A 44,456-nucleotide genomic window follows, 5' to 3' on the forward strand; every position below is an offset into this window, starting at 1 on the left:
CTGTAGGAGAACCCAGCGTTCCAGCCTCCCGGTCGCACGGGCCCTTTGAGCGTGGCCGTATCGATCCTTTTCATGTGGGAGAGTCCCAAAGTCTAGCCTCAAGTTCGGCAAATACTCCGCAGGGGGAACGCATCATTCGGCCGCCACTTCGACATGAGCAACACCAGGCTCTTCCTTTATCGGCTCTTGAACTGTCTGCAAATTTCGCCAGAGAAGGAGGGCGCGGTCATGACAGTGAAGAGACACAGCCTTACACCTCGCTACCCGTAGCACTTCAGCAATCCGCTGATGCAGCGCGCGCGAGGCGTCATCGACCGAATTTTTCTGAGATAAGAGATTCTGGCCAAGGCACACCCACTCAGCCCTCTTTACAGGGCCATGGAACCGTACCTCCACCACGTTATTCCACGTTATTCGTCGGGAATCCGGACGAACTCCCCCCTCCGGACGAACTCCCCCCTTACACCATCACCGAGGAATAGACGTCTAAACAGTAAGCGGCATGCCCGTGGTGATGTGATTGTTGTGCGCTACACGGACGACAGCGGGTTGGGTTTCAGGGAAAAAGCTGAGCACTGATAACTCTGCCAACACGTGGCCCAGCCTTGCCGCTCGGTAGGACTCCTATACCTCTTCTGATGCCTAAGATGAGACCCGCTTGGGCGTTGGACTGTGGTGGGGGTAGTCCGCGGTCTAGGTAGCGACGCGCATAACCATGGGCTCGGTGACGAGCCAGATGGCGTCGATGCGGATCACTCGGACAGCTCACGGACAAAGCAGGGCCCCGTATCTCAGTCAAAGGGGGGCCGCCAAAGGCGAGTAACTCCGTGCATACAATCTGTTACCGAGCACTTTGAGGACGGCGTTGCGCATCGGAGTCGGCCACGCCCGCATTTTATCCCGGGCTGCACATTGCTTTTGCGTCCATTCCACGCGATGTCTGCGTTTGGCGGTGTAAGTCGCGAGTGCGTCATCTGGGCTCCCTGCTGCGGCTATAGACTCTGCCAATACCAGCGCATCCTCAAGAGCCATGCCCGCGTTCTGCGCCATACTCGGTGAGGCTGCGTGAGCCGCATCGCCAATGAGCACAACACGTCCCTTTACCCAATCGTCCATGACGACTTGTTCTATTTTGCTGAAATGCACCAGCGTGCCTTCCGGTATCTGCGTAATGAGCGGCAAAATAGGACCGGAAAAATCTTTGAACAGTGCTGGCAGCGATGCTTGCGCGGTTGTGCTCTGAATGTCCTGGAAGGCGAGCGCGGTATCGGCGTATACATAGATGTCATTGGCGTTTACGGGAATTGCGAGCAGAGCTTTGCGATGACCCAGCATCGCCGTCCAGCTATCAATGGCTGTGGTGTTACGCGTTATGAAGCGCCAGCTGACATTACCGACGTAGGTCGGATTGATCGCCGGGAACAGCATGCCGCGTACCGATGAACCAATACCATCAGCACCGATGACAATGTCATAAGTGGAGGATGAACCATCGGAAAAGCTCACCTGGCATGTCGTGGCTGATAGCTTGATCGTTTCTACCGCCAATCCAAAACGTAGCTGAGTCCGAGACAAGGATTGACGCAGAATGCCGTGCAACCCAGCGCGAGGAAGTGAGAGGCAGGGCCCGCATGATCCCCACACGTCTTGGGTCTGTGTCACAGATAGCTGCCTGCCGTTTTTGTCGAGGATGCTTTGGGTGCGGATGACGGCGGCGGCACTTTGAACACGGTCGAGCAGGCCCAGTTGTTTGAGCGCGCGGCCAGCGTTTCCCGGCAGAAACAGTCCTGAGTCACCAGAGGCCTCGTCAGGGCGGCGTTCCACCAAATCTGCCTGGTAGCCTTTGAGTTCAAGCGCTCTGGCCATGGAAAAACCGGCGATTCCGCCACCGACAATCAAAATTCTCATCCACAAGCCCTCAGTCATATCAAGTCTTTGTAACAACAGCCAAAGTTGGCAATTTATTCCGGCGGTGTAATGCAACTATCAGGCAGGGCTGCTTCTCCAGCTTGCCTATGGATGGAACTGCGCCCATTTCGAAGGGCTGCACACATTAGTCGAATCGATGAGTGGCTCCACCGCTACGAAGAGTTCCCTGCGTTGTGTGAACGCAAGCGCTTTCTCGGCAGTGCCCGCTAAAAATAAAGCAGTGCGCGGGGACCGGTGGCTCACTTGGACCAGCCGCCTGATTGCGTCGAGCCCGGCACTCGTAGGAGTTCATGTCCTCAACTTGATTTCAATCAAGGGCCGCGCAGGGGAGTGGGTCCTACCATGATCGCCAAGATCCTGTCCTTAAGCCCTGGCGTCCATGACCCCTCCCTTTGTGATGCTGCACCCATCCCGCTTCTGGCTCCATGGGCTGTTCGTTCTCCTGCTGTTGATCGCAAGCCTCGCCCAGGCCAAGGACTACGGTGATATCCAGCAACAGCGCATCCACCAGGTCCTGAGCCCGGTCGATTCGATCTCCGAGCCCGACGGCCCCTTCAAGGTTCGCAAACTGTCCGCTGCCGGCAAGGTCGTCGGCTATGTGTTCCAGAGCTTGGATGTGGTGGACATTCCCGCTTATTCAGGCAAGCCCATCAACGTCCAGGTGATCCTCGATCCGGCCGGTGTGATCCTCGATGCTTTTGTGCTTGAGCACCACGAACCGATCCTGCTGATCGGCATTGCCGAAGAAAAACTCCACGCGTTCAGTGCCCGCTACAGCGGCATCAAGGTCAATCAACGGGTGGTGGTGGGGCATTCCAGCGACCCCAACGCGGTGACGGTGGATGCAATTGCCGGCGCCACCGTGACGGCGATGGTGGTCAATGAAGTCATCATGCGCGCCGCTCACGATGTCGCGGTTTCCCTGGAGCTGGTCAAGGGGGACGCGGGGTTGGCGGTGGCGCCGGCACGCGTGCGCGATGACCTCTACGAACCCGCCGACTGGAAAACCTTGACCGGCAACGGCGCGGTGCGTCGCCTGCACCTGACGCGCGGCCAGGCCGATGCTTCCTTCAAGGGGACCGAGGCCGAGGGTGTTGAAGCCGCCAGCGCCGAGCAAGCAGACGACACCTTCATCGACCTGTATGTCACCCACCTGAACCCGCCCACCATCGGTCGCAACCTGCTGGGCGAGGCGCAATACCGCACGTTGATGGCCGAACTCAAACCCGGCGAGCAGGCCATCGCCGTGATGGGCAGCGGTCGCTATTCCTTCAAGGGCTCGGGGTATGTGCGCGGCGGCATTTTCGATCGGGTACAGGTGCGTCAGTTCGGCGACGCCATCAGCTTTCGCGACCTGGACTTCCAGCGTCTGGACGACGTGGCGCCGACGGACATGCCGGAGTTCGACGAAATGGCGATTTTCATCGTCCGCGCCTCCCACCGTTTCGACCCGGGTTCGCCCTGGAGCCTGGAGCTGCTGGTGCGTCGTCAGACCGGACCTGTCAGTGGCATCTTCAGCAGCTTTGAACTGGCTTATCAATTGCCCGAGCCCTATCTGGAAAGGCCATTGCCAACGGCTGAACAACTGGCAGCTGCCGAAGAAGCCAGCCGACCGATGTGGTTGACCCTCTGGTACCAGAAAAGCCTCGAGATCAGCGTACTGGGCGTGGCCCTGCTGGTGCTCACGGCGATCCTGTTCCTGCAGGATGCGCTGGCCCGGCGCCCGAAGCTGTTGCACTGGGTCCGCCGTGGCTACCTGATGTTCACCGTGGTGTTTCTCGGTGGTTATGCATTGGCCCAGCTGTCGGTGGTCAATGTGCTGACCTTCGTTCATGCCCTGTTCGAAGGCTTTCGCTGGGAACTGTTCCTCACCGATCCGCTGATTTTCATCCTTTGGGTGTTCACCGCCGCCAGCATTCTGTTGTGGGGGCGCGGGGTGTTCTGCGGGTGGCTGTGTCCGTTCGGTGCGTTGCAAGAGTTGCTCAACGAGCTGGCGCGCAAGTTGAAAGTGCCGCAGTACGAGCTGCCGTTCGCCGTCCACGAGCGACTCTGGGCAATCAAATACATCATTTTGCTGGTGCTGTTCGGCGTCTCGCTGGAGTCGATGTCCAGCGCCGAACGGTTGGCCGAAGTGGAGCCCTTCAAGACCGCCATCACCCTCAGGTTCGACCGTCAGTGGTGGTTCGTGGCGTATGCGCTGGGTCTGCTGGTGGTCAACCTGTTCACCCGCAAAGTCTATTGCCGCTACATCTGCCCGTTGGGGGCCGCCCTGGCGATGCCGACCCGGCTGCGATTGTTCGACTGGCTCAAGCGCCGCAAGGAATGTGGCAACCCCTGCCAGCTGTGCGCCAAGGAATGCGAGATCCAGGCGATTCACCCCGATGGCCGGATCAACGCCAACGAATGTCACTACTGCCTCGATTGCCAGATGACCTGGCACAACGAAAACAAATGCCCGCCACTGATCAACAAGCGCAAAAAGCGCAGCAAGGCGAGCGCGACCGAGACGCAACTGATTCCCGTGGTGCAGGTGACCCCGGCGCCTTAAGACACCCGAATGTCCTGTCCCTTGACCCTTTCATTCTTCATGGAGCACACAGCATGAGCGATAAAAAAACCGAAACCAGCGGCGCGGTCGAAGAACCCAGGGGCGTCAGCCGTCGAGGATTTCTAGGGACCAGTGCGGTGACCGGCGCCGTACTGGCCGGCGCCACGGCGCTGGGCGGCGCGGTGTTCACCCGTGAGTCCTGGGCTGCGGCGGCCAAGGAAGCCAAGTCCAAAGTCCACGTCGGCCCCGGCGAGCTGGACGACTATTACGGTTTCTGGAGCGGTGGCCATCAGGGCGAGGTGAGGGTGTTGGGCGTACCGTCCATGCGCGAGCTGATGCGTATTCCGGTGTTCAACGTCGACTCGGCCACCGGTTGGGGGCTGACCAACGAAAGCAAGCGCATCCTGGGTGACAGCGCCAAGTACCAGAACGGCGACTGCCATCACCCACACATCTCCATGACCGATGGCAAATACGACGGCAAATACCTGTTCATCAACGATAAGGCCAATTCCCGGGTCGCGCGCATTCGCCTGGATATCATGAAGTGCGACAAGATTCTCACCGTGCCCAACGTCCAGGCGATCCATGGCCTGCGCCTGCAAAAGGTGCCGTACACCAAGTACGTGTTCGCCAACGCCGAATTCGTCATCCCGCACCCCAATGACGGTCGCACGTTCGACCTGCAAGACAAGAACAGCTACACGATGTTCAACGCCATCGACGCCGAAAAAATGGAAATGGCCTTCCAGGTGATCGTCGACGGCAACCTGGACAACTCCGACGCCGACTACACCGGCAAGTACGCCGCTAGCACCTGCTACAACTCCGAGAAGGCCTACGACCTGGGCGGCATGATGCGCAACGAGCGTGACTGGGTGGTGGTATTCAACATCCCGCGCATCGAAGCGGCGATCAAGGCCGGCAAGTTCATCACTCTGGACGGCTCCAAGGTGCCGGTGGTCGATGGTCGTAAAACCGATGGCAAGGACAGCGCGTTCACCCGCTACATCCCGGTGCCGAAGAATCCCCACGGGCTCAATACCTCGTCCGACGGCAAATACTTCATCGCCAACGGCAAGCTGTCGCCCACCGTCTCGATGATCGCCATCGACCGGCTGGATGATCTATTCGACGACCGCTACAAAGACCCGCGCGAGGTGATCGTCGCTGAGCCGGAACTGGGCCTGGGGCCGTTGCATACCACCTTCGACGGGCGCGGCAATGCCTACACCACCTTGTTCATCGACAGTCAGGTGGTGAAGTGGAACATGGACGAGGCCATCCGTGCCTACAAGGGCGAGAAGGTCAACTACATCAAGCAAAAGCTCGATGTGCAGTACCAACCCGGCCACAACCACGCGTCCCTGACCGAAACCAGCGAGGCGGACGGCAAATGGCTGGTGGTCTTGTGCAAGTTCTCCAAGGACCGCTTCCTGCCCACCGGTCCGCTGCACCCGGAAAACGACCAGTTGATCGACATTTCCGGCGAAGAGATGAAGCTGGTACACGATGGCCCGGCCTTTGCCGAACCCCATGACTGCATCCTTGCCCGGCGTGACCAGATCAAGACCCAGAAGATCTGGAGCCGCACCGATCCGTTCTTCGCTGAAACCGTGGCCTTGGCCAAGAAGGATGGCATCAACCTGGAGACCGACAACAAGGTCATCCGTGACGGTAACAAGGTGCGGGTCTACATGACTTCGATGGCGCCGGCCTATGGCCTGACGGAGTTCACCGTCAAGCAAGGCAACGAGGTGACGGTGACGATCACCAACATCGACCAGATCGAAGACGTCTCCCACGGCTTTGTCATGACCAACCACGGCGTGAGCATGGAGATCAGCCCGCAACAGACCTCGTCCATCACCTTCATCGCCGACAAGGCCGGTTTGCATTGGTACTACTGCAGCTGGTTCTGCCACGCCCTGCACATGGAAATGGTCGGGCGCATGCTGGTTGAAAAGGCCTGAGCAGGTTCAACGAGGAGACGGGTTCAATGACCGGTAACCAGCAACAGCCTGCGGGCTACGCTCGCGCACCGGTCATTGCCCTGGTGCTCCTGCTACTGTCGGGCGGCGCGCTTGCCGCGCCGCAGCCGATCACCGACTTGCCATTGCAGGCCGACGGTGAACGGCAATGGCGCCTGCCTGCGGGCCAATACCGCGGCTCGTTCAGCATCGACCAACCCATGACCCTCACGTGCGCGCCGGATGCGGTATTCCAGGGGCAGGGTGAGGGCAATGGGTTGATCATTCGCGCCCCGAACGTCCAGGTCCAGGGCTGTACCTTCCTGAACTGGGGCCACGACCTCACGGCCATGAATGCCGCGGTGTTCATCCAGCCTGTCGCCCAGGGGGCGGTGGTCCGTGCCAACCGCATGCAGGGCCAGGGTTTCGGTATCTGGGTCGATGGCGCGCGGGATGTCAGCCTGATCGACAACCGCATCCAGGGCGATCCCGGGCTGCGCTCCCAGGACCGGGGGAACGGCATTCACTTGTACGCGGTACACGGTGCCCGGGTCATCGGCAACCACGTACGCGAAACTCGCGACGGCATCTATATCGACACCTCCAACGGCAACCTGCTCGAGGGCAACATCCTCGAGGACCTGCGCTACGGCGTGCATTACATGTTCGCCAACGATAACCGTCTGTTGGGCAACGTCACCCGGCGCACCCGCACCGGTTATGCCTTGATGCAAAGCCGTCAACTGATGGTCATCGGCAACCGCTCCGAACAGGACCAGAACTACGGGATCCTGATGAACTACATCACCTATTCCACCCTGCGCGACAACGTGGTCACCGATGTTCGCGACGGGTCCACCGGCGACACCATGATCACCGGTGCCGAGGGCAAGGCCCTGTTCATTTACAACTCATTGTTCAACCGCATCGAAGGCAATCATTTCGAGCGCAGCGCGGTGGGCATCCACCTGACCGCCGGTTCGGAGGACAACCGCATCGCCGGCAACGTGTTCGCCGGCAACCAGCGCCAGGTCAAGTACGTGGCCACGCGGTTGCAGGAGTGGTCGGTGGACGGGCGCGGCAATTACTGGAGTGATTACCTGGGTTGGGATCGCAACGGCGACGGACTGGGGGACGTGGCCTATGAACCCAACGACAACGTCGATCGCCTGCTGTGGCTGTACCCCCAGGTACGGCTGTTGATGAACAGTCCGGGTATCGAGCTGCTGCGCTGGGTACAGCGGGCGTTCCCGGTCATGAAATCCCCCGGGGTGATGGACAGCCATCCATTGATGCACGCGCCGCTCCAGCCCCCGCCACGCAACAGTGCTCAGGAGGACGCGTCTTGAACGTCGTCGAGATCGAAGGCGTCAGTCAGCGCTACGGCAATGCCACTGTGCTGCGCGGGCTGAACCTGAACCTGGCCCAGGGCGAAGTGCTCGGGCTGTTCGGGCACAACGGTGCGGGCAAGACCACGACCATGAAACTGATACTCGGTCTGCTGCGCGCCAGTGAGGGTCAGGTGCGGGTATTTGGCCGCGAGCCGAGTGATCCGGGCGTGCGCAGAATGCTCGGTTACCTGCCGGAGAACGTGATGTTCTATCCGCAGTTGAGCGGGCTGGAAACCTTGCGCCATTTCGCCCGGCTCAAGGGCGCGGCGCCAGAACAGGTCGAGCGCTTGCTGGAGGAGGTCGGGCTGGCGCAAGCGGCCCGGCGGCGTGTGCGCACGTACTCCAAGGGCATGCGCCAGCGCCTCGGGCTGGCCCAGGCCTTGCTCGGCCAGCCGCGACTGCTATTGCTGGACGAACCCACCGTCGGCCTGGACCCCATCGCCACCCAGGACCTCTATCAACTGCTCGATCGGCTGCGCTGGCAGGGCACCAGCATCATTCTTTGTTCGCACGTCTTGCCTGGCGTGGAAGCTCACATCAACCGCGCCGCGATTCTCACCCAAGGTCGCCTGTTGGCCCTGGGCAGCCTGGACCGGTTGCGCGAAGACGCGGGGCTGCCGACGCTGATCCGCGCCTCGGGCCTGTCGCGGGCCGACTGGCTTCGCCAGCATTGGCGCAGCGAAGGGCACCTCACCCAAGGGTGGGGCGCGCAAGGGCTGCAGGTGTCCGCGCCGGATGGCAGCAAACTCAAGTTGCTGCGCCAGTTACTGGCCCAGGATGACCCGACGGATGTCGAGATCAAACCGCCGTCCCTGGAAGATTTGTACCGCCATTACATGGTTCGCGCGGCGACCGAGGAGGCCGGCTCATGAACCCGATCTGGAACATGGCCCGCAAGGAGTTCAGTGACGGCTTGCGCAACCGCTGGTTGTTGGCGATCAGTCTGTTGTTCGCCGTGCTGGCCATCGGCATCGCCTGGCTTGGCGCGGCGGCGTCCGGCCAGTTGGGGTTTACCTCGGTGCCGGCAACGGTGGCGAGCCTGGCCAGCCTGGCAACGTTCCTGATGCCGTTGATCGCCTTGTTGCTGGCCTATGACGCGATCGTCGGCGAGGACGAGAGCGGCACCTTGCTGCTGTTGCTGACGTATCCGTTGGGGCGCGGGCAGTTGCTGCTGGGCAAGTTTGTCGGTCACGGCCTGATCCTGGCGCTGGCGACCCTGATCGGCTTTGGTTGCGCGATGTTCGCCATAGCCCTGCTGGTGGACGATATCGAGCTGAGCCTGCTGCTCTGGGCCTTTGGCCGCTTCATCGTCTCCAGCACGCTGTTGGGTTGGGTTTTTTTGGGGCTGGCCTATGTGCTGAGCAGCCTGTCGGCGGAGAAATCCACCGCCGCCGGGCTGGCGCTGGGGGTGTGGTTTTTCTTCGTGCTGGTGTTTGACCTGGCGTTGCTGGCACTGCTGGTGCTGAGCGAGGGCCGGTTCAGTCCGGACCTGCTGCCGTGGCTGTTGCTGTTCAACCCCACCGATGTGTATCGGCTGATCAACCTGTCGGGGTTCGACGCCGGTTTCAGCGGCGCGGCAGTGCTGACCTTGGGCAGCGACCTGCCGGTGCCCGGGCCTTGGCTCTGGCTGTGCCTGTGGTTGTGGATGGCTGTGCCGTTGTGGCTGGCCTATCGATTGTTCAACCGCCGGTGTCCGTGATTTCTGATCTTGATAGAGGGAGCATGTAACGATGAACAGGGTGTATTCGAGGACAGGCCGAGTTCTCGCAGGAGTGTTGGTGTGCCTGGTGCTGGTGGCATGCGGCAAGCCTGAGTCGACACCGGCCTCAAAGGCGGCGCTGGCGTTCCATCCCAGTGACGAGTGCCATGTCTGCGGCATGGTCATCACGGATTTTCCCGGACCCAAGGGCGCAGCAGCGACCGCCAGCGGCGTGAAAAAATTCTGCTCGCCGGCCGAGATGCTCAGCTGGTGGCTGCAGCCGGAGAACCATCGGGCCGACGTCCAGTTGTACGTCCACGACATGGGGCGCAGCCACTGGAACACCCCGGATGATGAGCACCTGATCGATGCCCGGACCGCCTATTTCGTCGTCGGCTCCAAGCTCAAGGGCGCCATGGGCGTCGTCCTGGCCACGTTCGCCGACGCCCAGGCGGCGGAAAAACTCGCCCGCGAGACCGGCGGCCAGGTGCTGCGTCTGCAAGACATCGACCAGAAGCTGCTGGGACAGGCCACCGCTATGTCGCCGATGAATCATTGAACGAGCAACCTGCTCCCGCTGAGGTGAGCAGGTTTGCCCTGATCGCCCGTTCAGTGAGACGTACCTTCGGCAAATTCGATCTTGTTGCCCACGTTGTATTTGCCTGAAGGTTTGTTCATGGGCAGGCGCTTGATTTCCTTGAGGGTGTGGCTGTCGTAGACGATCAGCGCGCCGTCGGTGTCCCAGATGCTCAACAGCAGGTAGCGGCCGTCGTGGGTAAATTCGACGTGGGCGGCGGTTTTGCCGGGCATGGGGCGCAAGGTGTGGGCGATTTCCAGGGTCTGTTTGTCGATCAGGTGGATGGCATCGTTGCCGGCGGCGAAGAACACGTCGGTCCAGGCATAGCGGGAGTTGGCATGGCTGCGCAGGAAGAAACCCGGCCCGAGGGTAGGGATCTGCCTGATGACTTTCCAGGTGTTGATGTCGATCACCGACACCAGTCCTTTGCTGATGTTGGGGGTCGCGAACACCCAGCGGCCATCGCGCTTCCAATAGGTGCCCGAGCCCAGGTGCGGCATGCCCGGCAAGCTGATGTCGCTGACCACCTGGCCACTGTCAAGGTCGATCACCTGTCCACCCTGGGCCTTGCGCGAGGTGGCGAGCAACTGGCGATAGTCGGGTGAGAAGGAAAAGTCATCCAGATGATCCTGGACCTCGATGCGCCTGGGCACGAAGTCCGGGTTCGGACCGGTGGGCAGTTCCCAAACCTCGTTCACATCCTTCAGTGCGACGATGAAGCTGTTGCGCGGCGCAGCGGTATAGACCGCGCTGACCCGCGAAGCTTGGCCATCCCTGCCCAGCGTCGCGATCGTCTTGACCAGGGACAAGTCCCGGGCATCCAGCACCGCCAGGTTGCCGGGCAGCGAGTTGCCCACCAGCACCCAGCGACCGTCCTTGCTCACCGCCAGGTTACGAGTATTGAGCCCGGCCCGAACTTCGGCGATCAGCTTGAGGTTGTGCAGGTCATACAGACTGATCCAGCCATCGCGCGACGCCAGATAGACAAAACGCCCGTCCGGGGAAAACTTCGGTCCGCCATGCACTGCAAAGTGCGAGGCAAAGCGCGCGAGCACCTCGAACCGATCCCCGTCGACCACCGCGACGTGATGATTGCCGGCTTCCACCACTACGAACAGGTTCAGCGGGTCGGCCCGGTGTTGCGGCTGGTCGGGCAATGTGGCGACGTCCACCAACACCCGATGACTTTGGCGAATATCCTCTTCATTCCAGTTGGGCGCGACGCTGGGCGGGCGCTGGAGATAAAGCGCCAGGGCGTCGATTTGTGCAGGCTCCAGCAGCGCACCGAAGGCCGCCATCTGACTGGCGGGGCGGCCATTCTCGATCACCTGGCGGATTTCGCTGGGCTTGATCCGGCCCAGGCTCTGGGGCAGTAACGCCGGCCCGGCGCCGCCGATGCGGTTCACGCCGTGACATTGTTGGCAGAGCTGCTGGTAATTGCGCTCGGCCTGTTCCAGGTCGGCGCCGGTGGTAACGGCGCCATGGCTCGTACCGATCCACAGCATCGCAAGCCCGATGCGCTTCATAGCGCCACCTTCAAAGGCTGGGGTTTGGGATGAACGCGCGCCGGATGCTGCATCGGCTGCTGGGCAAACAAGCCGACCACCTTACCGATCACCGTCAATGTCGGCAGCCCTTCAACGCAATCTTTTGCCATGGCCGGCAGTTGTTGCAGGGTGCCACGTAGCACTTGCTGGTCGGGACGAGTGCCGTTGCTGATCAATGCCGCCGGAGTCTCGGCGGCCAGGCCTGCGGCCATCAACCGTGCGGCAATGCTGCCCAGGTTCGACAAACCCATGTAGAACACCAGGGTCTGGCTGTCATCTGCCAGGCTTTGCCACGGCAGGTTCAAATCGCCTTCGCGCTGCAAGTGGCCGGTGATGAAACGGCAGGAATTGACCAGGTCGCGATGGGTCAGCGGAATGCCGGCGTAGGCGCTGCAACCGGATGCGGCAGTGATACCGGGCACCACCTGACAATCGATACCACGGGCCAGCAAGTATTCCAGCTCTTCGGCACCGCGACCGAAGATGAACGGGTCGCCGCCCTTGAGCCGGACCACCCGCTGGCCCTGATCCGCGAGGTCGGCCAGCAATTGGTTGATCTGGGCCTGGGGCAGGCTGTGGCAGCCGGCGGCCTTGCCGACGTAATGCCGGGCACACGTCAGCGGGATCAGGCCCAGCAATTGCGCACTGATCAGGCGGTCATAGACCACTGCGTCGGCCTGCATCAACAGGCTCCAGGCGCGTAACGTCAGCAAACCAGGGTCACCGGGACCGGCGCCGACCAACGCGACTTCCCCCGGTCTGAAGGACGATTGCAGGGCAGCGGGCAGAACGATAGAGGCAGACATGGGACTTCCTTGGTTCATCATCAGGTTCGCCGTCGGGTTATCGGGCGCAGGGCAATGCAACGCTGGGAATCAAAGTGCTGGGGAGCGTGTGCAAGCCGATTTCGTCATCGCTGAGGTGGCAGCCGGGGTCCTGGCCCCACAGGTCGCCGTCGGCCCAGGCGCGCGTGCGGGTGTTGCCGTTGCAGATGGCCAGCCAACGACACTGTCCGCAGCGGCCACCCACGGTGCGCGGATGCTCGCGCAGTTTTTGCAGCAGAGCGTCGGGACGTTCCAGCCAGAGTGTGCGAAAGGGCGTCCGGCGCACGTTACCCACCGAGTGCTGCCACCAGTAAGTGTCGGGGTGTACCTCACCGGTGTTGTCGATATTGGCAATGCCGCTGCCCGAGGCGTTACCGCCCCAAGCCTTGAGCATGCGTTCCAGTTCGGCGTAGTGATGGGGCAGGCGTGAGGCTACCCATTGCAGCAACAGCACCGCATCGGCGTCGTTGTTGCCGCTGACGAAGTCCGTGTCGCGTCCGTGCAGGATGTCGCTCCAGGCCCGCTCGAAGATCAGGAGCATGGCCTCGCGGCTCATCTGTTGCCGGGCGTCGAGCTGGCGACTGCGCTTGCCGCGACCGCTGTAGTTGAGGTGCGACAGGTAGAATTTCTGCACGTCGTATTCGGTCATCAGATCCAGCAGTCGCGGTAGCTGGGTGTGGTTCTGCTGGGTCAGGGTGGTGCGCAATCCGACCCGTATCCCGCGTTCGCGACACAATCTGACAGCCGCCATGGAACTGGCGAAACTGCCTTTGAGCTGGCGGAAGGTGTCGTGCGTCGCTTCCAGGCCATCGATGCTGATGCCCACGTAATCGAAGTTCGCCGCCTCGACCTGCTCGATGTTGCTCGGGTCGATCAGCGTACCGTTGGTGGAAAGCGCCAGGAAGAATCCCTTGTGCCGGGCATAGGCACTGAGCTGGAACAGGTCCTCGCGCAGCAGCGGCTCGCCGCCGGACAGGATCAAGACTCGTACGCCCGCGTCATGCAAATCGTCGATGACCTTGAGCGCCGCGGCCGTGTCGAGCTCATCACGAAACACGCTGTCGGCCGAGGTGGCGTAGCAGTGTTTGCAGGTCAGGTTACAGCGCCTGAGCAGATTCCAGATCACCACCGGCGCTCGTGTACTGCCCGGTGGTGCAACACGCGGCGCGGGACATTGACCGGCCAGGGCACGCAGGTAATGGCTGATCCTCAACATAAGTCACTCCTTCGTTGTGGGGGCTAGGCTTGCCCGCCCTGAAGCCGATGCGGTCCCTCAGAAACCGAGGCGGCTGTTTCGCGAGCAAGCTTTGCTCCCACCGGCGACAGGCGCAGGCCGGTTTTTTTCAGGATGCGGCTGCTCACCAGCATGTCGTCGGCGCTACAGGCCTCACCCAGCAGATAGCGCAGGTGCTCGCGATAGCTGTCGATTTCCTCGCGACTGCGGCCATGGACCATGGCAAACAGGTTGTAGCGCCAACCGGCCCGGCGCGGGCGGCGGTAGCAGTGGCTGACAAAAGGCTGCGCACCCAGCAGCGCGCCCAGGCGCGGCACATCGGCGTCGGCGACATCCCAGACAGTCATGCCGTTGTGGCGATAACCCAGGCGATAGTGATTGGGCACCGCGGCGATGCGGCGGATCGCGCCTTCGGCCTGCAAACGCTTGAGCAGGTCGAGGGTCGATTCCACGCTCAGCCCCAGTTGCTCGGCCAGCCAGGCCCAGGGATCTTCGAGCAAGGGCAGGCCGTCCTGGGTCAGTTCCACCAGCCGCAGGGCCAGTGGCGTTTCATCCAGGCGAGGCAGCGTCTGCGGCAACGGCTCAGACCGGGAAATACAGGCCGACATGGTAGGTCTCCTCCTTGGGCAGGTTCAGCGGCTCCAGGCCGGTCAGGCGTTCGATACGCAACAAGGTGTCGCTGATCGCCTGTTCACTGGGGCAGGCAAGCACGAACCACATGTTCCAGGCGTGCTCGCGACGGTAGTTGTGGGCCACTTCTGGCATGGCCGCGAGCAGCTCGGCGATGGTGTCGAAACGCGGTTCGGGCACCGCCAGCGCCGCCAGGGTGAACGCGCCGCCCAGGCGGTCGATGTCGAACATCGGGCCGAAGCGGGTAAGCACGCCGTCGTTGAGCAACTCGTGCAGCCGGTCGAGCAGTTCGGTACTGCTGCTGTCCAGTTCATCAGCCAAGGCTTGCCAGGGCTGGCGTACCAGCGGCAAACCCAGTTGCAGACGATTGATCAGGCGTCGGTCCAGGTCATCCATCGATCGCCACTCCGGCCGGTATTGCGTAGCGTCCGCCACACTGCTTGAACAGGTGGGTGCTGAACAGCAACTGGTGCGGCAGATCACTCAACCAGTGCTCCTCCAACAGTGCCTGGACCTGGGCCTCGACACGGTCGCGCTGGCGACCGTGGATCATGCAGAACAGGTTGTATTGCCACTGAGGCAAGCGTCGTGGTCGTTGATAGCAAAGGCTGATGCCCGGCGCCTGGCCAAGGCGGCGACCGACTTCATCGACCAATGCATCTGGCACGTCCAGCACCAGCATGGCGTTGGCGGCAAAGCCCAATGCGCGGTGATTGACCACCAGGCCGACGCGGCGGAACAGACCCTGTTCCTGCCAGTGCCGCACCTGGTCGAGAACCTGTTGTTCACTGGCGTCGACCTGCTCGGCCAGGGCCTGGAAGGGCCGTGATGTCAGGGGCAGACCGGTCTCCAGCAGACGGCGCAGTTGCAGTGACTGTTGCTCACTCAGGGTCGTGTTCATGGGATAGCCTCCAGGGCAAAGCCCAGGTCGATGCGGAAAGCGGTCAGCATGGGCAGGTCCAGCGGCGTGAGGCCGGTGTCGTTTTCCAGTTCCTGGAGAATGTTGTCCAGGTGGGCACGATCAGGCCCGGTCAGCACGAACCAGAGGTTGTAGCGATGCTCCCGTGCGTAGTTGTGATTGACTTCCGGGTACTGACTGACGCGCGCTGCGACCTGGTGCAATCGGTCCACGGGCACCGCCAGGGCGGCGAGGGTGCTGGCCCCGGCTCGGCTGTGTTCGAACACCGGGCCGACCCGTGACAGGGTGCCCGCCAGTTGCAGGTGCTGCAGACAATCGAGCACCTGGGCTTCGCTGCAACCCAGGGCATCGGCCATTGCCCGATAGGGTTCGGCGCACAACGGCAGGCCATGCTGGAACTGATCGATCAGGCGACGGGCGAGTGGGCTTGGTGTCATGGTCAGTACCCCGGTTTGTGCGCACGGCTGCTGAAGAAGATGCCGCTGGGGCTCAGGGCAGGCAGGCTGCTCAGGCGTTCGAGCCGATACGGATCCCAGACCTGCACCTCACCGCCATCGCGAGCGGACAGCCACAGCTGGTCGCCCCGAGCGGTGAATTCCATGTGCAGCACCCCAGGCCCTGGTCGCAGGTCGGCGATGATGGCGTGAGTTTGGGTATCGATGACCTGCACCCGGTCATTGTCCGGGTAGGCGAAGTTGACCCACAGCTGTCGGCCATCGGGACGGGCGGTGACAAACACCGGTTGGCCGGCCACGGCGATGGCGTCGACCGGTTGCCAGCTGTGGGCGTCCATCACCAGCACTTGATGGTGTCCGACGGCCGGCACAAAGGCCTGTTGATCGGCCAGGGCCCAGCCTTCCAGGTGGGGCATCTTGTATACCGGGAGCCGCGCCTCGCCGCGCCCGTACTGGTCCAGCACCCGTTTCACGCCGCGCTCCGGGTGCCAGAGGTCAAGTTGCGCCATGCCGTCCTCACCAAACAGTCCGGCCATGTAATAACGCCCGTCCGGCGTAATCAGTGCGTCATAGGGTTGCCGACCGATGGCGGTGAAGCGTTCGATGCGTGGTGTCTGGCCCTGGCTGAAGTCGGCGGTCCAGATTTCGCCGGTGTCGAACAGGCTGAATACGAAGCGCTGCCCCGGCGCGTCCACCAGGCCGACCACCCGCGAACGTTTTTGGCCGTCGGGCAATGGTGTGGCTGGAATGTCCGCGACCGGTTCCAGTGTCTGCGCGTCGAATACCTTGACGCCGCCGGGCTCGTAGTTGGAGACGGCGATCAGCTTGCCGTCCTGGCTGATCGCGCCGCCGATGCTGTTGCCGCCCTGAATGATGCGACGGTCGATGCGTGCGCTCAGCAAGTCGACCTTGCTTAAGCCGCCATCGCGGCCAAATACATAGGCATAACGCTGGTCGCGGGAAAACACCACCGAGGCGTGCGACAGATCCCCCAGCCCTTCGACGCGGGCGAGGGCGGTGCGGGTGGCGCTTTCGATGATTTGCAGGCTGCCGGTGGCGCGCTCCACCACCACGCCCAAGTCGCCGGTGCCGCGCAGCGGTGGCTGGGCACAAGCCGAGAGCAACAGCACGCAGGCGGTGAGAGACAGCAGAGATCGGATCATGGGGCGGGAGTTCCTTGAAGGAGCCGGTCCACCAACCAGCGAATATCGTCGGGACCGAGCAATGGCTCCCAACCGGGCATGGCGCTGCCGGGCCGTCCCTGGGTGACGGTGGCGATGAGGCTGTCGCGGTTTTTTCCGGCCAGGGCATCACGGGTCAGAGGTGGGCCGAGGCCTCCGGTCAGGTGCAGGCCGTGGCAGGCGCCGCAGTCCTGGACCAGCAGGTGTTGCAGTTGGGCCTGGCGCTGGTGGTCGGGAGCGGCCAGCACCGGGGTACAGAAGACGAAGAGGAGGGTGGTCATCCGGGTTGCATAGCGGTGTCGGTCCATGACGTACTCCTGTTTGAGAAATAAAGCCGAGCGCGGCCCCTGTGGTGGGAGATTTATGTGGGAGCAAGGCTTGCTCCCCCATAAATCCCCTCGCCACAGGGAGATGCTCTTAATCAACGTTACTTAAGGGTCAAGACCCACGCCGCGAGGATCTTGGCTTCTTCATCGGTCACCGGATTGGCCGGCATCGGCATTGGTCCCCAGTTTCCTTGCGTGCCTTCCTTGATGTGCTTGGCCAACAGCTCTTGTGCTCCGGCGACGCCGGCATTCTTTGCCGCCACCTCCTTGAGCGCCGGCCCTACCAACTTGGTGTCAATGGAGTGGCAGGCGCCACAGGGTTTGCTCTTGAACAGTGTCGGGCCGTCCTGGGCCAGCGCCGGTTGCAGGCTGAATGCGGCACTCAAGGTCAGGGCAAGCAGAATAGGCTTCATGGTTTTTCCTCTTATTGATGGGGCTCAATAGATGTCGTGTTGGGTGTTGTAAACGTTGAATTTTCCGGTAGGGGTGATCAGGCGTTTGTCCTTGATCACGCTCTTGAGCTTGAGGGTCTTGTCATCGATCACCACCAGCGCCGACTCGTCTTCCTGACCGCTCCAGACCGAGAACCAGACTTCATCGCCGGCCTTGTTGTATTCCGGTTGCACCACGCGCATCGCACCTTTCTTGATACCGGCGTACTCGGCAATCGGCAGCACGGTGTAGCCGGCGTCGAGCTTGTCGATGTCGAACACCGCCACTGATTGGCTGAGCTTGGTGTCGGGGCTCAGGGTGGTGTCGACGTACAGGTGACGGGACTTGGGATGGGTCTTGATGAACAGCGAACCGCCACCCTGGCCCTGGAGCGAGCCCACCTGTTTCCAGGCATATTGCGGATGCTTGACCGGGTCGGTGCCGATCAGCGAGACGCCGGCATCACCCAGGTGACTGGTAGCCCAGACCGGGCCGTAGAGCGGATGGTTGAAGTTGGCGCCGCGTCCCGGGTGCGGGGTTTTACCGACATCCACCAGGGCGGTGAGCTTGCGCTCCTTGGAGTCGATGACTGCCACCTGGTTGGAGTTGTTCGCCGCCGTCATGAAATAGCGATGGCTGCTGTCCCAGCCACCGTCATGCAGGAACGGTGCGGCGTCGATGCTAGTGATGGTGAGGTTCTTGATGTCCTGGTAGTTGACCAGCATCACCTTGCCGGTTTCCTTGACGTTGACGATGAACTCCGGCCACTCATGTGACGCGATGATCGCCGCGACCCGCGGTTCGGGGTGATATTGCTGGGTATCGACGGTCATGCCGCGCGTCGAGACGATCTGCCTGGGCTCCAGGGTCTCGCCGTCCATGATGGTGAACTGCGGCGGCCAATACGAGCCGGCAATGGTGTACTTGTCTTCGTAGCCCTTGAACTTGGAGGTTTCCACCGAGCGGGCCTCGATCCCGACTTTGATCTCGGCCACCTTGGTCGGCTCTTGCGGCCACAGGTCGATCATGTCGATCTTGGCGTCCCGGCCGATCACCAGCAGGTAACGCCCGGACGCCGAGATACGCGAAATGTGCACCGCGTAACCGGTGTCGATCAGCTTGACGATCTTTTTGCTGTCGCCGTCGACCAGGGCAATCTTGCCGTCATCGCGCAGGGTGACTGAAAACAGGTTCTGCAGGTTGAGTGAGTTGAGTTGCCGGGTGGGCCGGTCTTCGGGTTTGACCAGCACCTTCCAGGTCTTGAGGGTTTCGGCCATGCCCCATTCCGGTGGGGTAGGCGGGGTGTGTTGGATGAACTTGGCCATTACCGTGATCTGGTCTTTGGTCAGGGCGTTGGAGGTGCCCCAGTTGGGCATGCCGGCGGCTGAACCGTAGGTAATCAGCGCCTCCAGGTAGGCTTGGCCGCGGCCCTGGGTGATGTCGGGTGTCAGCGGTTTACCGGTGGCGCCCTTGCGCAGCACACCGTGGCAGCCGGCGCAGCGCTGGAAGTAGATTTGCTTGGCCGCGTCGAAGTCGGCCTGGCTCAGGTCCGGCGCGCCTTCGGTCTTGACCATGCGGGCGTCTTGCGGCGCAGCGGGTGGGTTGGCGAAGGCATTGAGTGCAGCCAGCGCCGTACACAGCGCCCCGACCCCCATGACCCACGATTTTTTGTGGCTGATCAGCATTCCATTTCTCCTCAGGCATGACCCCGCGCGGCCCTGCAATTGACGTTCGGCGCGCAGATTCTTGGTGCGCTGCAAGGCTATGCCCAGGCCGGTGGTTACCCGCTTGACGGCGATCAAGTTTGCCGGCCACAGCCCTTGCCAGGTTGTCGCAGGGGCCCGTAGCGTGGCTGGCAATCGTGTTATCTGATCAGGTCATGCCATGAACGCTATCCACACCCTTGAACACCCGGCCGAACCTTTCTACCAACCCCAGGACAACGAGCTGGCGTTGTTCGAACAGGCCTGGCGGCACGGCATGCCGGTGCTGGTCAAAGGCCCCACCGGTTGCGGCAAGACCCGTTTTGTCCAGCACATGGCTCACCGTCTGAAATTGCCGCTGTACACCGTGGCCTGCCACGATGATTTGAGCGCGGCCGACTTGGTGGGTCGTCACCTGATCGGCGCCCAGGGCACTTGGTGGCAGGATGGGCCTCTGACCCGAGCGGTGCGCGAGGGGGGCATCTGTTATCTGGACGAGGTGGTGGAGGCACGCCAGGACACCGCAGTGGTGTTGCACCCCTTGGCCGATGATCGCCGGCAGCTGTATCTGGAACGCACCGGTGAGGTTCTCCAGGCACCGCCGGCGTTCATGCTGGTGGTGTCGTACAACCCCGGTTACCAGAACTTGCTCAAGGGCATGAAACCCAGCACCCGCCAGCGTTTCGTGGCGATGCGCTTTGGCTATCCCACGGTTGCCGATGAAGAGCGCATCGTTGCCCGCGAGGCCGGGGTGGATATGGCTCTGGCGGCCCAGGTGGTGCAGTTGGGGCAGGCGCTGCGTCGGCTCGATCAGCATGATCTGGAGGAGGTGGCCTCCACGCGTCTGCTGATTTTCGCCGCGCGCATGATCGGAGCCGGCATGGACCCGCGCCAAGCCTGTCTGGCCTGTCTGGCCGAGCCGTTGAGCGACGATCCGCAAACCGTTGCCGCATTGATGGATGTGGTCGATGTCCACTTCGGCTGAAGCCGCTGCGCTGTCCACCCGGCGATTGCCAGGGGATCTGGCAATGTGGTTTTTCATCCTCGCCGAACTGACGGTGTTTGCCTTGCTGATCCTGGCATTCGCCGTCGCCCAGGCATTGAACCCGCCGTTGTTCAGCGAAGGCCGGCAAATGCTGGATCGTTCCACCGGTCTGGCGATGACCCTCAGCCTGCTGAGCGCCGGGTTGTTCGCAGCCTTGGCCCAGGAGCAAGTCCGACAGGACCGGCCACGCCAAGGGGCGCTGCTGTTGTGGCTGGCCTTGTTGGTTGCCGGCGGCTACGTGGCGCTCAAGCTCATCGAGTACGCCCACTTGCTGGCCAACGGCCTCGGGCTGGAGCACAACACCTTCTTCACCTTGTACTGGATCCTCACGGCGTTTCACTTTCTCCATGTGTTGCTGGGCATGGTGATCCTTGCCTGGCTGGCCGAGGGTTGCCGGCGGCGGCGTTACGGGGCGCAGCAGTGCAGCGGGCTGGAATCCGGCGTGCTGTATTGGCACATGGTGGACCTGGTCTGGGTGTTGCTGTTTCCGGTTGTCTACATTCTCGGTTGAGCGGAGGTGCTCATGTCGGTTTCCCGTGTCTTGATCGTCTGCTGGATGACACTGGCCGTGCTGAGCATCGGCACCGTTGCCCTGGGCCAGGTCGCTGCCACCGGACTGGTGTCCATCGCCATCCTCGCGGTGGCGGTGACCAAGGCCTGGTTGATCGCCGACGGCTTCATGGAGCTGCGCCATGCGCCGCGATTGTGGCGCTGGCTGGTGTTGAGCTGGGCGGCGCTGCTCGCGATTGTGATTGGGGTCGTGATTTCATTCGCGATCTGAGTCGGAATCACAAAACACCTGTGGCGAGGGGATAAATCCCCTCGCCACAGGACCGGGTTCACTGCGCGACAGCGCAGCGTCGCAGACGCGGCGGCCACTCCCTCGCCACAACAGCTCATCTGCCTTCCTGGCTGTGCTGGAACAACCCACTAAAACCATCGGAGATTCTTGATCGCCATCAAGCGGGTTCTGGACCCTCGCTTCCTAGAATGGACACGCCAAGCAATGAGGAAGTGACCATGTCAGATACCTTTACCAAAGGCATGGCCAGGAATATTTATTTCGGGGGAAGCGTGTTCTTTTTCCTGATATTCCTGGCCCTGACCTACCACTCGGAACAGACCTTTCCAGAGCGCAGCAACCAGGCGCAATTGAGCGAATCGGTGATACGCGGCAAGGGCGTCTGGGAGCGCAACAACTGCATCGGCTGCCATACGCTGCTGGGCGAGGGCGCGTATTTCGCGCCGGAGCTGGGCAATGTGGTCAACCGGCGCGGTGGCGAGGAAGCCTTCACGCCGTTCCTGCAGGCCTGGATGAAAATGCAGCCGCTGAACGTTCCCGGCCGTCGCGCCATGCCGCAGTTCAACCTCAGCGAACAGGAAGTCGACGACATCGCCGAGTTCCTCAAGTGGAGTTCGAAAATCAATACCAATGGCTGGCCGCCAAACAAGGAGGGCTGAGAGATGAGCATGGCTAATCCGCATCTGAAATTCGCCTCGCAGGCCGTCGCCAAACCTTACTTCGTGTTTGCCCTGATGTTGTTCCTGGGGCAGGTACTGTTCGGTTTGATCATGGGGCTGCAATACGTGGTCGGCGACTTCCTGTTCCCGCTGATTCCCTTCAACGTGGCCCGCATGGTCCACACCAACCTGCTGATCGTCTGGCTGCTGTTTGGCTTCATGGGCGCGGCGTACTACCTGATACCCGAGGAAGCCGATCGGGAGCTGCACAGTCCGAAGCTGGCGATCGTGCTGTTCTGGGTGTTCGCCGCCGCCGGGGTACTGACGATCCTGGGCTACCTCTCGGTGCCCTATGCCACGCTGGCGAAAGTTACCGGCAACGATTTGCTGCCGACCATGGGCCGTGAGTTCCTGGAGCAACCGACAATCACCAAGATGGGCATCGTGGTGGTCTGCCTGGGTTTCCTCTACAACATCGGCATGACCATGCTTAAGGGCCGCAAGACCACGGTCAGCATGGTGATGATGACCGGCCTGATCGGCCTGGCGGTGTTCTTCCTGTTCTCCTTCTACAACCCGGAAAACCTCGTCCGCGACAAGTATTACTGGTGGTGGGTGGTGCATCTTTGGGTTGAAGGCGTCTGGGAACTGATCATGGGTTCGATGCTCGCCTTTGTGCTGATCAAGGTCACTGGCGTGGACCGCGAAGTGGTCGAGAAGTGGCTCTACGTGATCATCGCCATGGCCCTGATTACCGGGATCATCGGCACCGGTCACCACTTCTTCTGGATCGGCGCACCCGAGGTCTGGTTGTGGGTCGGATCGATCTTCTCCGCGCTGGAACCGCTGCCGTTCCTGGCGATGGTGATCTTCGCCTTCAGCATGGTGAAGAACCGTCGCCGGCAACACCCCAACCGCGCCGCCACCTTGTGGGCCAAAGGCACCACGGTCACCGCGTTCTTCGGCGCCGGCGTCTGGGGGTTCCTGCACACCTTGGCACCGGTGAACTTCTACACCCACGGTTCGCAACTGACTGCGGCCCACGGTCACCTGGCTTTCTACGGTGCCTACGCGATGATCGTCATGACGCTGATCAGCTACGCCATGCCGCGTCTGCGCGGGTTGGGTGAAGCGGCGGATGAACGTTCGCAGCGCCTGGAGATCTGGGGCTTCTGGCTGATGACGCTGTCGATGGTGATGATCACCTTGTTCCTCACCGCAGCCGGTGTCGTCCAGGTGTGGCTGCAACGCTGGATGGCGGATGGCAGTGCCTTGCCGTTCATGGCGACGATGGACCATTTGAAGCCGCTGTTCTGGGCGCGTCTGGTCAGCGGCGTCGGGTTCCTGGCTGGTTTGCTCTGCTACCTGTTCAGCTTCCGCCAACGTGGCCGCGCCGCTTTGCGCGCTCCGGCGGCGGTGGTGCCGTCTTGAAAGGCCACCACTGAGGCCGTGGCGAGGGAGCTTGCTCCCGCTGGGCTGCGCAGCAGACCCTTTTTGATGGGCGCTTCGCACCCAAGCGGGAGCAAGCTCCCTCGCCACAAAAGCGATGCGAGCCAGTCCCTCCACCGCAACGCGTCGATAGGAGAATAACCATGGCATTCACCCTTGAACTGGAAGAGTGGGTCGGCAGCGTCTGGCACCGTTTCATCACCCGCCGCGCCAGTGTGGATTTTCCCGAAGCGCGGGTGGAGTTGATCCCCCGGCAACGGGCTTTGCATGTGTTGTTACGCGCCACCGGTGGTGCTTCTCACCTGGGTGTGGAGGCGGTCAGCGACCGCGACCTGCTGCTGCGCCGCAACCTGTTGCAGCAGATCGCCGGCACCTGCAAGCAAGTGCCATTGGCCTGGTGCGATGGCGACAACCTGCGTTTGCCGGCGAGCCTGGCGGCGTTTCCCGATACCGGGTTGAACGAAGAACTGTACCGCTGGCTGGCGTTGCTGGCCGCGCAAGCGGGGCCGATGAAACATTGGGGACGTGACAACCAACGCTGGACCCAAGCACTGCTGGGGCGTTACCCGGCGCTGCGTGGCCGATATCGGCGGCTGGTGGATGCGCATCTGTCGTTGCGTCCCGACCCACAATCATTGCCCCCGGCCGAGGCGGCCCTGGAGCGCGCGCTGTGTCAGGCCTTGCGCGAACCGGGCAGCGTCGAGCATTTTCCGCGCAGTGAGCGGGCCGCCTGGCCGCTGCCGCTGTGGCTGTATCCGCCCCAGCATCTAGGCAATCCCCAGGCGGCCAACCTCGAGGAGTCCGAGCAATACCTGGCGACGCCGCCGGGTGAGCAGCAGGGCGGTCGCAAGCGCGCCGAGCGCATCGACGACACCACCCGGGACGGTGGGTTGCTGATCGTGCGCCTGGAGAACCTGTTCAGTTGGACCGAGCACGTGGACCTGGATCGCTGGGCGGACGACAGCGAAGACCCGGACGCGGCGCGCGTCGCCGAGGACCTGGACCAATTGACCCTGTCGCGCACCCGCTTGCGCAAGGGCGGCGGTTTGAAGTTGCACCTGGACTTGCCGCCGGCCGATGTGGATGACATTCCCCTGGGCGCGGGCATCCTGTTGCCGGAATGGGACTACCGCAAGCAACGCCTCCAGGATGATTTCGTCAGTGTGCAGACTTTCACTCCCCGGGACTGCGAACCTCAGCCGCTGCCGAACCGCCTGCGCGCCTCGGCCCAGCGTTTGCGACGCCAGTTCGAGCACCTGCGCAACGATCGACAATGGCTGCGCCAGCAAACCCAGGGTTCGGAGCTGGACCTGCAAGCCTGGCTGGACTTCCACGTCGAGCGTCAGCACGGCCAATGCAGCGAACGCGGCTTGTTCATGGAACAACGCCAGACCCGCCGCGACCTGGCTTGCCTGCTGTTGGCCGATCTGTCGATGTCCACCGATGCCCACCTCAACGACGAACACCGGGTGATCGACGTGATCCGCGACAGCTTGCTGCTGTTCGGTGAAACCCTGTCGGTGCTGGGGGATGATTTTGCCTTGTACGGGTTCTCTTCACTGCGCCGACAACAGGTGCGGATGCACGAGATCAAGGCGTTCAACCAAGGCTATGACGACCACACCCGCGGTCGGATCCAGGGCCTCAGGCCCGGTTACTACACGCGCATGGGCGCCGCCATTCGCCAGGCCACCCAACGGCTGGAAGGGTGCAAGCGGCGACGCAAGTTGTTGTTGCTGGTGAGCGATGGCAAACCCAACGATCTGGATCTCTATGAAGGGCGCTATGGCGTGGAGGACACCCGCCAGGCGGTGCTGGAGGCTCGGCGCCAGGGGCTGACGCCGTTTTGCATCACCATCGATCGTGAAGCCGGGGATTACCTGCCGTACATGTTCGGCGCCAACGGCTACACCTTGATCCGTCAGCCGGAGCAACTGCCGCTGCGTTTGCCGCAGTTGTACCGGCAGTTGACTCAGGATTGAGGGTTCAGGCGATGTCGCGGGGTAACCAGAAAAACATGACGACGCAGAATATCGTCAGACCGATACAGAACCAGGTGAAGCGTCGCAGGCGACGCTCGCCAGCCAGCGCCGCCTCGGCCGGCAGCGGCATGCCGCACTGGCGACATTCGCTTTGATTGGCGGGGTTGGTGTGTTGGCAATACAGGCAGGTGGGTTGTGCGCTCATTCGAAATGTTCCAGGCGCAGGCGATCGAGAATGGCGATCTGGCGACCGTCCTGGGTGATGATTTTTTCATCGATCAGCCGGCGGATGATCCGCGAGAAGGTTTCTGGCTGGATCGACAGGTGTCCGGCGATCAGTTGCTTGGCCATGGGCAGCTCGAACTGGCTGTCCACGGTTTGCAAGCGCACCAGTTGTGTCAGCAGGTAGCGCACCACGCGGTGGGTGGCGTTTTTCAGCGACAGGGTTTCAATCTCGTTGACCCGTTGGTGCAGGCGCACACAGAGCTTGCCGAGCAGGGCGAAGGTCAACCGGCTGTTACTTTGCAAAAGACGCATGTACGTGGCATTGGACAGGCGATACAGCTGGGTTGGCCCAACGGCCTCTGCGCAAGCGACGTAGTTCGGCGTGTCCATCAGCATCATGGCTTCAGCGAAGGTCTGGCGCTCGCCGATCACCTCGAAGACTTTTTCCTGGCCGTCCGGCGTCAACCGGTAGATTTTCACCGCGCCGGAGATCACGAAGTAAAACGCCTGCGCCGGTTCGCCTTGGCGGAACAGCGGTTCGCCCCTGTCGACATTCAGCAATTGGCTGGTACTCATCAGTTCGTCGAGCTGTTCTTCGTTCAACGGTTCGAACAGGTGATGACTGCGCAGAATCTGGTGATGAACACGGTGAAGCACCATGGCATGAGTCCTTGTATGGCAGGGAAATGAATCGGATTCAGACGAGGCTCAGGGACAGGCCGCTGGCCAGACCCACGACGCAAGAGAGCAGGACGAACCAGGCGAGTGGCAGCGCGACGTATTTCATGGATAACCCCGGCAAAAAAAAGTCTGTGCCCTGCCAGAGCAAGAGACGGGCCATGCCCGCAACCGTTGATTTGCGGGGCCGTACGGTGAGATGGGTATAAATGACCCTGTACTGTTAGGGTGATAATCACCATGACAGGGTTATATTTACCCGGTTGACGGCCATTTGTGGGAGAGAGCCTGCTCACGATGGCGGCTTGACAGTCAGCGGAGATATCGAGCTGACCGGCCTTATCGCCAGCAGGCTCGCCCCTTCAGGGGATAAGCAGACGGTTTATTGAGTGGGGCGGTGCACCCTCGACCGGTTTCGGCAAGCCCCTTGCAAGTACCTGGGTGAGGCGGGCTGGCTTGATCTGAGACAAGGCCCGCCGGTGCCGATAGCTGATCATTCGAACCCTGATTGTTGACCCCTCACCGCTGGCCCGTCCCGCGCTGAGGTAAAGGAGTGGTGTATGCAAGTGCTTGACCGTCGCAAGGCCATGGCCATCCTGCCGTTGTGGCGGCTGGCGTTTCGGCCGTTCTTCCTGGCCGGGTGTGTGCTTGCATTGTTGGCCATACCGTTGTGGCTGGCGGCGTTTACTGGAAGGCTGTCGGCCTGGCAACCGGCCGGCGGCTGGTTGGCCTGGCACCGTCATGAACTGCTGTTCGGCTTCGGCCTGGCAATCATCGCCGGGTTCTTGTTGACGGCGGTGCAGACCTGGACAGGTACTCCGGGGCTCAGTGGCAAACGTCTGACGGCGCTGGCGCTGTTATGGCTGGGCGCGCGACTGGCCTGGCTGGCAGATGCGCCCTGGCCATTGCTGACGGTGCTGGAGCTGGGTTTCGCCCTGGCGGTTGCGGCGTTGATGGGCATTACGTTGTGGCGCGTACGGCAGAAGCGCAATTACCCGATTGTGCTGGTCTTGCTGCTGTTGGCCGCCGCTGATGGGTTATCCGTGTACGGTCTGGTGCAACATGACGAAGGTTTGCAGCGCCAAAGTGTGCTCACGGGCCTGTGGCTGGTAGCGGCGATGATGGGGCTGATCGGCGGGCGGGTGATTCCTTTCTTTACCCAGCGCGGTCTGGGCCGGGTAGAGGGCGTTGCCCCCTGGCCGTGGCTCGATCGTCTGTTACTGGCGGGGTCGGCACTGGTGGCGCTGCTGTATGCCTTCGGCCCGGCGCTGTCGACCAGCCTCTGGGTCGGCCTGTTGTTCGCCGCGCTGGCGGTGGGGCACGGGGTGCGACTGGTGCGTTGGCATGATCGGGATTTGTGGCGAGTGCCGCTGCTGTGGTCGCTGCACCTGGCCTACGCCTGGCTGGCGCTGGCTTGCCTGGGCATGGCGCTGTGGCATTTCGGCGTCGCGCTGAACCCGAGCCTGGCGGTGCACAGCTTGTCCATCGGCGCCATGGCCGGGTTGATCCTGGCGATGATCGCCCGCGTCAGCCTGGGCCATACCGGGCGAGCCTTGGAACCGCCGGCCGGCATGACCCTGGCGTTCGTCCTGCTGAACCTGGCATGCCTGAGCCGAGTGCTGCTGGTGCTGCTGTTCCCGTTGGCCGCGCTGTGGCTGGCGGGGCTGTGCTGGACCCTGGCATTTGGACTCTACGCCTGGCGTTATGGGCCGATGCTGTTGCAGGCCCGCGTGGATGGGCATCCAGGATGAGCCGAGGGGATCGATGATGTATGGGGTTTTGCTAGTCATTCATCTATTGGCGGCTATCGCTTTTATCGGCACGTTGTTTTTCGAGGTTTTTATCTGGCATGCCGCCCGCAGGCCTTTGGCCCAAGGCGTCAAGGACGCCGCCGACCCGGCTATCGCCAAGCGTTCGCGGCAGGTGTTGCACGGGGTGGTGCTGGTGCTTTACAGCGCCGGCATCGCGCTGGCCTGGCAGCATCGCGGTGCATTGAGCCAACCTTTGAGCAACAGCTTCGGCCTGTTGCTGAGCCTGAAGATCCTCCTGGCCTTGAGCATCATCGGCCATTATTTGTGGCTGGCGTACTGGCTCAAGAGCGGGCGGCTGACCCCGGACCGCGCCTGCTGGCTGCGTCGCAGTATCCTGGGACACATGGTGCTGATTGTGGTGTTGGCCAAGGCGATGTTCTATTGGCAGTTTTGAGCAGGAATGAGAGCCACAAACGGCTGTGGGAGCAAAGCTTGCTCGTGATGGCGCAATGTCAGTCGGTATCAATGTTGACTGATCCAGCGCTATCGCGAGCAAGCTTTGCTCCCACAGGGGTAATGGCAATGTTTGAGAGTCAGCGAACGGGTTTCATCGCATTGACGAACAACACATTGTTTTCCAGATGGATGTGCTGCATCAGGTCATCACGAAACTCCACCAGCCCGCGATACAGGGCGCGCCAGGTGTTGCAGGCATCGGAGGGCGGGGTGATCTGGTCGGTCAGGGCAAGCATGGTTTCCAGCGCTTCACCGTGCTGGTCGTGTTCGTAGCGCAGTACCTGGATGGGGGCCGAGGCCCGATCACCCAGGCCCTGTTGCAGCATTGGGAACAGCACCTGCTCCTCCTTGAGCATGTGGCCTTCGAGTTCCTGATACATGTCCTGCAAGTGATCGGCCAGGCCGACGGGGCAACTGGCCCGGGCGCCATGGACCATCTCGACGCGGCGGGCCAGACGGATCAATTCCGGCAGCTGTTCGCGGTGACGGGCGTGGTAGCGTTCCAGGATGTGGGCGATCAACAGCGCCTGGGGTTCGTCGCGCCAGTCATGGCCCAGTTCCCCAGCGGCTTGCAGGGTGCGCAGGGCATCGGCGATCAGCAGTGGGTTCAGGCCCTTGCCCAGCGCTGCTTCGCGCAAGGATTTTTGCCCGCCACAACAGAAGTCGAGGTTGTAGTGATGGAAGGTACGGGTGGCACCGGGAATGTCGCAGGCCAATTGGCCGAGGCTTTGTTCCAGCAGATCGAGGCTCATCATGTTTCCTTGGGTTGAATCCCGGGAGGGACAGATGAGCGAACTTTGCAGCCGACGTGCCAGAATTAACTGTCTGAAAATTAACGGATAAATATTTACCAGGGTGATTCTCACCCTGGCTGCAAGGGGTCAAACGAACCCTGGAGGGTAATCACTACCATGCTGCGTGAAAGCCTGGCCGCCGACCTGATCGTCGAGTTGCCCAATGCCGTTCGATTGCAACGCCTGGTACAGACCCTGCGCGAATACTTCAACAGTGGCGCCGTAGGCTTGTTGCGCCTGGACGATGACAGCCTCAGGCCCGTCGCCACTGTAGGCCTGGTGCATGAAGCGCTCGGCCGTCGGTTCGTGATCGCCCAGCATCCGCGTCTGGCGGCGATCATGGCGTCGCGCGAACCTACCTGGTTCGAGCCCGACAGCCGCTTGCCCGACCCTTATGACGGCTTGCTCGATAACCACGTCGGCGAGCCGCTGCCGGTGCACGACTGCATGGGCGTGAGCCTGTACGTGGAAGGGCGGCTCTGGGGCGCGATCACCCTGGATGCCTTGCACGCCGGCACCTTCGACAGCCGCGCAAGGGAAGAACTCAAACGGTGCACCTTGCAGATCGAAGCGGCGGTGCGGGTGACCCGGCTCGAGCAAGAAAACCGCAGCCTGCGCGCCTCGCGCAGTGATCTGCCGGATGTCCGTCGGCCGGCCGAGGAGGGCGAGATCCTTGGGCGCAGCGAGGTGCTGGATCAACTGCTCAACGAGCTGGACGTATTGGCCGACTCCGAACTGCCGGTGCTGTTGCTGGGAGAAACCGGTGTCGGCAAGGAGTTGTTTGCGCGTCGTTTGCATCGCTTGTCCCGGCGCAGTCACAAGCCGCTGGTGCAGGTCAATTGCGCAGCCTTGCCCGAGTCCCTGGCCGAAAGCGAACTGTTCGGCCACGTCAAAGGGGCATTCTCCGGCGCTACGACTGACCGCGCGGGGCGTTTCGACGCGGCCAATGGCGGCACGCTGTTTCTCGACGAGGTGGGTGAATTGCCGTTGAGTGTGCAGGCCAAGTTGCTGCGCACCCTGCAAAACGGCGAGATCCAGCGCCTGGGTGCTGACAAGCCGCTGCACGTCGATGTGCGGATCATCGCCGCCACCAACCGCCACCTGCCGGACAGCATTCGCGATGGGCTATTTCGCGCCGACCTGTATCACCGGCTCTCGGTCTACCCGGTGCCGATCCCGCCGTTGCGCGAACGCGGTAGCGATGTGCTGATGCTAGCCGGGCATTTCCTCGAGTTGAACCGCACGCGCCTGGGCTTGCGCGGCTTGCGCCTGTCACCGGCCGCTGAACAGGCGCTGCTGGCGTACTCCTGGCCGGGCAATGTGCGGGAGCTGGAGCACGTGATCAGTCGCGCGGCGTTGAAGCAACTCAGCCGCGGGGCCAGTCGCAGCCTGATCATGACCCTGGAGCCGCAGGTGCTGGACCTGGACGTCAGTGCCAGCGGATCCACGACCCACGCGACACTTGAACAGTCTCTAGAGGTCGCCGATGTACCATTCCAGCCGCTGAATGAAGCTGTCGACACTTGCCAGCGCCAGGCGATCCTCAAGGCCCTGGAGCATTGCGGGCAGAACTGGGCCGGTGCGGCGCGGCTGCTGGAGGTCGACCCGAGCAACCTGCATAAACTGGCGCGGCGGTTGGGGCTCAAGTAGCCGGCGACCTATTAGACCGAGTCGTCTTCATCGCGAGCAGGCTCGCTCCCACAGGGAACTCCATAGGCCCAATGTGGGAGCGAGCCTGCTCGCGATGGCATCGGCACGTTCAACACAAGATCCGCCATTGACAACGATCAAGGCCTGCCCACGCGACAGAACCCACACTGGAGCAAATCCATCGTGGAGATCATCGTCATGCCCCTTTCCCTGGCCAAAATGCGTCGTCAGTACACCCTGGACGGGTTGGATGAAGCCCAGGCACCGGACGATCCGATGGTTCTGTTCGGGTTATGGATGCAACAAGCCCGCGACACCGAAAGCCCTCCGGTGGAAGCCAACAGCATGACCCTGGCGACCGTGGACGAGCAGGGCCGGCCGCACTGTCGGGTGCTGCTGCTCAAGGGGTTCAGCGATGAAGGTTTCACATTTTTCGGCAACTACGACAGTGGCAAGGGACGGGACCTGGCGATCAATCCGTGGGCGGCCATGACGTTTTTCTGGCCGGGGCTGGAACGGCAAGTGCGGGTTGAAGGGCAGGTCCACAAGCTCGATTCCGGGCTATCGGATGCCTATTTCATTTCCCGCCCCCTGGCCAGTCGTCTTGGTGCCTGGGCCTCGCCGCAAAGCCGTGAGCTGGAGGATCGGGCCGCCCTTGAGGCGTTGCTGACGCAGACCGAACGACGGTTTATCAATCAGCCAATGCCGCGTCCCGAACACTGGGGCGGCTACTGCCTGAGGCCTGAACGGCTGGAGTTCTGGCAAGGCCGCGCCGACCGTCTGCACGATCGCCTCGACTACCGCCTGCAAGAAGGCGCCTGGCAGCGTAGCCGACTGGCACCGTAAACGCCGAGGGAGGTACCTCTATCGGGGAATAGGCCCGGCCCCGATTGCGGTTCAGGCTGGGCCATCTTTTTTTAAAGGACGGCTGACCATGGCCCATCTGACGCAACGCCACTTTCAACCGCTGAATATTGCGGTGCTGACCATCAGCGATACCCGTAGCTCCGAAACCGATACCTCCGGGAAAACCCTCGCCGATCTGCTGCAAACCGCCGGGCATGTGCTGATCGACCGTGGGCTGGTGAAGGACGATATCTACCAGATCCGCGCCCAGGTCTCGCAGTGGATCGCCGACCCTGAAGTGCAAGTGGTGCTGATGACCGGCGGCACCGGTTTTACCCCCCGCGATAACACTCCCCAGGCGGTGCTGCCGCTGCTGGACAAGCAGGTGGACGGGTTCGGCGAACTGTTCCGGCAGGTGTCACTGGCAGAGATCGGCATGTCCAGCCTGCAATCAAGGGCATTGGCGGGTATGAGCAACGGCGTATTGGTGTGCTGCCTGCCGGGTTCGCCGGGCGCGTGTCGCACCGGTTGGGAACAGATCCTGGTCGGTCAACTGGACAGCCGCACCGGCCCGTGCAACTTCACTCCCCACCTCAAGCCGCAGCCCGGCGTTGTCGTTGAGCCTTGCGGGACGCGCTCATGAGCAGCGGCGCGTGTGGCAGCGTCTGTGAGAGCGGCGCGCTGATGCCGGTGGATGAAGCCATCCGCTACCTGCTGGATCAGGCACCGCTGCCGCCTCCGGTGCAACGGGTGGCGCTGGACCAGGCCCTGGGTCGGGTGCTGGCGACAGACATCCGCAGCCCCATGAACTTGCCTGCGTGGGACAACAGCGCCATGGACGGTTATGCCCTGCGGGCCGCTGACCTGCCAGCCGCCGGAGGTTATCTGACCCTGGCCGGGCGCATTGCCGCCGGACAGGCATCCAATAATCCGCTGCAGCCCGGGCAGGCGGTACGGATTTTCACGGGCGCGCCGCTGCCGCCGGGGGCAGACACCGTGGTGCCCCAGGAAAGCTGTCGGGTAGCAGGTGAGCGGGTCTGGTTGCCACCGGTCAATGACGGCGACCATGTGCGCAAGGAAGGCGAGGAAGTGCGCCGAGGAGACCTGTTGCTTCGTGCCGGCAAGCGCTTGCGGGCCCAGGAGCTGGGGTTGCTGGCCGGTGCCGGGATTGCGCGAATGGAGGTCTATCGGCCGTTGCAGGTCGGTCTGCTCAGCAGCGGCGATGAACTGCGCGAACCGGGCGAAGCATTGGCGCCGGGGCAGATCTACAACAGCAATCGCCATAGCCTCGCGGCACTGCTGCGCGGCTGGGGCATGGAGGTGCATGACTACGGCGCCATGCCCGACAAGCTGCTCGCCAGTCGCCAGGCCTTGAGCCTGGCGGCGGCCGAGTGTGATGTGCTGCTGACCTCCGGCGGCGTTTCGGTGGGCGAGGAGGATCACCTCAAACAAGCCATCGAAGCGCTGGGCAGCGTTGACCTGTGGCGCCTGGCAATCCAGCCGGGCAAACCGCTGGCCTTTGGCGAAGTCGCCGGCAAACCCTGGATCGGTTTGCCAGGTAACCCATCGGCGGCGCTGATTACCGCATTGATTGTCGTGCGCCCGTTCCTGTTCCGGGCCCAAGGCATGGACGAAGTATTGCCTATCTCATTGCAGTTGCCGGCCGGGTTTGACTGGCCAAAGCCCAACCGGCGGCGGCAGTACCTGCGGGCGAAACTGGTCCCCGGTGCCGATGGTTCGCTGTGTGTCGAGCTGCATCCCCAGCAAAGTTCGGCCATGTTGGCTGCCGCATGCTGGGCCGACGGTCTGGCCGTGGTCGAGTGCCAGGCGCACGTGCGCATGCTCGACAAGGTGATGTACTTGCCGTTCGCGAGCCTGATGCATTAACGGCAATTGATTGTCGTCAAGGTCGCCGCCGATGAGCTGACTAGACTGGCGGCGCTCCGAGTTTTCTCATGAGGATGCCCCATGCAACTGGTTTGCCCGGCAGGGAATCTGCCTGCCCTCAAAGCGGCGGTGCGCCAAGGCGCCGATGCCGTCTATGTCGGCTTTCGCGATGACACCAACGCCCGGCATTTCGCCGGGCTGAACATGGACGACAAACAGTTCGACGCGGCGGTCGCGCACATCCGCCAGCACCAACGCAAACTCTATGTGGCGGTCAACACCTACCCACAACCCAAGGGCTGGGAGCGTTGGCAGCGCGCGGTGGATCGCGCCGCCGATCTGGGCGTCGACGCCCTGATCGCCGCCGACCCCGGGGTGCTCGGCTACGCCAGCCAGCGCCACCCACAACTGGCCCTGCATCTTTCGGTACAAGGTTCGGCGACCCATGCCGCGGCGCTGGCTTTTTACGCCGAGCGCTACGGCATTCGGCGTGCGGTGCTGCCACGGGTGCTGTCCCTGGCCCAGGTGCGGCAGGTAGCAGCAGCGAGCCCAGTGCCGATCGAAGTCTTCGGTTTCGGCAGCCTGTGCATCATGGCCGAGGGCCGTTGTCACTTGTCCTCTTACATCACCGGTGAGTCGCCGAACCTGTGCGGCGTGTGCTCACCGGCCAAGGCAGTGCGCTGGAGCGAAGACGCCGACGGCCTGAGCGCACGCTTGAGCGAGGTGCTGATCGATCGCTACACCCCTGACGAGCCGGCCGGTTACCCGACCCTGTGCAAGGGCCGCTTCCTGGTCGGCGGCAAGCGCTTCCATGCCCTGGAAGAACCCACCAGCCTCGACACCCTGGACCTGCTGCCGGAGCTGGCGGCCATCGGCGTCGAGGCAGTGAAGATCGAGGGCCGCCAGCGCAGCCCGGCCTACGTTGAACAAGTGACCCGGGTCTGGCGCGCCGCACTGGATGCCCACCGGGCTGCGCCGCAACGATTCCGGGTGCGGGAAGAATGGCGCCAGGTGTTGGCCGGTTTGTCGGAAGGCAGCCAGACCACCCTGGGCGCTTACCATCGATCATGGCAATGAGGGAGGCCAGATGAAACTCAGCCTGGGACCGGTCCTGTTTTACTGGGACAAAGCGCAACTGGGGAATTTCTACGCCGAGATGTCGGCCTTGCCGCTGGATGTGATTTACCTGGGGGAAACCGTGTGCTCAAAGCGCCGGGCATTCTCCCTGGATCAATGGCTGGGCCTGGGGCGCGAACTGCAAGCGTGCAGCCAGGCACAGATTGTGTTGTCGAGCCTGACGCTGATCGAAGCGGCCTCGGAGCTGTCGTCCTTGCGTCGGCTGTGTGACAACGGCCAATTGTTGGTGGAAGCCAATGACATGGGCGCGGTGCAGTTTCTCGCTGAACGCAAGTTGCCTTTCGTGGGCGGCCCGGCGTTGAACCTGTACAACGGCCATGCCCTGGGGCAATTGCTCGACAGCGGCATGATTCGCTGGGTACCACCTGTGGAATGCTCGGCGGCGCTGATCGGCGATGTGCTGGAGCAGGTGCGGGAAATGGAACGCGAGGTCCCCGAGGTGGAGATTTTTGCCTACGGCCACTTGCCCCTGGCTTATTCGGCACGCTGCTTCACCGCCCGGGCCGAAAACCGGCCCAAGGACGACTGTCAGTTCTGTTGCATCAACTATCCCGACGGCCTGGCGTTGAGCAGTCAGGAGGGCCAGCAACTGTTCACCCTCAATGGCATTCAGACGATGTCCGGTGAGGTGACCAATCTGTTGGCCGATTACCCCGCGCTGATGGCCAGTGGCGCCGACGTGCTGCGTCTGAGCCCGCGCGCCCAGGGCATGGCCGAGGTGGTCAGGTCCTTCGACAACGTTCGCCAGGGCGAGGCACCACCGCTGTTTGTGGCCGGTTGCAACGGCTATTGGCACGGTCATGCCGGTATGTTGAAAGTTGAGGAGGCGGGCCTGTGCTGAGTCGAAAAAAATGGTTGCTCAAAGGCGCTGACCGGGTGCTGCCGCTGGTGGGCAAGGTGCCGTTTGTCGTACAGCGCCTGGCGTTGCAGCAGGCGCTCAACCGTTGCCTGGCCGAGCCGCTGCGCGATGGCGGGTTCGAGGTGTTGCGCGGGCGTTGGCTATGCCTGCGGGTGCCGGACCTGAAGTTGTGCTGGTACCTGACGCTGTCGCGGGATGGACTGCGCATTGCCGAACAAGCCGAAGCCCAGGTCAGCATCAGCGGCAACTGGCGTGAATTTCTCTTGCTCGCCAGTCGGCAGGAAGATCCCGACACGTTGTTCTTCCGGCGACGCCTGGTGATTGAGGGCGACACCGAATTGGGGCTGGCGCTGAAGAACCTGATCGACAGCCTCGACCCGGAGGTCTTGCCGCCCTGGTTATGGCGCAATCTGGAACGGGCGGGCAAGGGATTGGCGGCGGCCTGATGAAAGCTCCAGGCTCACTGCCCCTGGTGTACTCCTGTTCCGGTTGTTCCAACGTGGCGCAACTGGCCAACACCGTCGCCCTGCGCCTGGACCGCGCCGGCCTGGCCGAGATGTCCTGCATCGTCGGGGTCGGCGGGCATGTGCCGGCACTGGTCAACAAAGCGCGCTCGGGGCGGCGGATCATCGCGCTGGACGGTTGTCCGTTGCAGTGCGTCCAGGCGTGTTTGCAGCAGCATGATCTGGAAGCGGATGTGCATGTGATTTTGAGCCAGTTGGGCTGGCGCAAGCGTTTCGGCGTCGATTGCACGCAAGAGGAGGGGGACGCGTTGTTTGAGCGGTTGATACCGATGATCGTTGAAAATGACACAGCAGATAGTGAGTCTGGCTGAGCCTGTGGCGAGGGGATTTATCCCCGCTGGACTGCGAAGCAGTCCCAATGCGCTGTGTCAGACAGTTTGAATAGGGGCCGCTTCGCGCCCCAGCGGGGATAAATCCCCTCGCCACAAGGGAATTGGGGCTGCGCGGGTTATTGCTGGTAAGCGTCCAGCTCATCTTCGGCCAGGATGCGAATGTTGCGCCGCTCCATGGCAATCAGGCCACCGTCTACCAGGCGATGGAGAATGCGCGAAAAAGTCTCTGGCTGGATTCCCAGCTTGGAGGCCACCAGGCGTTTGGACACCTGTAGCACCACCTGGCCGTCGCGCGGGTCGCGTTCCTGAAGCAGAAAGTTGATGACCCGCCGGCTGGCGCTGGCCAGGGTCAGGTTGTCGATGTCCTTGAGGCGCTGGTGCAAATGGATACTCATGCTCGCCAGGATCGCCAGGCAGACCTTCGGCTGGTCTTCCAGGGCCTTGCGGTAATGAGTGCCTTCGATACTCACCAGTACGCTGTCCTTGAGCGCCGACGCACTGACCGGGTAGCACCGGGCCTGGCTGAACAGCAGAGCCTCGGCGAAGGTCTGCCCGGGCTGGATGATTTCCACCAGGTTTTCCTGGCCTTCACCGGTGACCCGGAACAGCTTGATCTGACCGCTGACCAGCAGGAAAAACCGCTTGGCCGGGTCGCCCTGGTGCATGAGCGTGCTGTTGCACTCCAGGCGTTTGAGCACGGCCAGGTTGCACACGTCTTCGAAGACCCGCTCCGGTAACTGGCTGAACAGGTGATGACGACGCAACAGTAAAACGATGGAAGGATGAGTCAGCATGGCGTACCTCCGCGTGCCGTCATGGTAGAACCCCACGCGCCCCCGGCCTATGCCTCCGCAGGCCTACCTCGGAAGAGGGAGGTGCGTCCCCGCTCAAACACAAGCCCTGTGGGAGCGAGCCTGCTCGCGATAGCGGAGGGTCGGCTTGCAGGGATGTTGAACGTGCCGCCGTCATCGCGAGCAGGCTTTGCTCCCACAGGAGGTGTGGTTTGCCGGGCTAGCCCACTCCGCGCAGATGCTCCATGGCCCACACGGCGGCTTCGACCCGTGAGCGCAACCCCAGTTTGTGCAGCAGGTTCTTCACATGGACCTTGACCGTGCCTTCGGTGATGCCCAGCTTGTGGCCGATGACTTTGTTGCTGCAGCCGCCGGCGATGGTCTTGAGTACCTGGCGTTCGCGTTCGGTCAGTTCCACGTCGGCCTGGCGGGGAGGGGAGCGCAAGGCCTGGGCCATGACGCGGGTCAGGCCGGGGCTGATCACCAGCGCGCCGTTGAGGGCATCGCGGATGTACTGCACCAGCAACTCCGGCTCCATGTCCTTGAGCAGGTAACCGTTGGCATCCAGGCGCAGGGCATCGCGAATGTCGTCCTCGGCGTCGGATACGGTGAACAGCAATACCTTGCCGGTGTAATGCATGGCCCGCAGCCGGCGCAGGGTTTCGATGCCGTTCATTTGCGGCATGTTGTTGTCCAGCAGGACCAGGTCAGGTTTGAGCGGTTCGATCAGTGTCAGGGCTTCTTCGCCGTGGCTGGCTTCGCCGACGATGTGCAAGTCGTCTTCGAGTTCGAGCATTTGGCGGATCCCTCGACGCATCATTGGATGGTCGTCGACCAGCAGGAGGGTGTGACGCAGGGGGGCGTTCATGTTGCGAGACCTTCGCTGTGTTGGCCCAGGAATTCCGGTTGGAAATGCACCTGGATACGGGTGCCCTGGGGCGTTCGGGAGATAATTTGCAGTTGGCCGCGCAAGCTGCGGGCCCGTTCGTTCATGATGTTCAGGCCGTGGTGTTCGCGCTGGTCCACTTCGCCACTGAAGCCCCGGCCATCGTCTTCGACCGACAGTCGCACGGTTTCGCCTTCCTGGCGCAGTTCGAGCCAGGCGTTCTCTGCGTGGGCATGGCGCAGGCAGTTGGAGAGCGCCTCGCGGGTGATCTGCAGGATATGGATCTGCTCACTGGCCGACAGCTCGAAGGCCAGCGTGTCGACGAACAGATGCACCCGGAAATCGCCCCGGCGGGAGAATTCTTCAGCGGTGTCCTTGAGTTCCTGGACCAGCCCGTCGTCGTGGATCTGCAAGCGGAACGTGGTGAGCAGCTCGCGCAACTGCCGGTAGGCATTGTTCAGGCCTTCGCGCAGTTCGGCGGTGACGGTTTCCAGGGTTTGCACCGGTTCGCCGCGACGCATCAGGGTTTGCATGCGGCTGACTTGCAGCTTCATGTACGACAAGGCCTGGGCCAGGGAGTCATGCAGTTCGCGGGCGATGATCGTGCGCTCATCGAGCAACAGCAGGCGATGGTCCTGTTCGCGCTGGCGCTTGAGAGACAGCGAGGTGCCGATCAGGTTTGCCAGGGCCTGGATCAGTGCGGTTTCCCAGGGTTGCGCCGCGTGACCGTCGACAAAATGCGCCTTGAGTTCACCCAGTTCCGTGCCCTGGTTACTGATGCTGAACGTCTGCGGCCGGGCGCTGTGGTGTTTCTGGCAGGTGGCGCAATCGCTGCTGGCGCAGACCTCGCGGCTGTTGGCGCCATGCAGCGACAGCAGTTGCCGGGCGGGCGCCTGCAACTGGCCTTGCAGACACAGCGACAGGCGCAGGCCCGGCAGTCGCTGCTGGAACCGGCTGATCAGTTCATCCAGCCCTTCGGCATTGGCCTGCCGCGTGGCCAGGCTGCGGCTGCTCTGGTACAGCAGCTCCAGGGCGGCATTGGCCTGTTGCAGGTTCAGGGTCTTTTGCTGGACCTGATTCTCCAGGGTGCGATGGGATTGCTCGATGGTCTCGGCCATGGTGTTGAAGCTGGTCGCCAGTTGGCCCAGTTCATCCTCTGACTGATGGTTGACCCGCACCTGGAATTCGCCACGGCGAAAGCGCTGGGTGGCGTCCACCAGTTCCTGCAAGGGCGTGACCACGCCGTACTGCAATTCATACAGACCGATCAGCAGGATGATCATGGTGGTGAACAGCGCCATGCCCTGGATCGTCTGTTGCCAGGCTTGCTTGTGCTCGCTCTGGCGTTGCAACAGGGTGACGAACTGGTCCAGTTGCGCAACGAAGGAAGCGGCACTGGACTGGAAGAACGCCGAATCGCCGCGTTCGATCGCCGGGCGCAAGGTCTGGTTCCAACGCTGCATGAGGCTCTGATAACTCTGATGCAGGGAGGTCGCCGGTCCGTCTTCCAGCACGGCGCGCAAGGACGGGCTTTCGAGACGTCGTTGCAGGCTGTCGATGATCGCCGGGACATCGTCGCTGGCCCCGGCTGCCAGTTTCCAGCTCAGGTGATAGGTCTCCATACGCACGGAACCGGCGGTGTTGATGGCGGCCGCGTCGCCCTGGCTGAACCAGGCAATCAGACCTGCGCTCAAGGAACTGGCCAGGGCGAGGATGGCGATCAGGATCACCGCCAGCCCGGCGCGAGCGGGCAGGGAACTGCGCAGCCACCGCATCATCGAGACTGGCCCTGGAGGAAATTCTGCAAACCGAACATGGGGACGCCCTGGCGTTGGGGGGGTATAGCAGCCGATCCCGGGCGCACTACCTCTAAAGAGTTGTCGGCCGCTACGTTTCGATAAAAGCCACGGCCGAAATGTTCAAAGCCTTGATAAATAAAGGTTCTTATCAACTTCAGGCTCTACCCCCTAAGAGGTAGACGGGCCCAGCATAGGCCAGTACCGCCGGGACGCACGTTGACCCAGGTCAAGTTTTTACGGGGTACGCATCACTAGGCTGCGCTCATCGAACTGACGGGGAGTGCATCGAGATGCGAGCGCAAGTGCAACAAGGGTTGGTGCTGGGGATGAGTACCCTGGCCTTCACCGTGTGCTTCATGGTCTGGATGATGTTTGCCGTGCTCGGTGTTCCGATCAAGGAAATGCTGGCGCTCAACGAAACCCAATTCGGTCTGCTGGCCGCCACGCCGGTGCTGACCGGTTCCCTGGTGCGCTTGCCCCTGGGCCTGCTGACCGACCGCTTCGGCGGGCGCATCGTGTTCTTCCTGCTGATGCTCTCCTGTGTGCTGCCGTTGTACCTGATCACCCTGGCCACGGCTTTCTGGCAGTTCCTAGTGCTGGGCCTGTTTGTCGGGCTGGCCGGTGGATCGTTCTCGGTGGGCATCGCTTATGTGGCCAAGTGGTTCGACAAGCAGAATCAAGGCTTCGCCATGGGTGTGTTCGGCGCGGGCAACGCCGGCGCCGCGCTGACCAAATTCCTCGCTCCGGCCTTGATCGCCTTCGGTTCCTGGCACCTGGTGCCGAAGGTGTTCAGCGCCATTCTGTTCATCACCGCGCTGCTGTTCTGGTTTCTCACAACCGAGAAGAAGGAGCACAGCGGCACCGGCGGCGCCACGTTGCGCGAGCAACTGAAAACCCTGAAAGAACCAGCGGTGTGGCGCTACTGCCAGTACTACTCGATCGTGTTCGGCGGCTATGTAGCCCTGGCCCTGTGGATGACCAAGTACTACGTGCAGGAATACGGCTTCAGCCTGCAAAGCGCGGCGCTGCTGGCGGCCTGCTTCTCCCTGCCCGGTGGCGTATTGCGGGCCGTCGGTGGCTGGATGTCCGACCGCTGGGGCGCCCAGAGCGTGACCTGGTGGGTGTTGTGGGTCAGCTGGATCTGCTTGTTCCTGCTCTCGTACCCACAGACCCAACTGCAAGTGCAGACCGTCAACGGCACGGTGGATTTTCACATCGGCCTCAACGCCACGCTGTTCACCGTGCTGCTGTTCGTGATGGGCATCGCCTTCGCGTTCGGCAAGGCCTCGGTCTTCAAGTACATCGCCAACGACTACCCGAAAAACATGGGCGCGGTGTCCGGCATCGTCGGCCTGGCCGGCGGCCTGGGCGGGTTCGTGTTGCCGATCATGTTCGGCGCCCTGGTGGACCTCACCGGCGTGCGCTCGTCCTGCTTCATGTTGATGTACGGCGTGGTCTGGGTCTCCCTGACCTGGATGTACTTCAGCGAAGTTCGCAAGCGCCCGCTGCTGGGTAAACAGCCGCCGGCCAGCCAATCCCCGTTTTCCAGCATTGCCCAAGGAGAAGAACATGTCCGTTCTGCAAACGCCTGAAAAGGGCCCGGTCATTCATGACTGGCGTCCGGAAGACCCCGCGTTCTGGGGCAAGAGTGGCAAACAGACTGCCCGGCGTAACCTGTGGATTTCCATCCCGGCGCTGCTGTTGGCCTTCGCGGTGTGGATGGTCTGGAGCACGGTGATCGTGCGCCTGAACGCCATCGGTTTCAGTTTCAGCACCGACCAGTTGTTCTGGCTCGCGGCGTTGCCGGGCCTGTCCGGCGCGACCTTGCGCATCTTCTATTCGTTCATGGTGCCGATCTTCGGCGGTCGTCGCTGGACGGCCCTGAGCACTGCGTCGCTGCTGTTGCCGGCGCTGTGGATGGGCTTTGCCGTGCAGGATCCGGCCACGCCTTACAGCGTGTTCGTGCTGATCGCGCTGCTCTGCGGCTTTGGCGGCGGTAACTTCGCCTCGAGCATGTCCAACATCAGCTTCTTTTACCCCAAGTCCCAGCAGGGCACGGCCCTGGGCCTGAACGCCGGGCTGGGCAACCTGGGCGTGTCGGTGATGCAGTTCAGCGTGCCGCTGGTGATTTCCTTCGGCGTGTTCGGCTTCATGAGCGGCCAGCCGCAGGTACTGGCTGACGGCAGCTCGCTGTGGCTGCAAAACGCCGGTTTTATCTGGGTGCCGTTCATCCTCGCCGTGACCGTGATTGCCTGGTTCGGCATGAACGACCTGTCCAGCGCCCGCGCTTCGTTCAGTGAGCAGGCAGTGATTTTCAAGCGCAAGCACAACTGGCTGATGTGCTGGTTGTACCTGGCGACCTTCGGCTCGTTCATCGGCTTCTCCGCCGCGTTTCCGCTGCTGATCAAAACCTCGTTCCCGGAAGTCATCGCCCTGAAGTTCGCCTTCCTCGGTCCGCTGGTCGGTGCCCTGGTGCGGCCACTGGGTGGCTGGCTGGCGGACAAGCTCGGCGGCGCGAAGGTTACGTTGTGGAACTTCGTGCTGATGATCGCGATGGTGTTCGGGGTCCTTCATTTCCTGCCCCAAGGCGGCCAGGGCGGCAGCTTCTACGGCTTCCTGGGGATGTTCATGTTGCTGTTCGTCACCACTGGCGTGGGCAACGGGTCGACCTTCCGCATGATCCCGGTGATCTTCCGCACCCTGCATGAAAAAGCCAGCCGCGGCCAAAAGCCCGAGCTACGCGAACAAGCGCTCAAGAACGCCGGCAAGGAATCGGCCGCAGTGCTGGGTTTCAGCTCGGCCATGGGCGCCTTCGGCGCGTTCTTCATCCCCAAATCATTCGGCACTTCGATGGCCCTGACCGGCGGCCCGGAGATGGCCTTCTACATGTTCGTCGGCTTTTACCTGAGCTGCATCGTGGTGACCTGGTGGTGGTATGCCCGCAAGGGCGCCGCAACACCGTGCTAAGCCGAACCTAAACCTGCGTGGGCGGGGCGCAGACCCCGCGGAGCAAGCCTGAGAGGAACACACTGTGAGTCATTTACTGGATCAACTGCGGTTTTTCAACCGCAAGCAAGGCGAGTTTTCCGACGGGCACGGCGAGACCCGCAAGGAGTCCCGCGACTGGGAGAACGTCTACCGCTCCCGCTGGCAGTACGACAAGATCGTGCGCTCCACCCATGGGGTGAACTGCACCGGCTCGTGCTCGTGGAAAATCTACGTCAAGAACGGCCTGATCACCTGGGAAACCCAGCAGACCGACTACCCGCGCACCCGTAACGACCTGCCCAACCACGAGCCGCGTGGCTGCCCTCGTGGCGCCAGCTACAGCTGGTACATCTACAGCGCCAACCGGCTCAAGTATCCGAAGATCCGCAAGCCATTGCTCAAGCTGTGGCGCGAAGCCCGGTTGACCCTGCCGCCCGTGGAAGCGTGGGCCAGCATCGTCGAAAACAAGGCCAAGGCCGACTCGTATAAAAGCAAGCGCGGCATGGGCGGTTTCATCCGTTCCAACTGGGAAGAAGTCAACGAGATCATCGCCGCCGCCAACGTCTACACCGTCAAGCAATACGGCCCGGATCGGGTGGTTGGCTTCTCGCCGATCCCGGCGATGTCGATGGTCAGCTACGCCGCGGGTTCGCGTTACCTGTCGCTGATCGGTGGCGTGTGCCTGAGCTTCTACGACTGGTACTGCGACCTGCCGCCAGCCTCGCCGATGGTCTGGGGCGAGCAGACCGACGTGCCGGAATCGGCCGACTGGTACAACTCCAACTACATCATTGCCTGGGGCTCCAACGTCCCGCAGACCCGTACCCCCGACGCGCACTTTTTCACCGAGGTGCGTTACAAGGGCACCAAGACCGTGGCGATCACCCCGGACTATTCGGAAGTCGCCAAGCTCACCGACCTGTGGCTCAACCCCAAGCAGGGCACCGACGCGGCACTGGCCCAGGCTTTCAACCATGTGATCTTCAAAGAGTTTCACCTGGACAAGCCCAGCGCCTACTTCACCGAGTACGCCAAGCGCTACACCGACCTGCCGGTGCTGGTGATGCTCAAGCCGATGCTCGGCGTGGCGCCGGGCTCCGGCTACCAGCCTGATCGCTTCCTGCGCGCCAGCGACCTGACCAACAACCTCGGCCAGGACAATAACCCGGAGTGGAAAACCATCGCCCTGGATGCCAGCGGTGAACTGGTTTCTCCCCAAGGCTCCATCGGCTATCGCTGGGGCGAAGAGGGCAAATGGAACATCCTGGCCCGTGAAGGCGGCGAGGGCCGTGAGATCGACCTCAAGCTCAGCCTGATTGGCGATGACGTGGCTGAAGTGGCCTTCCCGTATTTTGCCGGTGAAGCCCAGGAGTACTTCCAGCATGTGGCCGGTGACGCGGTGCAGTACCGCCGGGTGCCGGTGCACAACGTGGTGCTGGCCGACGGCAGCGTGGTGAAAGTCGCCACGGTGTTTGACCTGTCGGCGGCCAA

44 protein-coding genes are annotated in these 44,456 nt (G+C 62.3%); 25 read left to right on the plus strand and 19 right to left on the minus strand.

What is annotated here, in order from left to right:
• Nucleotides 1–795 precede the first annotated feature (795 nt).
• Entirely contained in the window at nt 796–1,926 is a 1,131-nt protein-coding gene (locus GSM73_RS09610; protein ID WP_240539540.1) for an FAD-dependent monooxygenase, read from the minus strand.
• A 382-nt stretch (nt 1,927–2,308) separates the two neighbouring features.
• Here GSM73_RS09610 and nosR point away from each other — a divergent pair, with 382 nt between their 5' ends.
• The 6 genes from nosR to GSM73_RS09640 are packed head-to-tail and all read left to right on the plus strand — an operon-like array spanning nt 2,309 to nt 10,096.
• Complete coding sequence (gene nosR / locus GSM73_RS09615; RefSeq protein WP_240539541.1) at nt 2,309–4,477, plus strand: transcriptional regulator NosR; 2,169 nt, start codon at nt 2,309–2,311, stop codon at nt 4,475–4,477.
• A gap of 53 nt (nt 4,478–4,530) precedes the next feature.
• On the plus strand, nt 4,531–6,450 hold the full coding sequence (nosZ, locus tag GSM73_RS09620; RefSeq protein ID WP_047225819.1) for a TAT-dependent nitrous-oxide reductase: 1,920 nt from the start codon (nt 4,531–4,533) through the stop codon (nt 6,448–6,450).
• A gap of 26 nt (nt 6,451–6,476) precedes the next feature.
• Entirely contained in the window at nt 6,477–7,796 is a 1,320-nt protein-coding gene (locus tag GSM73_RS09625; RefSeq protein WP_160892309.1) for a nitrous oxide reductase family maturation protein NosD, read from the plus strand.
• Nucleotides 7,793–8,710 (plus strand): ABC transporter ATP-binding protein, encoded by a 918-nt coding sequence (locus tag GSM73_RS09630; protein ID WP_047225821.1) that lies wholly within the window; start codon nt 7,793–7,795, stop codon nt 8,708–8,710. Before GSM73_RS09625 ends, GSM73_RS09630 begins: the two co-directional genes overlap by 4 nt.
• The gene (locus GSM73_RS09635; RefSeq protein ID WP_047225822.1) at nt 8,707–9,537 is read left to right on the plus strand and encodes an ABC transporter permease; all 831 of its coding nucleotides are present in this window, start codon (nt 8,707–8,709) and stop codon (nt 9,535–9,537) included. Before GSM73_RS09630 ends, GSM73_RS09635 begins: the two co-directional genes overlap by 4 nt.
• Nucleotides 9,538–9,568: 31 nt before the next feature.
• Nucleotides 9,569–10,096 carry a nitrous oxide reductase accessory protein NosL gene (locus GSM73_RS09640; protein WP_047225823.1) on the plus strand — a complete coding sequence of 176 codons (528 nt, stop codon included), beginning with the start codon at nt 9,569–9,571 and terminating at the stop codon, nt 10,094–10,096.
• A 50-nt stretch (nt 10,097–10,146) separates the two neighbouring features.
• Here GSM73_RS09640 and GSM73_RS09645 read toward each other — a convergent pair whose 3' ends face one another.
• The 11 genes from GSM73_RS09645 to nirS all read right to left on the minus strand — a co-directional run bounded on the left by GSM73_RS09645 (nt 10,147) and on the right by nirS (nt 19,236).
• Nucleotides 10,147–11,640: a nitrite reductase gene (locus tag GSM73_RS09645; RefSeq protein ID WP_080962852.1), complete on the minus strand. Its 1,494-nt coding sequence runs from the start codon at nt 11,638–11,640 to the stop codon at nt 10,147–10,149.
• The gene (gene cobA, locus GSM73_RS09650) at nt 11,637–12,467 is read right to left on the minus strand and encodes a uroporphyrinogen-III C-methyltransferase (protein WP_160892311.1); all 831 of its coding nucleotides are present in this window, start codon (nt 12,465–12,467) and stop codon (nt 11,637–11,639) included. Before cobA ends, GSM73_RS09645 begins: the two co-directional genes overlap by 4 nt.
• Nucleotides 12,468–12,504: 37 nt before the next feature.
• On the minus strand, nt 12,505–13,701 hold the full coding sequence (gene nirJ, locus GSM73_RS09655) for a heme d1 biosynthesis radical SAM protein NirJ (protein ID WP_160892313.1): 1,197 nt from the start codon (nt 13,699–13,701) through the stop codon (nt 12,505–12,507).
• 23 nt (nt 13,702–13,724) lie between these two features.
• Complete coding sequence (locus tag GSM73_RS09660) at nt 13,725–14,327, minus strand: Lrp/AsnC family transcriptional regulator (RefSeq protein ID WP_160892315.1); 603 nt, start codon at nt 14,325–14,327, stop codon at nt 13,725–13,727.
• Nucleotides 14,302–14,745, minus strand: a complete 444-nt coding sequence (locus GSM73_RS09665) for an Lrp/AsnC family transcriptional regulator (RefSeq protein ID WP_047225827.1) — start codon at nt 14,743–14,745, stop codon at nt 14,302–14,304. Before GSM73_RS09665 ends, GSM73_RS09660 begins: the two co-directional genes overlap by 26 nt.
• Nucleotides 14,738–15,250: an Lrp/AsnC family transcriptional regulator gene (locus GSM73_RS09670; RefSeq protein WP_160892317.1), complete on the minus strand. Its 513-nt coding sequence runs from the start codon at nt 15,248–15,250 to the stop codon at nt 14,738–14,740. The genes GSM73_RS09665 and GSM73_RS09670 overlap by 8 nt, the downstream gene beginning before the upstream one ends.
• Complete coding sequence (locus tag GSM73_RS09675) at nt 15,247–15,705, minus strand: Lrp/AsnC family transcriptional regulator (RefSeq protein ID WP_160892319.1); 459 nt, start codon at nt 15,703–15,705, stop codon at nt 15,247–15,249. The genes GSM73_RS09670 and GSM73_RS09675 overlap by 4 nt, the downstream gene beginning before the upstream one ends.
• 2 nt (nt 15,706–15,707) lie before the next feature.
• On the minus strand, nt 15,708–16,886 hold the full coding sequence (locus GSM73_RS09680) for a cytochrome D1 domain-containing protein (protein ID WP_047225830.1): 1,179 nt from the start codon (nt 16,884–16,886) through the stop codon (nt 15,708–15,710).
• A complete protein-coding gene (locus GSM73_RS09685) occupies nt 16,883–17,212 on the minus strand; it encodes a cytochrome c (RefSeq protein WP_047225831.1) in 330 nt (109 codons plus the stop codon). The genes GSM73_RS09680 and GSM73_RS09685 overlap by 4 nt, the downstream gene beginning before the upstream one ends.
• A gap of 119 nt (nt 17,213–17,331) precedes the next feature.
• Complete coding sequence (locus GSM73_RS09690; RefSeq protein WP_047225832.1) at nt 17,332–17,643, minus strand: c-type cytochrome; 312 nt, start codon at nt 17,641–17,643, stop codon at nt 17,332–17,334.
• A 24-nt stretch (nt 17,644–17,667) separates the two neighbouring features.
• Entirely contained in the window at nt 17,668–19,236 is a 1,569-nt protein-coding gene (gene nirS, locus GSM73_RS09695; protein ID WP_223194336.1) for a nitrite reductase, read from the minus strand.
• A 310-nt stretch (nt 19,237–19,546) separates the two neighbouring features.
• On the opposite strand from nirS, the gene GSM73_RS09700 reads away from it, so the two are divergent.
• The 6 genes from GSM73_RS09700 (at nt 19,547) to GSM73_RS09725 (ending at nt 25,302) form a co-directional block, all read left to right on the plus strand.
• Nucleotides 19,547–20,350 carry a CbbQ/NirQ/NorQ/GpvN family protein gene (locus GSM73_RS09700; protein ID WP_047225834.1) on the plus strand — a complete coding sequence of 268 codons (804 nt, stop codon included), beginning with the start codon at nt 19,547–19,549 and terminating at the stop codon, nt 20,348–20,350.
• Entirely contained in the window at nt 20,334–20,921 is a 588-nt protein-coding gene (locus tag GSM73_RS09705; protein ID WP_047225835.1) for a cytochrome c oxidase subunit 3 family protein, read from the plus strand. The genes GSM73_RS09700 and GSM73_RS09705 overlap by 17 nt, the downstream gene beginning before the upstream one ends.
• Before the next feature lie 12 nt (nt 20,922–20,933).
• On the plus strand, nt 20,934–21,191 hold the full coding sequence (locus GSM73_RS09710; RefSeq protein ID WP_107322423.1) for a cytochrome C oxidase subunit IV family protein: 258 nt from the start codon (nt 20,934–20,936) through the stop codon (nt 21,189–21,191).
• 239 nt (nt 21,192–21,430) lie between these two features.
• Nucleotides 21,431–21,871, plus strand: a complete 441-nt coding sequence (locus tag GSM73_RS09715) for a cytochrome c (RefSeq protein WP_047225837.1) — start codon at nt 21,431–21,433, stop codon at nt 21,869–21,871.
• Nucleotides 21,872–21,874: 3 nt separating this feature from the next.
• A complete protein-coding gene (locus GSM73_RS09720; RefSeq protein ID WP_047225838.1) occupies nt 21,875–23,302 on the plus strand; it encodes a cbb3-type cytochrome c oxidase subunit I in 1,428 nt (475 codons plus the stop codon).
• Nucleotides 23,303–23,463: 161 nt separating this feature from the next.
• Nucleotides 23,464–25,302: a nitric oxide reductase activation protein NorD gene (locus GSM73_RS09725; protein WP_047225839.1), complete on the plus strand. Its 1,839-nt coding sequence runs from the start codon at nt 23,464–23,466 to the stop codon at nt 25,300–25,302.
• A 4-nt stretch (nt 25,303–25,306) separates the two neighbouring features.
• Here the strand turns inward: GSM73_RS09725 and GSM73_RS09730 are convergent, their stop codons facing one another.
• From GSM73_RS09730 to GSM73_RS26405, 3 genes are read right to left on the minus strand one after another with little or no spacing between them, the layout of a single operon-like run.
• The gene (locus GSM73_RS09730; protein WP_047225840.1) at nt 25,307–25,507 is read right to left on the minus strand and encodes a hypothetical protein; all 201 of its coding nucleotides are present in this window, start codon (nt 25,505–25,507) and stop codon (nt 25,307–25,309) included.
• Complete coding sequence (locus tag GSM73_RS09735) at nt 25,504–26,187, minus strand: Crp/Fnr family transcriptional regulator (protein WP_047225841.1); 684 nt, start codon at nt 26,185–26,187, stop codon at nt 25,504–25,506. The genes GSM73_RS09730 and GSM73_RS09735 overlap by 4 nt, the downstream gene beginning before the upstream one ends.
• A 37-nt stretch (nt 26,188–26,224) precedes the next feature.
• The gene (locus GSM73_RS26405) at nt 26,225–26,368 is read right to left on the minus strand and encodes a hypothetical protein (protein ID WP_172833795.1); all 144 of its coding nucleotides are present in this window, start codon (nt 26,366–26,368) and stop codon (nt 26,225–26,227) included.
• A 397-nt stretch (nt 26,369–26,765) separates the two neighbouring features.
• On the opposite strand from GSM73_RS26405, the gene GSM73_RS09740 reads away from it, so the two are divergent.
• Both GSM73_RS09740 and GSM73_RS09745 read left to right on the plus strand, forming a co-directional pair.
• Nucleotides 26,766–27,956 carry an NnrS family protein gene (locus tag GSM73_RS09740; protein WP_160892321.1) on the plus strand — a complete coding sequence of 397 codons (1,191 nt, stop codon included), beginning with the start codon at nt 26,766–26,768 and terminating at the stop codon, nt 27,954–27,956.
• A gap of 13 nt (nt 27,957–27,969) precedes the next feature.
• On the plus strand, nt 27,970–28,410 hold the full coding sequence (locus GSM73_RS09745; RefSeq protein ID WP_107322426.1) for a hypothetical protein: 441 nt from the start codon (nt 27,970–27,972) through the stop codon (nt 28,408–28,410).
• Nucleotides 28,411–28,549: 139 nt separating this feature from the next.
• On the opposite strand, the gene ytfE is transcribed toward GSM73_RS09745, so the two are convergent.
• Nucleotides 28,550–29,224 carry an iron-sulfur cluster repair protein YtfE gene (gene ytfE, locus GSM73_RS09750; RefSeq protein WP_047225844.1) on the minus strand — a complete coding sequence of 225 codons (675 nt, stop codon included), beginning with the start codon at nt 29,222–29,224 and terminating at the stop codon, nt 28,550–28,552.
• Nucleotides 29,225–29,383: 159 nt separating this feature from the next.
• Between ytfE and norR the strand changes: the two genes are divergently transcribed.
• From norR to GSM73_RS09790, 8 genes are all read left to right on the plus strand, one after another.
• A complete protein-coding gene (gene norR / locus GSM73_RS09755; RefSeq protein WP_160892323.1) occupies nt 29,384–30,916 on the plus strand; it encodes a nitric oxide reductase transcriptional regulator NorR in 1,533 nt (510 codons plus the stop codon).
• Between the two features lie 198 nt (nt 30,917–31,114).
• On the plus strand, nt 31,115–31,762 hold the full coding sequence (pdxH, locus tag GSM73_RS09760; RefSeq protein WP_160892325.1) for a pyridoxamine 5'-phosphate oxidase: 648 nt from the start codon (nt 31,115–31,117) through the stop codon (nt 31,760–31,762).
• An 88-nt stretch (nt 31,763–31,850) separates the two neighbouring features.
• Nucleotides 31,851–32,405, plus strand: coding sequence for a molybdenum cofactor biosynthesis protein B (gene moaB, locus GSM73_RS09765; protein WP_160892327.1), 555 nt, complete (start codon nt 31,851–31,853; stop codon nt 32,403–32,405).
• Complete coding sequence (glp, locus tag GSM73_RS09770; RefSeq protein WP_047225847.1) at nt 32,402–33,649, plus strand: gephyrin-like molybdotransferase Glp; 1,248 nt, start codon at nt 32,402–32,404, stop codon at nt 33,647–33,649. The genes moaB and glp overlap by 4 nt, the downstream gene beginning before the upstream one ends.
• 81 nt (nt 33,650–33,730) lie before the next feature.
• Nucleotides 33,731–34,726, plus strand: coding sequence for a peptidase U32 family protein (locus tag GSM73_RS09775; protein WP_047225848.1), 996 nt, complete (start codon nt 33,731–33,733; stop codon nt 34,724–34,726).
• A gap of 10 nt (nt 34,727–34,736) precedes the next feature.
• Nucleotides 34,737–35,627, plus strand: a complete 891-nt coding sequence (locus tag GSM73_RS09780; protein WP_047225849.1) for a U32 family peptidase — start codon at nt 34,737–34,739, stop codon at nt 35,625–35,627.
• Nucleotides 35,621–36,091 carry an SCP2 domain-containing protein gene (locus GSM73_RS09785; RefSeq protein ID WP_047225850.1) on the plus strand — a complete coding sequence of 157 codons (471 nt, stop codon included), beginning with the start codon at nt 35,621–35,623 and terminating at the stop codon, nt 36,089–36,091. Before GSM73_RS09780 ends, GSM73_RS09785 begins: the two co-directional genes overlap by 7 nt.
• On the plus strand, nt 36,091–36,480 hold the full coding sequence (locus tag GSM73_RS09790) for a putative zinc-binding protein (RefSeq protein ID WP_076384509.1): 390 nt from the start codon (nt 36,091–36,093) through the stop codon (nt 36,478–36,480). The genes GSM73_RS09785 and GSM73_RS09790 overlap by 1 nt, the downstream gene beginning before the upstream one ends.
• A gap of 137 nt (nt 36,481–36,617) precedes the next feature.
• Here GSM73_RS09790 and GSM73_RS09795 read toward each other — a convergent pair whose 3' ends face one another.
• From GSM73_RS09795 to GSM73_RS09805, 3 genes are all read right to left on the minus strand, one after another.
• Nucleotides 36,618–37,295, minus strand: coding sequence for a Crp/Fnr family transcriptional regulator (locus GSM73_RS09795; RefSeq protein WP_047225852.1), 678 nt, complete (start codon nt 37,293–37,295; stop codon nt 36,618–36,620).
• Between the two features lie 217 nt (nt 37,296–37,512).
• Entirely contained in the window at nt 37,513–38,160 is a 648-nt protein-coding gene (gene narL, locus GSM73_RS09800) for a two-component system response regulator NarL (protein ID WP_047229176.1), read from the minus strand.
• On the minus strand, nt 38,157–39,956 hold the full coding sequence (locus GSM73_RS09805) for a HAMP domain-containing protein (RefSeq protein WP_160892329.1): 1,800 nt from the start codon (nt 39,954–39,956) through the stop codon (nt 38,157–38,159). The genes narL and GSM73_RS09805 overlap by 4 nt, the downstream gene beginning before the upstream one ends.
• A 311-nt stretch (nt 39,957–40,267) precedes the next feature.
• On the opposite strand from GSM73_RS09805, the gene GSM73_RS09810 reads away from it, so the two are divergent.
• The 3 genes from GSM73_RS09810 to GSM73_RS27150 form a co-directional block, all read left to right on the plus strand.
• Nucleotides 40,268–41,569, plus strand: coding sequence for a nitrate/nitrite transporter (locus GSM73_RS09810; protein WP_047229174.1), 1,302 nt, complete (start codon nt 40,268–40,270; stop codon nt 41,567–41,569).
• On the plus strand, nt 41,547–42,944 hold the full coding sequence (locus GSM73_RS09815; RefSeq protein ID WP_160892331.1) for a NarK family nitrate/nitrite MFS transporter: 1,398 nt from the start codon (nt 41,547–41,549) through the stop codon (nt 42,942–42,944). The genes GSM73_RS09810 and GSM73_RS09815 overlap by 23 nt, the downstream gene beginning before the upstream one ends.
• 64 nt (nt 42,945–43,008) lie before the next feature.
• Nucleotides 43,009–44,456 (plus strand): molybdopterin-dependent oxidoreductase (locus GSM73_RS27150; protein WP_372241373.1); only part of this gene is annotated, 1,448 nt, incomplete at its 3' end.

Source organism: Pseudomonas sp. PICF6 (assembly GCF_009831705.1).
GTDB classification, from domain to species: Bacteria; Pseudomonadota; Gammaproteobacteria; order Pseudomonadales; family Pseudomonadaceae; genus Aquipseudomonas; species Aquipseudomonas rhizophila.

Coding starts and splice junctions, on each gene's coding strand:
- GSM73_RS09610 (WP_240539540.1), bottom strand. CDS start 1,926: ATGACTGAGGGCTTGTGGATGAGAATTTTGATTGTCGGTGGCGGAATC.
- nosR (WP_240539541.1), top strand. CDS start 2,309: ATGACCCCTCCCTTTGTGATGCTGCACCCATCCCGCTTCTGGCTCCAT.
- nosZ (WP_047225819.1), top strand. CDS start 4,531: ATGAGCGATAAAAAAACCGAAACCAGCGGCGCGGTCGAAGAACCCAGG.
- GSM73_RS09625 (WP_160892309.1), top strand. CDS start 6,477: ATGACCGGTAACCAGCAACAGCCTGCGGGCTACGCTCGCGCACCGGTC.
- GSM73_RS09635 (WP_047225822.1), top strand. CDS start 8,707: ATGAACCCGATCTGGAACATGGCCCGCAAGGAGTTCAGTGACGGCTTG.
- GSM73_RS09640 (WP_047225823.1), top strand. CDS start 9,569: ATGAACAGGGTGTATTCGAGGACAGGCCGAGTTCTCGCAGGAGTGTTG.
- GSM73_RS09645 (WP_080962852.1), bottom strand. CDS start 11,640: ATGAAGCGCATCGGGCTTGCGATGCTGTGGATCGGTACGAGCCATGGC.
- cobA (WP_160892311.1), bottom strand. CDS start 12,467: ATGTCTGCCTCTATCGTTCTGCCCGCTGCCCTGCAATCGTCCTTCAGA.
- nirJ (WP_160892313.1), bottom strand. CDS start 13,701: ATGTTGAGGATCAGCCATTACCTGCGTGCCCTGGCCGGTCAATGTCCC.
- GSM73_RS09660 (WP_160892315.1), bottom strand. CDS start 14,327: ATGTCGGCCTGTATTTCCCGGTCTGAGCCGTTGCCGCAGACGCTGCCT.
- GSM73_RS09665 (WP_047225827.1), bottom strand. CDS start 14,745: ATGGATGACCTGGACCGACGCCTGATCAATCGTCTGCAACTGGGTTTG.
- GSM73_RS09670 (WP_160892317.1), bottom strand. CDS start 15,250: ATGAACACGACCCTGAGTGAGCAACAGTCACTGCAACTGCGCCGTCTG.
- GSM73_RS09675 (WP_160892319.1), bottom strand. CDS start 15,705: ATGACACCAAGCCCACTCGCCCGTCGCCTGATCGATCAGTTCCAGCAT.
- GSM73_RS09680 (WP_047225830.1), bottom strand. CDS start 16,886: ATGATCCGATCTCTGCTGTCTCTCACCGCCTGCGTGCTGTTGCTCTCG.
- GSM73_RS09685 (WP_047225831.1), bottom strand. CDS start 17,212: ATGGACCGACACCGCTATGCAACCCGGATGACCACCCTCCTCTTCGTC.
- GSM73_RS09690 (WP_047225832.1), bottom strand. CDS start 17,643: ATGAAGCCTATTCTGCTTGCCCTGACCTTGAGTGCCGCATTCAGCCTG.
- nirS (WP_223194336.1), bottom strand. CDS start 19,236: ATGGTCAAGACCGAAGGCGCGCCGGACCTGAGCCAGGCCGACTTCGAC.
- GSM73_RS09700 (WP_047225834.1), top strand. CDS start 19,547: ATGAACGCTATCCACACCCTTGAACACCCGGCCGAACCTTTCTACCAA.
- GSM73_RS09705 (WP_047225835.1), top strand. CDS start 20,334: ATGTCCACTTCGGCTGAAGCCGCTGCGCTGTCCACCCGGCGATTGCCA.
- GSM73_RS09710 (WP_107322423.1), top strand. CDS start 20,934: ATGTCGGTTTCCCGTGTCTTGATCGTCTGCTGGATGACACTGGCCGTG.
- GSM73_RS09715 (WP_047225837.1), top strand. CDS start 21,431: ATGTCAGATACCTTTACCAAAGGCATGGCCAGGAATATTTATTTCGGG.
- GSM73_RS09720 (WP_047225838.1), top strand. CDS start 21,875: ATGAGCATGGCTAATCCGCATCTGAAATTCGCCTCGCAGGCCGTCGCC.
- GSM73_RS09725 (WP_047225839.1), top strand. CDS start 23,464: ATGGCATTCACCCTTGAACTGGAAGAGTGGGTCGGCAGCGTCTGGCAC.
- GSM73_RS09730 (WP_047225840.1), bottom strand. CDS start 25,507: ATGAGCGCACAACCCACCTGCCTGTATTGCCAACACACCAACCCCGCC.
- GSM73_RS09735 (WP_047225841.1), bottom strand. CDS start 26,187: ATGGTGCTTCACCGTGTTCATCACCAGATTCTGCGCAGTCATCACCTG.
- GSM73_RS26405 (WP_172833795.1), bottom strand. CDS start 26,368: ATGGCCCGTCTCTTGCTCTGGCAGGGCACAGACTTTTTTTTGCCGGGG.
- GSM73_RS09740 (WP_160892321.1), top strand. CDS start 26,766: ATGCAAGTGCTTGACCGTCGCAAGGCCATGGCCATCCTGCCGTTGTGG.
- GSM73_RS09745 (WP_107322426.1), top strand. CDS start 27,970: ATGATGTATGGGGTTTTGCTAGTCATTCATCTATTGGCGGCTATCGCT.
- ytfE (WP_047225844.1), bottom strand. CDS start 29,224: ATGAGCCTCGATCTGCTGGAACAAAGCCTCGGCCAATTGGCCTGCGAC.
- norR (WP_160892323.1), top strand. CDS start 29,384: ATGCTGCGTGAAAGCCTGGCCGCCGACCTGATCGTCGAGTTGCCCAAT.
- pdxH (WP_160892325.1), top strand. CDS start 31,115: ATGCCCCTTTCCCTGGCCAAAATGCGTCGTCAGTACACCCTGGACGGG.
- moaB (WP_160892327.1), top strand. CDS start 31,851: ATGGCCCATCTGACGCAACGCCACTTTCAACCGCTGAATATTGCGGTG.
- glp (WP_047225847.1), top strand. CDS start 32,402: ATGAGCAGCGGCGCGTGTGGCAGCGTCTGTGAGAGCGGCGCGCTGATG.
- GSM73_RS09775 (WP_047225848.1), top strand. CDS start 33,731: ATGCAACTGGTTTGCCCGGCAGGGAATCTGCCTGCCCTCAAAGCGGCG.
- GSM73_RS09780 (WP_047225849.1), top strand. CDS start 34,737: ATGAAACTCAGCCTGGGACCGGTCCTGTTTTACTGGGACAAAGCGCAA.
- GSM73_RS09790 (WP_076384509.1), top strand. CDS start 36,091: ATGAAAGCTCCAGGCTCACTGCCCCTGGTGTACTCCTGTTCCGGTTGT.
- GSM73_RS09795 (WP_047225852.1), bottom strand. CDS start 37,295: ATGCTGACTCATCCTTCCATCGTTTTACTGTTGCGTCGTCATCACCTG.
- narL (WP_047229176.1), bottom strand. CDS start 38,160: ATGAACGCCCCCCTGCGTCACACCCTCCTGCTGGTCGACGACCATCCA.
- GSM73_RS09805 (WP_160892329.1), bottom strand. CDS start 39,956: ATGATGCGGTGGCTGCGCAGTTCCCTGCCCGCTCGCGCCGGGCTGGCG.
- GSM73_RS09810 (WP_047229174.1), top strand. CDS start 40,268: ATGCGAGCGCAAGTGCAACAAGGGTTGGTGCTGGGGATGAGTACCCTG.
- GSM73_RS09815 (WP_160892331.1), top strand. CDS start 41,547: ATGTCCGTTCTGCAAACGCCTGAAAAGGGCCCGGTCATTCATGACTGG.